Here is a 55,982-nt window from a genome sequence, read left to right as displayed (position 1 = left end):
GCTCGCGACGAAGCACGGGATGCCGCATCCGACGTTGATGCGGTTCGTTCTGAAACTGCTGGCCAACCTCACCGACCCGCGTGGTGGTGACGCGATGGACCGGGTGATCAACGGCCTGACGAAGGTGGCCCCCGCCGTCTGACGCACCCCCGCTCGACCAAGAACAAATCGGACGAATAGTGTTATACGGCTCATAGTCGCAGTAGGAGTCCTGAGATGTCGGTCAACCCATACGTCCCGATCGTCGGGTTACTTGTCCTCGGCGCGCTCTTCGCGTTGTTCTCGGTGTCGATCGCGCCGATCGTCGGTCCACATCGCTACAACCGGGCCAAGCTCGACGCGTACGAGTGCGGTATCGAACCGGCGCCGACACCGGTGGGCGGCGGCCGGTTCCCGGTGAAGTTCTACCTGACCGCGATGCTCTTCATCATCTTCGACATCGAGACCATCTTCCTCTATCCGTGGGCCGTGTCCTTCAACGCGCTCGGCCTGTTCGGCTTCGTCGAGATGGTCCTGTTCATCGTCACGGTCTTCATCGCCTACACCTACGTGTGGCGGCGTGGCGGCCTCAACTGGGACTGATCCGCGGCAACTGGTCTTAACAGGAGACACAGCCATGGGAATCGAAGAGAAACTACCGGCCGGCATCCTGCTGACCTCCGTCGAGAAGTTGTCGAACTGGGCCCGCAAGTCCTCGTTCTGGGGTGCCACCTTCGGACTGGCCTGCTGTGCCATCGAGATGATGGCCGCCGGCGGTCCGCACTACGACCTCGGTCGCTGGGGCATGGAGGTCTTCCGGGCCTCGCCCCGGCAGGCCGACCTGATGATCGTGGCGGGTCGGGTGAGTCAGAAGATGGCGCCCGTCGTCCGGCAGATCTACGACCAGATGCCCGAGCCCCGCTCGGTGATCTCGATGGGCGTGTGCGCCTCGTCCGGCGGCATGTTCAACAACTACGCGATCGTGCAGGGCGTGGACCACATCGTCCCGGTCGACGTCTACCTGCCCGGCTGCCCGCCGCGGCCCGAGATGCTGATCGACGCCATCCTCAAGATGCGCGAGAAGGTGATGGCCCAGCCGCTCGGCCCCAACGGCCGCAAGATGCTGGAGCAGCGCCGGGCCGAAGGCAAGGTACCGGTCGTCGCGCCGGGTGCGATGCCGTCGTCGTACCGGGTGGACAAGGTGCGCCGGGCCGAGTGGACGCAGGCGGTCAAGGAAGGCCGCGAGGAACAGCTGCGCATCGAGAACTGGATGAAGCTGCAGCCGCACCTGCGGGAGGGCAAGTGAGCATCGAACCACAGGACGGCCCCCAGCCGGTCGGCGCCGACATCGACGCCCCGGCCCAGGCGCCGGCCAGCCCGCAGAAGGGCATGTTCGGCATCACCGGCACCGGTGACGTCTCCGGCTTCGGCGGCCTGGTCCGCCGGCGGCCCGAGGAGATCAGCAGCCCCAAGCCGTACGGCGGGTACTTCGACGAGGTCACCGACGCCCTCGAGGAGGCGTACCCCGGCTTCGCCGACGCGATCGAGCGGGTCGTGGTCGACCGGGGCGAGCTGACCCTGCACATCAAGGCCGAGCGGATCGCCGAAGTCGCGCAGATCATGCGGGACGACGAGTCGCTGCGCTTCGAGCTGTGCTCGTCGGTGTCCGGCGTGGACTACCTCGCCAGCGACGTCCGCCGGCTGCACGTCGTCTACCACCTGGCCTCGATGACGTACCGGCGCCGTGTGCGGCTCGAGATCGCCGTGCCCGACGGCGTGAGCGTCCCCAGCGTGACCAGCGTCTACCCGACCGCCGACTGGCAGGAGCGGGAGACGTACGACATGTTCGGCGTGGTCTTCGCGGGTCACCCCAACCTGACGCGGGTGCTCATGCCGGACGACTGGGAGGGCCACCCCCAGCGCAAGGACTACCCGCTCGGCGGCGTGCCCGTCGAGTACAAGGGCGCCGAGATTCCGCCTCCTGACCAGCGGAGGGTCTACCAATGACACAGTCCGGATACGCAACCGAGCGCGAGACCACCGAGGGCCGCGTCTTCACCGTCACCGGCGGCGACTGGGACACCGTCACCGGCAGCGTCGACCCGCTGAGCAACGAGAAGATCGTCGTCAACATGGGTCCGCAGCACCCGTCGACGCACGGCGTTCTGCGCCTCGTGCTCGAACTCGAGGGCGAGACCGTTCAGGAGGTACGGCCGGTCGTCGGTTACCTCCACACGGGCATCGAGAAGAACCTCGAGTACCGCAACTGGACGCAGGGCACCACCTTCGTCACCCGGGCCGATTACCTCGCGCCGCTGTTCAACGAGGCCGGTTACTGCCTCGCCGTCGAGAAGCTGCTCGGCATCACCGACCAGATCACCGAGCGGGCGAACACGATCCGGGTGCTCTTCATGGAGCTGAACCGGATCTCGTCGCACCTGGTCTGGCTGGCCACCACCGGCATGGAGCTGGGCGCCATCTCGATGATGCTGTACGGCTTCCGCGAGCGTGAGTACATCCTCGACATCTTCGAAGAGACCTCCGGCCTGCGGATGAACCACGCCTATTTCCGCCCGGGCGGAGTGGCGCAGGACGTTCCGGAGTCGGCGATCAAGAAGATCCGCGACTTTCTGGTCTACCTGCCCAAGAAACTCAAGGAGTACGAGGCCATGCTCTCCGGCCAGGTGATCTGGCAGGAGCGTACTCAGGGCGTCGCCGTGCTCGACGTGACCGGTTGCCTAGCGCTCGGCGTCACCGGGCCCGTGCTGCGTTCCGCCGGCCTGGCTTGGGACCTGCGGAAGACGATGCCCTACTGCGGCTATGAAAATTATGAGTTCGATGTCCCGACCGCGACGACCGCCGACGTCTGGGGGCGGTACCAGGTTCGTCTCGCCGAGATTCGAGAATCTCTCAAGATCATAGAGCAGGCCCTCGACCGCCTGCGGCCGGGTCCGATCTTCATCGCCGACAAAAAGATAGCCTGGCCTGCGCAATTGGCCGTCGGGCTGGACGGCATGGGCAACTCGCTCGAGCATGTGGCCAAGATCATGGGCCAGTCGATGGAGTCCCTTATCCACCATTTCAAGCTCGTGACCGAGGGCTTCCGGGTGCCGGCGGGTCAGGTCTACGTCGCGATCGAACACCCGCGCGGGGAACTCGGCGTGCACGCCGTCTCCGACGGTGGCACCCATCCCTACCGGGTGCACATGCGCGACCCGAGCTTCGTGAACCTCCAGGCCATCCCCGCGATGGCCGAGGGCGCGCTGTTGGCCGACGTCATCGCCGGCGGCGCTTCTCTGGACCCCGTGATGGGTGGGTGTGACCGGTAATGACTGATACAACGGTGGATTTCTCCCCCGCCGCCGCCCCTCTGGCCGAAAAGCTTCTCGGCCAGGCAACTGAGATCCTCGCTCGCTACCCCGCCGGTCGCGAACGGTCGGCCCTGCTGCCGCTGCTCCACCTGGTGCAGACCGTCGAGGGCCACGTCAGCCCGAACGGCGTGGCGTTCTGCGCCGAGATCCTGGGCATCAACAAGGCCCAGGTCGGCGCGGTCGCGACGTTCTACACGATGTACAAGCGCCGGCCGACCGGCGAGTACCTGGTGAGCGTCTGCACCAACACGCTGTGCAACACGCTCGGCGGCCAGGAGGTCTACGACCAACTGTCCGAGCACCTCGGCGTCGGGCACGACGAGACCACCGGCGACGGCCGCATCACGCTGGAGCACGCCGAGTGCCTGGCCGCCTGCGACTACGCACCGGTCGTCACGGTCAACTACGACTTCGCCCTCGACGAGGCCACCCCGGAGGCGGCGGTCGGCCTGGTCGAGAAGCTGCGCACCGGCGAGTCGTTCACGCCGGCCCGGGGCGCGCGGATCTGCTCCCTCAAGGAGATGCAGGTCCAGCTGGCCGGCTTCGCCGATCCCCGCGAAGGCGCGGTCGGCGACGGCCGGGCCGGGGCGCCCACCCTGCGCGGCGTGACCCTGGCCCAGGAGCACGGCGTGGCGGTGCCGAACTTCAACCCGGACACCCCCATCACCAAGACCAAGCCCTCCCCGCGTGAGGAGAGCAAGGGCCCGGTGGCCACCGTCGTCGACAAGGTGAAGTCGGTGGTGACCTCGCACGCGGGCAAGCCGGTCAAGGCCGGCGACGACAAGGACCCCCAGGTCCGTACGGCCGAGCAGCGCAACCCCGACGCCAGCACGCCGGACAAGGACGCCACGAGCAAGCCGGCGCCGGTCGTGCCGTCGAACCCGGCCGAGGCGGCCGGTGCGGGCGCCAACCAGCCCGCCGGTGACGGCAAGCCCGCCGGCGACACCGCCCGCGGCAGCGAGGAGGCGAAGTGACCCAGCCACGGCGTGAGCTTCTGGAAAAGCTGACCCCGGTCCTCACCAAGCGCTGGCTCTCGCCGAACGCCTGGCAGATCGGCGTCTACGAGCAGCTGGACGGATACCGTGCGGTCCGCAAGGCCCTCGACGTCCACCCCGACGACCTGATCCAGCTCATCAAGGACTCGGGCCTGCGCGGCCGCGGCGGCGCCGGCTTCCCGACCGGTCTCAAGTGGGGCTTCATCCCGCAGGGCGACGGCAAGCCGCACTACCTCGTGATCAACGCGGATGAGGGCGAGCCCGGCACCTGCAAGGACCTGCCGCTGATGACGTACGACCCGCACTCGCTGGTCGAGGGTGCGATCATCGCGGCGTACGCGATCCGGGCCAACCGGGCCTTCATCTACATTCGCGGCGAGGCGGTGCACGCCGCCCGGCGGCTGCGCAACGCGGTGGAGGAGGCGCGCGCCGCCGGATATCTGGGCGAGAACATCCTCGGCTCCGGGTTCGACCTCGAGCTGGTCGTGCACAGCGGCGCCGGCGCATACATCTGCGGCGAGGAGACCGCCCTGCTGGACTCGCTCGAGGGTTTCCGGGGCCAGCCGCGGTTGCGGCCGCCGTTCCCGGCGATCGCCGGCCTGTACGCGAGCCCGACGGTGGTCAACAACGTCGGCACCATCGCGAGTGTGCCGTACATCGTGCTCGGCGGCGCCGACTGGTGGAAGAGCATGGGCACCGAGAAATCGGCCGGCCCGATGATCTACTCGCTCTCCGGCCGGATCGCCAACCCGGGCCAGTACGAGTGTGGGCTCGGCATCACCCTGCGCGAGCTGATCGAGCTGGCCGGCGGGATGAAGCCCGGGCACAAGCTGAAGTTCTGGACGCCCGGCGGATCGTCGACGCCGCTGCTCACCGCCGAGCACATCGACACGGCGATGGACTTCGAGGGCGTCGCCGCGGCCGGGTCCATCCTCGGCACCACGGCCATGCAGATCTTCAGCGACCAGGACTGCCCGGTCTACTCGACCTGGCGGTGGCTGGAGTTCTACCACCACGAGTCCTGCGGCAAGTGCACCCCGTGCCGCGAGGGCAACTACTGGATGGTCCGCACCTACCGCCGGATCCTCTCCGGCGAGGGCACGTACAAGGACCTCGACACCCTGCAGGACACCGCCGACAACATCTTCGGCCGGTCCTTCTGCGGCCTCGGTGACGGCGCGGCCACCCCGGTCATGTCCACGCTGAAGTTCTTCCGCCAGGACTACCTGGACTACATCGAGGGCCGGACAGCTCCGCGGCTGTCGTCCAAGTCCCTGGTTGGAGCTCACTGATGACTGATGTAGCCAAGAAGGCCGACACCGTCACGCTCACCATCGACGGGATCGAGGTCGTCGCCGAGAAGGGCGAGCTCGTCATCCGCGTGGCCGAGCGGATGGGCATCGCGATTCCCCGGTTCTGCGACCACCCGCTGCTCGCGCCGGCCGGCGCCTGCCGGCAGTGCCTGGTCGACATCGAGGGCCAGCGCAAGCCGGTCGCCTCCTGCACCCAGACGGTCGCCGAGGGCATGGTCGTCAAGACCCAGCTCACCTCGCCGGTGGCCGCCAAGGCGCAGGGCGGCGTGATGGAGCTGCTGCTGGCCAACCACCCGCTCGACTGCCCGACCTGCGACAAGGGCGGCGAGTGCCCGCTGCAGAACCAGGCGATGACGAACGGCCGCACCGACTCCCGCTTCCACGAGCACAAGCGGGAGTACGAGAAGCCGATCCACATCTCCAGCCAGGTGCTGCTCGACCGCGAGCGGTGCATCCTGTGCCAGCGCTGCACCCGGTTCTCCGAGGAGATCGCCGGCGACAAGTTCATCGACCTGATGGACCGCTCGTCCGGCGAGCAGATCAACGTCTACCGCGACGACTTCTTCGGCGGCCGCGGCACCGGTGACGGCCAGGTCGGCGAGGGCGAGGGCGACGTCGCCTTCAACTCGTACTTCTCCGGCAACACGATCCAGATCTGCCCGGTCGGCGCGCTCACCGGCGAGCAGTACCGGTTCCGGGCCCGCCCGTTCGACCTGGTCTCCACGCCGACGGCGTGCGAGCACTGCGCGGCCGGCTGCTCGATGCGGGCCGACCACCGCCGCGGCAAGGTGCTGCGCCGGCTGGCCGGCGACGACCCGGCGGTCAACGAGGAGTGGAACTGCGACAAGGGCCGCTGGGGTTTCCGCTACACGACCGCCAACGACCGGATCACCACGCCGCTGATCCGCGGCGCCGACGGTGAGCTGCGCGAGGCGTCCTGGAGCGAGGCGCTGCTGGCGGCGGCCGAAGGCCTGACCGCGGCCAGGGAGAGCGGGGTCGGGGTCCTCACGGGTGGCCGGCTCACCGTGGAGGACGCGTACTCGTACGCCAAATTCGCCCGTCTCGCCCTCGGCACCAACGACATCGACTTCCGGGCCCGCCCGCTCAGCGCCGAGGAGGCCGATTTCCTGGCCTCGTCGGTGGCCGGACTGGCCGACGTGACCTACGAGGACGTCGAGAACGCGGGCTCGGTGGTGATCGCCGGGCTGGAGCCGGAGGAGGAGTGCCCGATCCTCTTCCTGCGCCTGCGCAAGGGCTTCAACCGCAAGCGGCTGAAGGTCACGGCCGTCGCGCCGTACCTGACCCGCGGTTTCACCAAGCTGGGGGCCGCGCTCGTGGCGGCCGTGCCCGGCGAGGAGGCCCGGCTGCTGGCCGAGGACCCGGCGATCGCCGCCGCGCTCGCGACGCCGGGCGCGGTGCTGATCGTCGGCGAGCGGCTGGCCACGGTGCCCGGCGGTCTGTCGGCCGCGGCGGCGCTGGCCGTGCGGACCGGCGCCCGCCTCGCGTGGGTGCCCCGCCGGGCCGGTGACCGCGGCGCCATCGACGCCGGCTGCCTGCCCAACCTGCTGCCGGGCGGGCGCCCGGTGGCCGACCCGGCCGCTCGGGCCGAGCTGGCCCGGGCGTGGAAGGCCGCGCCCGACACGCTGCCGGGCTCGGCCGGCCGCGACACCGACGCGATCATCGCGGCGGCCGCCGAGGGGAGGCTCGGCGGCCTGCTGGTCGCCGGCGTCGACCCGGGCGACCTGGCCGACCCGCGGCTGGCCGAGCAGGCGCTCGAGGCGGCCGGCTTCGTGGTCAGCCTCGAGCTGCGGCACAGCGCGGTGACCCGCCGCGCCGACGTGGTGCTGCCGGTGGCCCCGGCGGCCGAGAAGTCGGGCACCTACCTCGACTGGGAGGGCCGGCTGCGGTCCTTCGGAACGGTGCTCCCGACCAGCACGGCGATGACCGACGGCCGGGTGCTCGAGGCGATCGCGGCCCTGATGAACGTGACGCTCGGGACCGGCGACGTCATGGCGATCCGCCGCGAGCTCGGCGCCATGCCGGCGAGCAGCGCGGCCCGCCCGGCGCTGCCCTCGGTGTCTCCCGCCGCGCTGCCTTCCGTCACCTCGGCGGAAGCCGTCCTCGCCACCTGGCACCACCTGATCGACCTCGGCTCGCTGACCGAGGGCGACGCGGTGCTGGCCGGGACGGCCCGGACGCCGCTGGCCCGCATCGGCAAGGACCTGGCCGAGGAGCTGGGCGTGGCCGACGGGGACGCGCTCACGGTCGGCACCGACCGCGGCGCCGTCACCCTGCCGGTCGCGATCACCGATCTGCCGCCGCGGGTGGTGTGGCTGCCCACGAACTCCCCAGGCTCCACGCTGCGCCGCAGCCTGGGGGTCACCGCCGGCGCGGTTGTCCGGCTCTCTTCGGGAGCGAACGCATGAAGTCGACATTGCTGGCGGCGCACGCCGTCGACCCCACCCTCCAGACGTTCGAGGACGACATCTGGTGGATCACGCTGATCAAGCTGTTCGGCGTCTTCGTCCTGCTGCTCCTGTTGACGCTCTTCACGATCAACTATGAGCGCAAGGTCGTGGCCCGGATGGCGGTCCGCCCCGGTCCCAACCAGGTCGGTCCCAAGGGCTGGCTGCAGAGCCTCACGGACGGTGTGAAGCTGCCGTTCAAGGAGGAGATCATCCCAAAGACCGCCGACAAGGTGGTCTACTTCATCGCCCCGGTGATCTCGGCGACCACGGCCTTCACCGCCTTCTCGGTGATTCCGTTCGGCGGCGTGGTCAACATGTTCGGCCAGACGACGGCGCTGCAGCTCACCGACGTGCCGGTCTCGGTGCTGGTGCTGCTCGCCTGCTCCTCGATGAGCGTGTACGGCGTCGTGCTGGCCGGCTGGGCGTCCGGCTCCACCTACCCGCTGCTGGGTGGCCTGCGGTCGAGTGCGCAGATGATCTCGTACGAGGTCGCCATGGGTCTGTCCATCGTGGCCGTCTTCATGACGGCCGGCACGATGAGCACGTCGCAGATCGTCAAGGCGCAGGCCGAGGGCAACCCGGTGAACATCTTCGGCTGGGAGGCGACGACACCGAGCTGGTACGCGATCCTGCTGCTCCCCAGCTTCGTCATCTACTGCATCGCCGCCGTCGGTGAGACCAACCGGGCGCCGTTCGACCTGCCCGAGGCGGAGTCGGAGCTGGTCGGTGGCTTCCACACCGAGTACTCGTCGTTCAAGTTCGCGCTGTTCTTCCTGGCCGAGTACATCAACATGATCACCGTCTCGGCGTTCTGCACCACGCTGTTCCTCGGCGGCTGGCGCGCGCCGTGGCCGATCACCACGATCTGGGAAGGCGCCAACGCCGGCTACTTCGGGCTGATCTGGTTCTTCGCCAAGGTGCTGCTGCTGCTCTTCGGCTTCATCTGGCTGCGGGCCACGCTGCCCCGCATGCGCTACGACCAGTTCATGCGGTTCGGCTGGAAGGTCCTCATCCCGGTCAACCTGGTCTGGATCCTCTTCCTGAGCTACGTCAAGGTCGCCAACAACGAGCTGTCGCAGCAGGCCAAGTGGATCTCGATCGTCGGCATCGTGGTCGTCGTCCTGCTGGTCGCCATGCTCTGGCCGGCCGCCCGCAAGCCACGGCAGCTCTCCCTGGAGGAACAGCTGGCCGCGCGACCACCGGGCAGTTTCCCGGTGCCACCGATCGACCTACAGGTTCCCCCCAGCCCACGGGCCCGCCGCGCGGTGGCCGAACGCGCACCCGCCACGGTGGGCGGCGACCCCGCTCCCTCGGAAAACAAGGAGGTGTGACGTGGGTACGTTCACCGGCTCGTTCAAGGGCTTCGGGGTGACCTTCGCGCACATGTTCCGCAAGGTCATCACGACCGACTACCCGTTCACGCCGCCGACGCCGGCCCCGCGCTACCACGGCCGGCACATCCTCAACCGGCACCCGGACGGGCTGGAGAAGTGCATCGGGTGCGAGCTCTGCGCCTGGGCCTGCCCGGCCGACGCGATCTACGTCGAGGGCGCCGACAACACCGACGACCAGCGCTTCTCGCCCGGTGAGCGGTACGCGGGGATCTACCAGATCAACTACGCGCGGTGCATCTTCTGCGGCCTGTGCATCGAGGCCTGCCCGACCCGTTCGCTCACCATGAGCAACGAGTACGAGCTGGCCCGCGACAGCCGGCAGGACCTGATCTTCACGAAGAAGGAACTGCTGGCCCCGCTTCTGGAGGGCATGGAGCAGCCGCCGCACCCGATGCGCCTGGGCGAGACCGACAAGGACTACTACGTCGGCGCTCTCACCAACCCGGGCACCTCGGTCGGCGCCGAGCGGGCGCCCTGGGCCACGAACGAAGTTTCGGACGCGACGGGCGAAGCGGCGAAGGGGGCCGTGTGATGGACCACGTCTCCACCGGCGAGGCCGTCGCCTTCTGGATCCTCGGCCCGATCGCGGTGATCGGGGCGCTGGGCATGGTGCTGGCCCGCAACGCCGTGCACTCCGCGCTCTGGCTCGTGTTGACGATGCTCTGCCTCGGCGTCACGTACGTGATCAATGCCGCGCCGTTCCTGGGCATGGTGCAGATCATCGTCTACACCGGCGCGATCATGATGCTGTTCCTGTTCGTGCTGATGCTGGTCGGCCGGGATGCCTCGGACTCCCTGATCGAGACGTTGCGCGGCCAGCGGGTGGCCGCGATCGTGCTCGGCGTCGGCTTCGCGATCCTGGTCGGCACCGGCCTGGCCCGCTCGCTCGGGGACACCCCGACGGCCGGCCTGACCGAGGCCAACGCCAACGGCAACGTCCAGGGCCTCGCGTCGCTGCTGTTCACCCGCTACGTCTTCGCCTTCGAGGTCACCTCGGCCCTGCTCATCACGGCGGCGGTCGGCGCGATGGTGCTGGCGCACGTCGAGCGGGCCAAGGCGGACGTGGTCGACCAGCTGACCCGGATGAAGCAGCGCTTCCGCCCTGGCAGCTACCCCGGCCCCAAGCCCGGCCCGGGCGTGTACGCCAACACGATGTCGGTCGCCGCGCCCGCCCGCCTGCCGGACGGTAACGGCGCCGAGCGGAGCATCTCCGCGATCCTTCCGCTGCGCGAGCTGACGGCGGACGAGGCGGCCCCGAAGGGAACAGAGAAGTGACTCCTGACTACTACCTCGTTCTGGCGGCCATCCTCTTCACCATCGGCGCCGCCGGGGTGCTCGTCCGCCGCAACGCGATCGTGCTGTTCATGTGCATCGAGCTGATGCTCAACGCCGCGAACCTCGCCCTGGTCACCTTCAGCCGCATCAACGGCAGCCTCGACGGCCAGATCATCGCGTTCTTCGTGATGGTCGTCGCGGCGGCCGAGGTCGTGGTGGGTCTCGCGATCATCATGTCGATCTTCCGTACGAGGCGCTCCGCGAGCGTCGACGACGCGAACCTCCTCAAGTACTAAAGGGGCCTTCACGTGGAACACGCAGTGGAGTACGCCCCCGCGTCGGGGGTGCTGAGCGGAATCTGGCTGCTCATCGCCATTCCGCTCGTCAGCGCGGCGATCCTGCTGCTGCTGGGCAAGCGGGCCGACAAGTGGGGACACTGGCTCGGCGTCCTCGCGGTGGCCGCCTCGTTCGTGCTCGGCCTGATCTTCTTCATCAGCCTGGCCGACCTCGAAGAGGGACACCGCACGGCGCAGCAGAGCCTCTGGGACTTCATCACCGTCGGCAGCCTGCATGTCGACTTCGGACTTCTCTTCGACCCGCTCTCCGGTGTCTTCGTCCTGCTGATCACCGGTGTCGGCTCGCTGATCCACATCTACGCGGTCGGCTACATGGAGCACGACCCCGGCCGCCGCCGGTTCTTCGGCTACTTCAACCTGTTCGTCGCGGCGATGCTCCTGCTCGTCCTCGGCAACAACTACGTGATGCTGTACTTCGGCTGGGAGGGCGTCGGTCTGGCGTCGTACCTGCTGATCTCGTTCTGGTACACCCGGCCGTCGGCGGCCACCGCCGGCAAGAAGGCGTTCCTGATGAACCGGGTCGGCGACACCGGCCTGGCCATCGGCATCTTCATCCTCTTCGCCTACCTGGGCACCACGCAGTACGACGAGGTGTTCACCAGCGTCGGCGGGCTCAGCTCGACGGTGACGCTGATCCTCGGCATCCTGCTGCTGCTCGGCGCGGCCGGTAAATCCGGCCAGTTCCCGCTGCAGGCCTGGTTGCCCGACGCGATGGAGGGCCCGACCCCGGTCTCGGCCCTCATCCACGCGGCCACGATGGTCACCGCCGGCGTCTACCTGATCGCCCGCTCCAACCCGATCTTCTCGGCCAACCAGACGCTCCAGGTGATCGTGGTCAGCGTGGGCGCCCTGACGCTGCTGATGGGCTGCATCATCGGCGCCGCCAAGGACGACATCAAGCGCGTCCTGGCCTGGTCGACGGTCAGCCAGATCGGCTACATGTTCGTCGGCGTCGGGCTCGGCGGCGGTGCGTACGCCCTGGCCATCATCCACCTGCTGGCGCACGGCTTCTTCAAGGCCAACATGTTCCTCGGCGCCGGCTCGGTCATGCACGGCATGCACGACCAGGTCGACATCCGGCGCTTCGGCGGCCTGCGCAAATACATGAAGTGGACGTGGTTGACCTTCGCCACGGGCTGGCTGGCCATCATCGGCATCCCGCCGCTGTCCGGCTACTTCTCGAAGGAGCCGATCATCGCGGCCGCCTTCGAGCGCGGTGACTGGACGTCCTGGCTGTTCGGCCTGGCGGCACTGCTCGGCGCCGGGCTGACCGCGTTCTACATGACGCGACTGTTCGTGCTCACGTTCCACGGGCCGGAGCGGTACACCGAGGACAACCAGCATCCGCACGAGTCCCCGGCGATCATGACGATCCCGTTGGTGATTCTGTCGCTGGGCTCGATCGTGGCCGGCGGGCTCATGGTCACGGTGGTCCCGGACTGGCTCGAGGCCACTTTCGGCCCCGAGGAGCAGACCGCCGAGGCGGTCCTCCCGCACCTGTGGATCACCATCCTCAGCGTGCTGATCACCCTGCTCGGCGCCGGGCTGGCCTGGGCGCTCTTCCGCCGCGGAACGGCGCTCGAGCCGCAGCCGGCCGGTGTCATCGTCACCGCGGCCCGCCGCAACCTCTACACCGACGCGTTCAACGAGGCGGTGTTCGAGCGGCCCGGCATCTACCTCACGCGGGCGCTGGTCTACCTCGACAACAAGGGCATCGACGGACTGGTCAACGGGATCGCGGCCGGTGTCGGCGGCAGCTCCGGGCGCCTCCGGCGGCTTCAGACCGGTTTCGTACGGTCGTACGCCCTCTCCATGCTCACCGGTGCCGTCCTCGTCGTCGGCGCCTTCCTCGCGATCCAGCTTGGGTGGTTGGCGTGAAAGACTTCCCGTTCCTGTCCATCCTGACGCTGCTGCCCCTGGTCGGCGCGGTGGTCGTGGCGTGCGTCCCGCGCGCCAAGGCGCAGCTGGCCAAGCTGGTGGCGCTGGGCTGGTCGCTGGTGGTGCTCGCGCTGAGCGTCGTCATGTGGATCGCCTTCCAGACCGGGGGTGACCGCTTCCAGTTCCGGGAGTCGTACGCCTGGATCCCGTCCTGGGACGCCCGGTTCACCCTCGCCGCCGACGGCATCGCGCTGGTCATGCTGATGCTGATCGCGGTGCTCTTCCCGATCGTCATCCTGGCGTCGTGGCGCGACGTCGACCAAAGCAAGCGCTCCGTGCCGACGTACTTCGCGCTGCTGCTGGCCTTCGAGTTCACGATGATCGGCGTCTTCGCGGCCGCCGACATCTTCCTGTTCTACGTGTTCTTCGAGGTCATGCTGATCCCGATGTACTTCATCATCGGCTCGTTCGGCGGTCCCCGCCGGCAGTACGCCGCTGTGAAGTTCTTCCTCTACAGCCTGGTCGGCGGCCTGTTCATGCTGGCCGCGGTGATCGGGCTGTGGGTGGTCGGCGGGCACACGTTCGACTTCGGCAAGCTCGCCGGGGCGGCCGGGTCGATCGACCAGAACACGGCCCGCTGGCTGTTCCTCGGCTTCTTCGTCGCCTTCGCGATCAAGGCGCCGTTCTTCCCGTTCCACACCTGGCTGCCGGACGCCGGTGGCGCCGCCCCGGCCGGCGCGGCCGCGCTGCTGGTCGGCGTCATGGACAAGGTCGGCACGTTCGGCATCCTGCGGTACTGCCTGCCGCTGTTCCCGGAGGCGTCCCGCTGGTTCGCCCCGGCGGCGCTGGTCCTCGCGGTCATCGGGATCATCTACGCCGCGCTGCTGGCGGTCGGGCAGAACGACCTGAAGCGCCTGGTGTCGTACACGTCGATCGCGCACTTCGGCTTCATCGGCATCGGCATCTTCGCCTTCACCACGCAGGGCGGCACCGGCTCGGTGCTCTACATGGTCAACCACGGCCTGGCCACCGGCCTGCTCTTCATCGTGGTCGGCATGTTCGTCGCCCGCCGGGGATCCAACCTGGTCAGCGACTTCGGCGGCGCCGGCAAGATGGTCCCGGTCCTGGCCGGCGTGCTCTTCTTCGCCGGTCTGGCCTCGCTGGCCCTGCCCGGCACGGCCCCGTTCGTCAGCGAGTTCCTGGTGCTGATCGGGACCTTCACGGTGCACAAGACGTACGCCGTGATCGCGACCGCCGGGATCATCCTGGCCGCCGCGTACGTGCTCTGGATGATCCAGCGCACCACGCAGGGCACGCTCAACCCGGTCCTGCCCACGGTGCCGGCCATGCGGCGAGACATCACACTGCGGGAAAAGATCGTGGTGGCCCCGCTCATCCTGCTGATCGTCCTGCTCGGCTTCTATCCCAAGCCGGTCACCGACGTGATCAACCCGGCGGTGCAGGCGACCATGCAGGACGTCGGCGTGCAGGACCCGACACCGGTCGTCGCGAATGAAAGGGTGGCGCGCTAGCCATGGGAGACCTGAAACTGCCCGCCATCGACTACGGCGCGCTGCTGCCGATGTTGATCCTCTTCGGGGTGGCCTGCGTCGGCATCATCGTGGAGGTGACGGCCCCGCGCCGGATCCGCAACGCCGTCCAGCTCAGCCTGGCGGCCCTCGGCATCGTGGCGTCCTTCGTCGCGGTGATCCTCCAGCACAGCACCCGCACGATCACGATCGGCGGCGCGGTCGCGGTCGACGGCCCGACCCTGTTCCTGCAGGGTGCGCTGCTCGTCCTCGGCCTGGTCTCGCTGATGCTGATCGGTGACCGCACCCTGGAGCGCGGCGGCCCGTTCGTCTCGCAGGCCGCGATCACCGTCGGCTCCCAGAAGGACGTCAAGCAGGCCGGCGACCAGCCCGGCCTGACCGAGGTCTATCCGCTGACCGTGTTCGCGCTCGGCGGCATGCTGCTGTTCGTCGCGGCCAACGACCTGCTCACCATGTTCGTCGCGCTCGAGGTCTTCTCGCTGCCGCTCTACCTGCTGTGCGCGCTCGCCCGGCGGCGGCGCCTGCTCAGCCAGGAGGCCGCCCTCAAGTACTTCCTGCTCGGGTCGTACGCCTCGGCGTTCTTCCTGTTCGGCGTGGCGCTCATCTACGGCTTCGCCGGCGGCATCAGCCTCGACCAGGTGCACCAGGCGGTGATCAACCCGCAGAGGAGCCAGGTTCTGCTGTACGGCGGTCTGGCCCTGCTCGCGATCGGCCTGCTCTTCAAGGCGGCGCTCGCGCCGTTCCACGTGTGGACGCCCGACGTCTACCAGGGCGCGCCCACCCCGATCACGGCGCTGATGGCGGCCTGCACGAAGGTCGCCGCCTTCGGCGCGCTCCTGCGGATCCTGTACGTGGCGTTCGACGGCGTCCGCTGGGACTTCCAGCCGGTGCTGGGCACGGTGGCGGTTCTGACCATGCTGGTCGGCGCGGTCCTGGCGGTCACCCAGACCGACATGAAGCGGCTGCTCGCCTACTCGTCGGTCGCCAACGCCGGCTACCTGCTGGTGGGTGTGCTGGCGCTCAACCCCGAGGGCCTGTCGAGCACGATGTTCTACCTGGTGGCGTACGGCTTCACGGTCCTCGCCGCCTTCGGCATCGTCACCCTGGTCCGCGACGCCGACGGCGAGGCGACCCACCTGTCCCGCTGGGCCGGGCTGGGCCGCAAGAGCCCGCTGTTCGCGGCGGTCTTCACGTTCCTGTTGCTGGCCTTCGCCGGTATCCCGCTGACCAGCGGCTTCACCAGCAAGTTCGGCGTGTTCGGGGCGGCCATCGAGGGCGGGCAGACCTGGCTGGTCATCGTCGGCGTGCTCACCAGCATGCTGATCGCCTTCCCGTACCTGCGAGTCGTCGTCCTGCTGTGGCTCTCCGAGCCCGGCGAGTCGACGCCGACGGTGTCCATCCCGGGCTTCCTGACGTCGGCGGCCCTGGCCATCGGCGTGCTGGCGACGCTCGCCCTCGGCGTCGTCCCGGCCCCCCTGATCGACCTGACCCGAGACGCGGCCCAGTTCGTCCGCTGACCCACCCCGCGGCGTGGCCCGGCGCCTCTAGTTCAGGAGGCGCTGGGCCCAGGTCGCCCGGCCGTGCCCGTTCACCTGGACCAGGGCGATCGTCAGATCGGAGGCCTGGGCCGGAGCCGCGGCCCGGGGCACCCGGCCGCCGAGGTTGGCGTCGGCCGGGACCAGTACGGCCGCGAATGTCAGCTCCTCGGCTTCGAGTGAGTACAGCGCGATGGCCTCGATCGGTATGAACCCGCCGTCGGCGGTGTGCACTCCGTCGGCGCCGGCCAGCCAGGGATAGCGATCCGCGGCCTCGGACAGCGCGCTGTTGGAGGCGAGGTTGGTCCCCTCCTTGCCGAACATCATCGCGGGCGGGCGATGTGTGCGGTTGTGCAGCACCATCATGTAGACGGCGCCTTCCTCATGAGCCGGCCGGCGCCAGGTCACATGCCCGAGGAAGAGCTGCTGCCCCTCGGCAATCGTCGGAACGCTGTGCGGGCCCAGGGCGGCCTCCGCCGTGACCTGGTCGACGATCCGCAGATCGGCGCGCGCGGCCAGATCACCGGCCGAGTAGGGGGCGCGGCCGGTCCACCAGCGGGAACCCTCGATGGCCGCGACCAGGATGAGCGTCACCGTGACAACGATCGCGATCCATCTGCGCACGGCCGAAGTGAATCACACCAGTAGGGTTTCCGGCGTGCACGAGAGGGTCAACGGCGTCGATTTGTACACCAGGCGTTTCGGCGACCCGGAGCGGCCGATGCTGGTTGTCGTTCACGGTGGGCCGACCTGGGACCACTCGTTTCTGCCGCCGGCGGTCGCGGAGCTGAGCGACGTGGCACATGTCGTTCTGTTCGACCTGCGCGGATGCGGGCGGAGCAGCCGGACGCCGCCGGTGGGGGAGCTGCCGGTCGCCGCCCTCCAGCCGGAACACCTGGCCGATGATGTGGCGGCGCTGGTGCGCCATCTGGGCGCCGAGCGGGCCGACATCCTCGGGTTCTCCTATGGCGGCATGATCGCGATGCGGGTGGTGGCGCAGCATCCCTCGGTCGTGCGGTCGGTGATCCTGGCGTCCACGACGGCGTACCGCGAGTTTCAGCATCTGCTCGACGAGTCGGCGGACTACCGGGAGCGTCGTGGACTGACCACGCCGGTGTCGTTCGGTGACCCGCTGCTCACCGGGCCGGACGCGGCGGACGGCGCGCTGAGCAGGGCCATGGCGGTGGCCGACGCACCGCTGGCCGTGTGGCGGCTGGACCGGCTGGCCGAATGGCACCGGGTGCTCTCGCGGGTGCGCTTCTCCAGCGACTGGAACGAACCCTACGAGACCGGCCGGCTGCATCCGGCGGCCCCGGAGGACGCGCCGCGCGTACTGCGGGAATGGGGTGGACCCGCCCTGCTGCTCCAGGGGGTGCGGGACATGGGCTTCCCGGTCGAGCTGGCCCGCCGCCTGCACGGCGAGCTGCCCTCGAGCACGCTGGTCGAGGTGCCCGAGGCCGCGCACATGGCGCACTTCGACAATCCGGACGCCTGGCTCTCGGCGATCCGGGCCTTCCTCAGCCGCGCTTAGCCCAGCCCCGCACCGCGCGGCCGACCAGGTCGCTTCACGCTGGGCGGCTCGTCGGGTTGGGCGGCTCGTCGGGCGGGGCGGCTCGTCGGCCTGGGCGGCTCGGCAGGCTGGGCGGCTCGTCCGGTTGGGCGGCTCGTCGGGCTGAGCGGCTCTTCACGCTGGGCGGCGATCAGCTCAGCCACGTTCCGGCGCGGCGGCGGCGAACAATCGGCCGTGTCCGCTCGGATCGTCGGCCGGGTTGCGCGGGGGCGGGGTCGGTCAGCTTGTGCGGTCGGCGATGAAGTCGCAGAGGGCTTCCATGGCCCGCTTGGCGTCGCCGGCGGGCAGGGGGGCCAGCTGGGCCCGGGCCTCTTCCGCGTAGGTGCGGACCGTCTCGCGGGCCTTCTTCATCGCGGCGGACTCGCGCAGCAGCGTCAGGGCCTCGGCGTGCAGCGCGTCGTCGGTGATCGGGCCGCTGGCCAGGAGCTCACGAAGCCGTACGGCCGAAGCGTCTGTGTCGTCGCCGGCCAGGGCGTAGAGCACCGGCAGGGTTGGCACGCCCTCACGCAGGTCGGTGCCGGGCGTTTTGCCGGACTGGACCGACTCCGAGGCGATGTCGAGCAGGTCGTCGGAGAGCTGGAACGCGATGCCGATCGTCTCGCCGTAACCGGCGAGCGCCTCGACCGACGTGGCCGGCGCCCCCGAGAACAGGCCGCCGAAGCGGGCCGAGGTGGCGATCAGCGACGCGGTCTTCTCGGTGATGACGTGCAGATAGTGCTCGATGGGGTCGCTGCCGCGCGGGCCCACCGTCTCGGCGATCTGCCCGTGCACCAGCCGCGCGAACGTGCGGGCCTGAAGGTGAACGGCCTCCGGCCCGAGCGTCGCCGCCAGGTCGGCGGCCTGCGCGAACAGGTAGTCACCGACCAGGATGGCCACGGAGTTGCCCCAGCGCGAATTGGCGCTGGGCGCCCCGCGCCGGACGGGCGCCTCGTCCATGACGTCGTCGTGGTACAGCGTCGCCAGGTGGGTCAGCTCGACCACGTTGGCCGCCGCGACGATCTCGGGCGCCTGCGGATCTCCGAACTGCGCTCCCAGCGCCACGAGCAGCGGCCGGAACCGCTTGCCGCCCGCGTCGGCGAGATGCCGCGCGGCCTCGGCCACCAGCGGATCGGCGCTGGCCACGTTGGCCCGAAGCTCCTCCTCCACGGCAGCCAGCGTCGCCGTCACCGACGCATCGACCCTCGGATCGACGTCGAGGCCGAGCGACGACAGCGCCATGTCGGAAGGCGTCATATCCCCGGTGCTCACCACGCTTTCACGATGCCACATGGGTCCGACCCCCACGGCCCCAGGGGTAGCGCTCGCAAGATCAAAATCAAGATCTGGCACACGTCTCGGACATCACCGCGGCGGTCACCGGCTGGCGGAGGATGGTGCGCCGCTTCTCGGGCGGCACCCGGCGGGCGTCGCTCAGGTAGATCTCGTGGTGCAGACCGGTCATCTGGAGACCTTGCTCGGGGATGATCTCGTCGTGCAGCCGCGCCAGCACGCCGGCCTCGTCGTCGAAGGAGCCGATGTGCAGAGTCTGCACGCACCGGCCCTCGGACAGCGCCTGAAGGCGGAGGTCGCCGAGACGTGCCGGCGGTTGTTTGGCGCCGGCCCGCGCGATCGCGGCGTCGACCATGTCCTGACCGATCCAGTCCGGGGTCATGAGCAGCAGCGTCCAGTCCCACCGGGACTTGTCGCGCGCCGTGGTGAACGAGCCCATGTCGTCGGCCCACCAGAGGCCTTCCAGCGGCGGAACCACGTAGTCGCGGTCCAGCTCGGTCTTGCTGGCGAACTTCAGGCCGTACGCCACCGGGTAGAGCGCCTCCAGCGCGCCGGCGAAGACGGGCGAGGTGTTGGGGTCCCCGTGGCCGTCGATCGCGAGATAGCGCATATCGGGCACGTCCAGGACCCGGAACTGACCGGGCCGGGCCTGGTACGCGTCGAGGGTCTTCTTGAAGTCAGTCTTGCTGGTCATGGGGTACCTGGACTCGGCCGGCGAGCCACTGCCTCTCCGCCTCCATGAGGCTCAGTGAGTACGAGAACACTTCACGCGCCGCCGGGGGAAGGGCGGCCCGGTCCTGTTGGGCCTCCGCGGCCGCCCGGACCCCGGCGATGCGCGCGTCGATCGCCGCCAGCCGCGTGTGCAGGGCCCGTGCGTAGTCGGCCGGCGAGAACAGGGGCAGATTGGCGATGCCGACGAGCAGCGGATTGGGGACCGGCTGAGGGTCGGCGACGAGCGTCAGGGCCGCCCGCGCCGCCGTCTCGCGGCCCTCAGCGGTGGCGTGCAGGACCCGCCGGGATTTTCCGCCGGCCTGGCCGTTGGGGGCGTGCAGCAGGCCTCGCTTCTCCAGCTTGCCGAGAAGGTAATAGATCGAGGAGAACCCGATGTCGGTCCACTGTCGGATGCCGCGCTGCTCGATGACCCGTTCCAGGTCGTAGCCGTGCTGCGGCCGCTCGATGATGAGGCCGAGCACGGTCAGCTCGGCCGGTGTCAGATCCACGCCCTATTCTAGCGCTAGAATAAGACTGGATGGCAATGCGGCGGCGCAGAGTGATCCTCAGATTGAGGGACGGCTATCGAGCGCGCTGAGTGCTACTGACCATACGGCTCGTGTAAATCGATCGTGATCCACATGCTTTTGGCATTCCCCCGGGGGAAGATTATTCATATGGTGTAAGTCCCTGGCGTCGGAGGTAGCTGTGCGCGACCCCCTGGCGGAGCCGTCCGATCTGATCCGGAGCGTGTCACGCGCCCTGCGCGTTCTCGAGTCGGTAGGTCGAGCCCCGCGCGGACTCACCGTGAAGCAGATAGCGCGACGGTGCGAGTTGACCGTCGCGACGACGTATCACCTTGTGCGCACTCTGGCCTACGAGGGTTACGTGATCCGCCGCGAGGACGGCACGTACATCGTGGGGCTGGAGATCGCCGACCGGTATCGGGAACTCGTCTCCGCCTTCCGCGGCCCGCCCGCGGTCGGCGAGGCGCTGCGGCGCGCGGCGCTGGACAGCGGCTACAGCCACTATCTCGGCCGTTTCGTCGGTGGCCGCATCGCCGTGACCGCCTCGGCCGAGGGCGCCCGGTCGCCGTTCATCGACGACATGACCCCCGGCTTCGACGAGGGCGGTCATGCGACGGCGCTCGGCAAGGCGTTGCTGGCCACGCTCACGCCCGATCAGCGCGCCCGCTACCTGCGTGATTACGGCATGCGTGCGTTCACCCCGGCCACGTTGACGACGCCCGAGGCGCTCGAGGCCGACCTGGCCGCGGGCGAGCGGCGTGGCATGCAGCTCGAAATGGGACAGTTCCGGCAGGGGCTGGCGTGCGCGGCGGTGCTGGTCATCGCCGACCGCGACATCGAACGGCGGCTCGTGCTCTCCTGCGCGCTGCCGGCGGCCGAGATGCTTACTTCGGCCCGGGTCGTCCGGGCCAAGCTCACGGCGGCCGCCCGAAATGTCGCCGAGGCGCTCTCCGCGGGCGAGTCGGCCACCGCCTGACAAGGGAACCTAAGGCTTCGTTGAACTCCACGTTCGTCCCTCGCGTAAGACAGGGTGCAAGCGGGAGATCAGCGGAGGGTGGTGACGGGGTGCGCTGCGAGCATGAGCACGATGACGGAGCGTATGTACTGGGTGCCTTGTCGCCGGCCGAGCGGGCCGCCTACGAGCAGCATCTGGCCACGTGTTCGTTCTGTCGTGAGGCCGTGGCCGATCTGTCGGCCATGCCCGATCTGCTGGCCCGCCTCGACGCCAAGGAGTTCGCCAAGCTCCTCGATCCCACGCTCAGCGGTGGCACGAGCCATCCGGGAGCGTCGCTGCGCGACTGGGCGACGTCGGAGTGGGCCACGTTGGCGCCCTCCGCTAAGCGTCACAAAAAGGGCAAGGCCTCTCGGGTACGCCTTCTGAGCAGTGCCGCCGCCGCGATCTTGGTGGTGCTGGTCGGCGCGGGACTGTTTCTCTGGACGCGGGGCTCGGCCGCCCCGGCCGCGCCGCCACCCGGCCCGGCGGTCGCCATGACGGCGATCGACGGCGCCTCGCCGATCAAGGCGACACTGCGGCTGACCAGCACGGCCGGCGGCACCAAAGTGGACATGGTCTGCAACTACAGCGCGGCCGCGAGCCGCCCGTACACCTTCCGCCTGATGGCCTACGGGCCGGACGAGCAGAAGGAGCAGGTCGGCTCCTGGCAGGCCGAACCGGGCTCGCAGTTCACCATGCCGGGAGCCACACATTTCGGGCCGGGCAGCCTCTCGCGGCTCGAGCTGGTGCAGTACGACGGAAAGGTGCTCCTGGCCTACGACGTCCCCTGACCTCTGATTCCGGTCAGCGGGGTGGCAGGGTGGCGATCGGCTCGGCAGTGGCGGCTGCTGAGCCGATCGCCGTCCTCTCTCGTCTCGTCCTGGTCAGCGCGTCCACGGTGAAGATGATCAGCGCGACCCAGACCAGCGCGAACCCGGCGAGGCGGGCCGGCGGCATCGGCTCGTGGTAGATGAGCAGCCCGCAGGCGAGCTGGAGGATCGGCGCCACGTACTGAAGGATTCCGATGCCGACCATCGGCACCCGGTTCGCCGCCCCGGCGAAGAGCAGCAGGGGTACGGCGGTGGCCAGCCCCGACAGGACCATGAGCACGGTGTGCGTGGCCGACACGTGCCCGAATTGCGCGTCTCCGCCGATGTTGAGCCAGGCCAGGAAGATCAGCGCCGGCACGGCCAGCACCGACGACTCGACGAAGAGACCCTCGGCCGGCGGCAGCGACATACGTTTCTTGATCAGGCTGTACGTGCCGAAACTGGCGGCCAGGAGCAGGGCGATGTACGGCAGTCGCCCGTAGTCGATGGTCAGCACGGCGACCGCGACGGTGCCCACCCCGACGGCGATCCACTGCCAAGGGCGCAGCCGTTCGCCCTGAACGGTGACGCCGAGCAGCACGACGACGAGCGGCGTGATGAAGTAGCCGAGGGCGGTTTCCACGACCCGGTCGGTGTTCACGCCGTAGATGTAGGTCGCCCAGTTCACGCCGATGAGCACCGCGGCGATCGCGATGCCGCCGAGCAGTTTGGGCGTGCGCAGCAGCCGGCCGAGGAAACGCCAGTTCCGCAGGGCGGCCAGCAGCAGGGTCACGAAGACCACCGACCACACCACGCGGTGAGCGAGGATCTCCAGGGCCGACGCCGGCTGAAGATGCTTGAAGTAGATCGGGAAGAAGCCCCACATCACATACGCCGCGAGGCCGTAGAGATATCCGCGCCGCTCGTCGCTCATGACCCCACCGTAAGGTCTTCCCCGGATCCCGGTCCTTGCATATGGCCGAGGTCTCAGGCGGTGGACGCCGCCCGTACGGCCTCAAGATCGCAGGCCATCCAGCGCCCGGGGTCCACCTCGACGAAGCCTTGCGCCGCGTAGACCGGCTGGGCGTCGCGGGTCGTCAGGAGCAGACGCTTGAGGCCGAGCGCCGCATAGTGGTCGCGCACGCTCCCGACGAGCCAGCCGCCGAGGCCCTTGCCCCGGTGCGCCGGATCGACGTAGACGTCGCACAGATAGGCGAAAACGGAGTCGTCGGTGATCACACGCGCGACGGCCACCTGCACGTCGCCGAGATAGATGCCGAACGCGTCGGACCCGTCGAGGGCCGCCCGCATCTGTTCGAGCGACCGGCCCTTGGCCCAGTAGGCGTCGGTCGACAGCCACCGGTGCACCAGCGGGAGATCGATCCGCTCCCGCTCGGAGCTCAACTCGTATCCGTCGTCACGGCTCGCACACAACACGACCGTGAGTGAAGCCTGGATCTTGCCGGCCCGCCACCGGAATCCCAGGGTTCTAGTCGTCGCCGTCGGGAACGAGCATGTTGAGCAGCCAGCTCACGACGCCGACGAGCAGGGCGCCGAGGACCGCGCTCGGCCAGAAGTCGTCGACGTGGAACGGCAGGTCGAACTGGCCGGCGATCCAGCTGGTCAGCAGGAACAGCAGCCCGTTGACCACCAGCGCGATCAGGCCGAGCGTAAGAACGTAGAGTCCGCACCCCACGATCTTGATGATCGGCCGCAGGACTGCGTTTACCACGCCGAAGATGACCGCCACGATCAGCAGCGTCACGACCTTCTGGGACGTGGAGTCGGTCGTCAGCTCGATGCCGTCGATCAGCACGGTCGCCAGCCACAGCGAGAACGCGGTGATCAAAAGCCGGATGATGAGGCCCATGGCCCGGAATCGTGCCACGCCCGCGCCACCAGGCACGACACCACACACCGATCTTGTCGATGTCGTTGACGAAGATCTCCCCTATATCGGCCGTCAGCGGCCCGGCGGGCCGACCAGCTGGGTCTCGATGGGGGTGTGGGCGAGGGCGGCCCACCGGACGGCCCGTCGGTTGACCACGCCCACCATGTCGGGCCGGATGCGGGTCATCCACTGGGCCACCTCGCCCAGGCCCAGCGCCCCGCCGATCAGGGTGGCCTCGTCGGGGCGGAGCGGCTGGAGGATGAGCAGGTCGGCGCGGGAGGCCACGTCGACGTCGGCGGCCGAGAACTCGTCGCGGACGACCAGCGTGGCCTGCCAGCCGGCGCCGGGCCGGTTGTCGGAGCCGACCGGGCCGATGTCGACGACGACCAGCAGGGGCTGAAGGGCCGAGCCGGGGGCGATCTCGACGGGCCGCCCGGGCGGCACGACCGCGATCGACTCGCCGGGGACGGCGGCACCGCGGACGAACGGCTCCCAGGCCCGTGGCCGGGCCGTCTGGACCATGACCCGCGCGCCCAGGGCCATCGCCCGCAGAACGACCAGCTGGGCGCAGCGGACCCCGCCGACCAGCAGCACGCGGGTCTGGTCGGGACGGAACAGCCGGGCCACCACCGGGTTGCCGTGCCGGTTGCGGCCGAGCATCAGGCCGGACGCGCCGACCGGCAGATCAAGGCCCTCGAGCTGCTCGGCCGGCTGGACGCCGTCGGGCGGCAGACCCGGCACGACCGACGGCGTGCCGCCCAGCGGGAGCGTCGCGGACAGGCCGGACAGGTGCTCGCCGTCGAGCCGCCGGACACCGGCCCGCTCGGCCGCGACCAGCTTGTGCAGGGCCTGGGTGGCGGCGCCGAGCGCGTTGGCGTCGGGGGCGGCGAGCCGGATCGTGAGGTCGAGCGGGGTCGGACCGTGCGCCGGCCGCGGACCGGCCGTCAGCGACACCGTGGTGGCCGAGGCCGGCAACGTGAGCAGCCGGGACACCAGCCGGCGGGACGTCTCGACGCGAGGGTCGGGCCATCGGCGGAGCTGGAAGGTGCTCTGCGCCAGCCCGCCGACCCGCAGGCCGGGCCACGTCTCCTGAGCCCGGTCGGCGCCATCGTCGTGCGCCAGCTCGGCGATCACCCGCATCGCGGCGGCCTCGCCGAGCGGCCGGGCGGGCACCGCGGACAGCCGCCGGACGAGCTTGCGCACCAGGCCGGACAGGGAACGGTGCAGCTCGTCGGGCGCCCAGCCCTCGGCGCGCAAGACCCGGACGGCGAGCAGGGCGCGGCTGTGCCCGAGCAGGCGGCCCTCGGTGAGCTGACGGTACGAGTTGGCCGGGGTGCCGGCGCCGGCCCGCAACGACGGCGCCGGGGCGCCGGTCAGCACCAGCTGGATCAGGACCGGCGGCAGCTCCGCCCCGGCCGACGGCAGCAGCGAGGCGGGGGAGGGCAGCGCCGCCGACTCCTCGGCCAGCAGCCCGGCCGGATCGCCGAGCTCGAGCACGGCGGTCAGCCCGTGACCGTCCACAATGATCGCCGCCGGGTCGCCGGCCAGATCGGTCTGTTCCACGCGCGCCCCGGGCGCGACGAACTCGAGCAGCGCGGCCGGCGAGGTCGCGGCGGCCGCCGAATGCCGCCGGCCGCCGAAGCGGAGCATCACGCCGAACCACTCGAACAACCAGCGCCGGCGCAGTCTCAACCAGGTGACCGCCAAGAGGAGCAGGGCGACGGCGACACCCGCCACAAGGCCGATGGGCCCGTTCAGCGCGCCGATCACGATCGCCACCGCGGCCACCTGAGTGGCGACGAGCTGACCGGCTCTGACGCCGAACAGCCGTCCACCCCGGACCGGGCCGTTGCTGACCTTGGGTGACGGCCGGGCCGGTCCACTGAGGTCGCGGTAGTCGCGTTCCCCCGCCACACCAACCGTCATGTCACACCGCCCCTCGCGCCGCATTCCTGCTTGTGCGGGCCCATCGTATGGGCATCGGCCCACCCTCGGGGCGCCCTGTGGACAGAGCTGAGTTATCCACAGGTTCCGATTCCGAGCTTTCTCGTCTTGACGAACTTCGCTACGGTCGGCGACGTACCTGAAGAGTAATCGGCCGCTCACGGCATGCCCCAACGGCTTGTTTTCCGGGGCTAGCCTGGTGGCCACCGTCGATACGTCAACGGATCTCGGCGATCGGCGAACCGAACGAGAGAGCGGGGTGACGTCCGGGGTGGCCCAGACGCAGGCAGAATCCGCGGTGATGGCGAAGACCGCCGCGAACTTCGACGACGTGAACGCGGGGCTTCAGCAGATGCTGAGCACGCTCATGTCCGAGCTTTCCGTGCTGAGCAGCGCGTGGAAGGGTCTCGGCGCGGCCGCGTTCGAGCAGGTCAAGGTGCAGTACGCGGAAGACCTCAAGAAGCTCAACGCGGCACTCGCGCAGACCGCCGATTCGATCAAGGTGTCCGGCGTCGGCTACGACACCTCCGACACCGAGGCCCAGAGCCGGGTGGCCAACTCCGGCGGCAGCTTCCAGCTGCCGCTCTGACGGGGAGAGAAGACATGCCCAACGACGGAGTTCTGCTCGTCAACTTCGGCGCCCTCCAGAACGCCAGCGCCGACATCCAGAAGGCGATCAGCACGCTGCAGTCCCGGCTCGACCAGCTCGAGAGCAACGCCGCTCCGCTGGTGGCCACGTGGGAGGGCGAGGCCAAGGAGGCGTACGCGCAGCGGCAGGCCACGTGGCGCGCGGCGTCCGCCGACCTGCAGAGCATCCTGCAGAACATCAAGGTGGCCGTCGACCAGTCGGTCGACGACTACATCCACACCGAGAAGGCGGCGACTCAGCGCTTCCAGTGAGCGCCGATTTATCCCGCGGCGGCCGGGCAGTCGACAGTGACTGCGCCGGCCGTTCCCTTTAGTCCGTTCTTGCGAGACTTGGTGTCCCCCGAACGCGTACTAGCCGAAAAGTCCGATGACGCTACTATCGGTTGTCGGCTGGTTGCTGCCGGCTACTGATCAAGGCGCATCGGAGACCTTCCGAGCGCGTGCCGAGGGCGTCGTACACCTGCTTTACTTCTCCGCGTACTGCCGCCCATTGTGATCGCGGCCTGACCTTGTAGGTTGTACGCGTTGAGATGGCCTCGTCGCGCGTGGGGAGAGGTGGACGTGTCCGAGTGGGAGCCGGCTACGGACGCCGAGGTCGCGATGCGCGATGCGTTGCGCACCGACGACCAGGAGTCGTACTTCCGCATTCTCTCCGGGGTTGACCTGCTGTTGCCGGTCTCGGCCGACGCCCTCGCGGGCCTCGCGCCGCTCGGCTGGGGCACCTGGAGCACAGGCGGGCGCACCCATGTGCTCGCTTTCACGTCGACCGCCGCGTTGCAGGCCTGCCTGGCCGACTACACGGGCTCGGCCCGGCGCGTTCCGTACCAGGAGCTTGCCAACACCTGGCCCAACCTCGAGTGGTGGCTCGCGGTCAACCCCGGCCTGCCGATCGAGGGCTACCTGCCGGCATGGTTCGTCGCCCAGCTCTCCCGGGGCGACCTGAGGCTGCCCACTCGCGGGCCGGGCCGTGAGGCGACCCCGGCGTCGGCCAAGATGCAGGACCTTCAGGCCGCCGCCCTCGCCGCCAACGCGGCCGCCACCGGCCAGGAGGAGGCCGCCCGCCCGGGTGGGCCGACCACCGACGCGGCGCCGGTTCCGGCGACGGCGGCCTACCCGCAGTATCCGTCCTCGGTCGCCCCGCCCAGCGCGTACGGCCAGGCGGCCAGCGCGGCCTACGGCGAGGGGAACACGCCTTACGGCCAGCCCGTGAGCACCCCGCCGGCGTACGAACCGCCGGGACAGCCCGCGCCCAGCGCACCCGCCGCCTACGGCCAGGCCGCCGGTGCGGCCCCGGCGTACGGGCAGCCGTACGGCGGAGCAGCCAGCCCGGCCGCGCCCGGTTTCGGCCAGCCGTCCAACCCGGCCCCGCCCGGTTTCGGCCAGCCGTCCAGCCCAGCCGCGCCCGGTTTCGGTCAGCCGGCGAGTCCGGCCGCGCCCGGTTTCGGTCAGCCGGCGAGTCCGGCCGCGCCCGGGTTCCGTCAGCCGGGTAGCCCCGCCGCGCCTTCTTATGGGCGACCCGTCAGCCCGGCCGCCACACCGATCAGCGCGCCCCCGGTCAGCGGTCCAGGCGGAGCGTACGCCGGTCAGCCGGATGCCTACTCCCGGTCCGCCGGCCAGCAGCCGCCCGCCGCCCTTCCCTCCCGCACCCAGCCGCCGACCGCCCAGCCGCCGTCCGCTCAGCCGCCGGCAGCTCAGCCGTCGGCAGCTCAGCCGCCGGCAGCTCAGCCGCCGGCCCTTCAGCCGGCCGGGCCCTCCAGTGCCGAGCCGATCGGACCCGGTGGTCTCCCGATCCGTACCCCCGGCAGCGTGATGCCCAGCGGCCTGCCCGCTCGCACGCCGTCCTCGGCCTCGTCCGGTCCCGCGTCCGCGGCCCCGCTTGCTCCGCCGATGGCGCCGCCGCCGGCGACACCTCCCCGGCCGGCCTCCGCGGCCCCCTTGGCTCCGCCGCCCACCGTGCCCTCGGCCTACCAGCCGCCGTCCATCCCGATCGCCCCGGCGTCCGGGATCCCGTCCTCGGGCATTCCGGCGTCGAGCGTTCCCGCTTCCGGCATCCCGTCGTCGAGCATTCCCTCCTCGAGCATTCCGGCTTCGGGCATCCCGGCTTCGGGCATCCCGGCCTCCGGCATCCCGGCCTCTGGGCCGCCGTCGACGCCCACGCTCGGTGGCGCGTTCGGCGCTCTCGGGAGCCGCCGGTCGGCCCCGCCGAGCGACCTCCAGGACCCCAACGCCCCGCTCCCGGTGCGCAACCCCGGCGCCAACACCCCGCCCGTGCCCGAGCACTTCGTGCCGAGCGACCCCGCCGAGAGCACCTTCGACCCCGGCTGGGCCCAGCCCACCGTGGCCACCCCCGCCGGCGGTCTGCCCCGGCGCACCGTCACCCCTCCCGCCGACGAGCAGCGTGGCGGGTTCCCGCAGGGCCCGGCCTCCCCGCAGGCCGCCGCCGTGCAGCAGACCAGCCCCGCCGTGCAGCAGACCAGCCCCGCCGTGCAGCAGACCAGCCCCGCCGTACGGCAGACCAGCCCCGCTCAGCCGGGTGGGCTCGGCGATCAGCCGGGCAGCGAGCCCGGCCGCGGCTTCGGCACCCCGCTGCCCCGCCGCCAGGCCACCTCGCCGTCGGCCGGGCCGCCTCCCTCCATGACGTCGTTCCCCGCTTTCCAGACGCGCTCCGACGCCGCCCGGGCCGAGGCCCCCGCCGACCGTCTGGCCCCGCCGGTCATTCCCGGTTCTCCGGGCAACGACCGCCTGGCCCGGCCCGGCGGTCAGCCCGCCCCGGCCGCTCCCTCGTACGGCACCCCTCCGCCGGTCGAGCCTTTCGTTCCGGCCAACGACGTCGAGCGGGAGCTCTTCGACGCCGCGGGCGGTGGCAGCACCGACGCTTTCCTCTCCACCCTGCTGCTCGCCACCGTTCTCGTTCCGGTCGCCGACCACTCCCGCCCGGGCAGCGCGCCCGGTGAGTCCGGTTTCGCCTTCCGTACCGAGCAGATGGACGGCGAGGCCTTCCTCATTGTCTTCACCAGCAAGGATCGGCTGGCCGAGCACTACGCCCAGCCCACGCGTACGGTCGGGGTCCGGTTCTACGAGCTGATCCGCAACTGGCCCGACCCGGCCTGGTCGTTCGCCGTCAACCCGAACAGCCCGATCGGCGCCAAGTACCCCGGCCCGCAGGTCATCGCCCTGGCCAACTGGGCCGCCGACGCCGGCCTGGGCACCGACCCGGACGCGCCCCTGGCCGAGGACGCGGCTTCTCCCGTGCCCGCGCCCGAGCCGGCCAGCGACGACGCCCAGCACGCAACCGTCATGCAGAAGACACTTCCGCCCGACCAGGTCGACTACTACCTGGAGCGGGGTTACGACCGGGTGGCCGGCTTCGTTCACCGGGCGACCGAGGTGGAGCACCTGCGTACGCCCGGCGAGCTCTTCGCGGCCCTGGGGCTCAGCTATGACGGCTCCCAGCATCAGCCGGACGCGAAGGAGGCGTTCGTGCTGCGCTGGCCCGCGTACCGGCCGAGCCTCTACCGGATCCCCTACGGCGGCCAGAACGAGCAGGCGCTGCGCGCCATGGACGGCTGGGTGATCGAGCGGGCGCCGTTCCGGGGTAACGGGTTCGCCCCGGGCGAGGGCCGCGACGTGATCGCCGAGTTCAAGGTGGACAGTGTGCGGCTGCCGCACGGCTCGCAGCTGTGGCGGATCGACGCCGACGGCAACGAGCGCATGGTGGCGATCTTCGACAACGACGGACCGCTGTGGCGCCGGGTTGGTGAGCAGTGATGCGCGACGGATATGTGGCTACCTGGCAGGGCCGGGAGTACGACGCGGTGCCGGACGGCGACAACGTCCGGATCTACCGCACCGAGCCGGCGGACGGCTTCGAGGAGGTTCGGCCCGGCCGGTACGTGCGGGTGCTGACCCCCAGCGAGTACGAAGAGCTGGTCTACGTGCGAACGACCTGTTCGTGGCGGGGCGCGCCGTTCATCGTGCTGGCCGAGACCGATTCGTGGCTTCGGGTGGAGTACGCGGGTGGCCGCGCCCCGATCGCCCGCCAGCTCGGCCTCGAGGAGTTCGACTTCGGCGTCTACCAGGGCTGGGCGCCGATACACGAGGTCTCCGAGCTGCACGAGCAGCGCATCTAGCTGGTCTTGGCCCAGCGGAGGACTTCGCCGGTGACCACGTCGGTCGCCTCCTGGTGCAGGAAGTGGCCGGCGTCGGGGATCAAACGCCACTCGTACGGGGCGATGACGTACCGCCCCGAGCCCTGAGCCGTGCGCGGGAGCGTCGCCGTGTCGAGCTCGCCGTGCAGCTGCAACGTCGGGGTGATCAGCGGTTTCTGCATGAGTTTCACGAAGCGGTAGCCCTGCAGCCGGATCGCGCTGCGGAAGACCCAGCGGTACGCCTCAAGCGCGCAGAACGCCGCCTGCGGGATCTGCATGGCCTCGCGACATCGGCGTACGTAGTCGTCGAACTCGGGTGTCTCTCTCCACTGGGGACCGGTCCAGCGGGTCATCAGTTCGCCCACCATCGCCGCGTCATCGCGGGTGAGCACGTGCTCGTAGCGGGGCACCTGGAAGCGCAGCGCCGACGTGGAGGCGGAGAGCTGGCCGCGCGGGTCGGCGAACAGCGCCGCCCGCAACCGCAGCGGATGGGCCGCACCGAGCACGACCAGGCGGTTGACCAGCTTGGGGTGGAACGCGGCGGCGGCCCAGGCGATCATGCCGCCGGCGCCGGCTCCCACGATTGTCGCGTTCCGCTCGCCGAGGGCGCGGATCGTGCCGGTGACGTCGGCCGCCATGGTGTAGCCGTCGTAGCCGCGCGGCGGCTTGTCACTCGCGCCGTAGCCGCGCAGGTCCATCGCGACGGCCCGGAAGCCGGCGTCGGCGACCCGGGGCAGGATGTCGTGCCAGGCCCACCAGAACTCCGGGAAGCCGTGCAGGAACAGCACCAGCGGGCCGGTGCCGGCCTCGACGACGTGGAAGCGGCTGCCGTTGGCGCCGACGAATCGATGTGTCCATGGGCCGTCCACCAGCACGCATGACTCATCTACCCGTCCGCCCATGGCCTCCAGGGTAGGCGCTCGCGTCAGCCGGTCGCGACCATGGCCCGTACGAGCGTGCCGGGCTGGCCTTTGCCGCAGTTGACTTTCGTCGGCCCGGGGTTGACGCGGGCCCGGATCGGGCTGCCCTTGGTGACCGGGACAGTACTGACCGTGTAGAGGCTCCAGGTGGTGCCCGCGTCGTCCTTGACCGTCACGCAGGAGCCGGAGGCGGCCGTGACCGTGCCGTTCACCCAGCCCGGCTGGAAGCCGCCGACGTTGGGCACATGCACGCCGGCCGGGCGGCTGGGGGCCGCGGTCCGGGTCGGTGCCTTCGTCGCGGCCGCAGTCGGCTGGACGGCGACGGTAGTGGCCAGAGACGGGACGGGAGCAGGCGCCGAGGTGGTGGGTGCCATCGTGACGGTGGCGGGCGCGCTGCTCGTGGCGGTGGCCGTGGTTGTGAGGGGAGCAGCGGGCGGCGCCGCGGAGACGGGCGGCGTGGAGTCTTTCGAACACCCGCTGAGCACCACTATGCCGAGGGACAGCGCTACCGCCGTACCCCCAAGGACCTTGACCATGGAACCCCCGTGACCGAAGCGCCGCGGCCCGAGAAGGGCCGCGGCGCCACAGCGTAGCGGAAAGTCAGTCCTCCGACTTGGTGCTCTTCATGCCCGACGAGATCAGGTCCATCACCGCGGAGTCCTGCAGCGTGGTGACGTCGCCCAGCGAACGGTGCTCGGCCACGTCCTTCAGCAGGCGGCGCATGATCTTGCCGGAGCGGGTCTTGGGCAGCTCGGGCACGAGCATGATCTGGCGCGGCTTGGCGATCGGGCCGAGCGTCTTGGCCACGTGGTTGCGCAGGTCGACGTTGAGCTTCTCGCCCGCGTCGCCGTCGGTGTCCACATTGCCCCGCGGGATCACGAACGCCACGATCGCCTGGCCGGTCGTCGGGTCGGTCGCGCCGACCACCGCCGCCTCGGCGACCGACGGGTGCGACACCAGGGCCGACTCGACCTCGGTGGTGGAGATGTTGTGTCCCGAGATCAGCATGACGTCGTCGACCCGGCCCAGCAGCCAGATCGCGCCGTCGTCGTCCTTCTTGGCCCCGTCACCGGCGAAGTAGATCCACTCGTCGGAGGAGCCCGAGCCGGACCCGGCGCCGAAACGCGACCAGTACGTGTCGATGAACCGCTTGTCGTCGCCCCAGATCGTGCGCAGCATCGACGGCCACGGGTCGCGCAGCACCAGGAAACCGCCGCCACCGTTCGGCACCGACTGGGCCTGGTCGTCGACGACGTCGGCCGTGATGCCGGGCAGCGCGGTCATCGCCGAGCCGGGCTTCGTCGCCGTCACGCCGGGCAGCGGCGAGATCATGACGCCGCCGGTCTCGGTCTGCCACCAGGTGTCGACGACCGGGGTCCGGTCGTGGCCGATGTTCTTGCGGTACCACATCCAGGCCTCGGGGTTGATCGGCTCACCGACGCTGCCCAGGATGCGCAGCGACGACAGGTCGTAGCCGGCCGGGATGTCGTCGCCCCACTTCATCATCGTGCGGATGAGCGTGGGCGCGGTGTAGAGGATCGACACCTTGTACTTGTCGACGATCTGCCAGAACCGGTCGCGGCCCGGGGTGTCCGGCGTGCCCTCGTACATGACCTGGGTGGCGCCGTTGGAGAGCGGGCCGTAGACGATGTACGAGTGGCCGGTGACCCAGCCGATGTCGGCCGTGCACCAGTAGACGTCGGTCTCCGGCTTGAGGTCGAAGACCGCGTGGTGCGTCCACGACGTCTGGGTCAGGTATCCGCCGGTGGTGTGCAGGATGCCCTTCGGCTTACCGGTCGTGCCCGACGTGTAGAGGATGAAGAGCGGGTGCTCGGAGTCGAACGCCTGCGCCTCGTGCTCGGTGCCGGCCTGCTCGACGGTCTCGTGCCACCACTTGTCCTTGTCGGTCCAGGCGACTTCCTGGCCGGTGCGGCGCACGACGAGCACGTTCTCGATGCTGGGGCACTGAGCGACGGCCTCGTCGACGGTCGGCTTGAGCGCCGACGGCTTGCCGCGCCGGTATCCGCCGTCGGCCGTGATCACGAGCTTGGCGTCGGCGTCCTTGATGCGGGTGGAGAGCGCGTCGACCGAGAAGCCGCCGAAGACCACGCTGTGCGTCGCGCCGATGCGCGCGCAGGCCAGCATCGCCACCGCGGCCTCGGGGATCATCGGCAGGTAGATCGCAACCCGGTCGCCGGCGCCGACACCGAGGCCGGTCAGCGTGTTCGCGGCCTGGCTGACCAGCTTGAGCAGGTCGCTGTAGGTGATCGTGCGGGTGTCGCCGGGCTCGCCCTCCCAGTGGATCGCCACCTTGTCGCCGTTACCGGCCTCGACGTGCCGGTCGACGCAGTTGTAGGCGATGTTCAGCTCGCCGCCCACGAACCACTTGGCGAACGGCGGGTTGGACCAGTCGAGGACCTGGTCCCACTTCTTCGCCCAGGTGAGGCGGTCGGCCTGCGTGGCCCAGAAGCCGAGCCGGTCGGCGGCGGCCTCCTCGTACGCGTCGGCCTTGACGTTGGCGTCGGCGGCCACCTGCTCCGGCGGCGGGAACTGCCGCGTCTCCGATGACAGGTTCGCCAATGTCTCGCTCATGAGGGCGGCTCCTCTTCACTGCTGACCGGGGCTTCTTCGTTGCACATTAGTCAGGCCTGATGTGACCGGCGAGGGTTGCGTCACCCAGCGCGCCGGGTGGCATCATGGGCGCGCTGGATGACCGGCCCTTGATCGGTCCTGCGCGAATCTTGCCAGTTCCGCGCCAATTTGTGCAGCCCAAGTTTCGATACTCTTACCGGCGTGGATCCACTCGCCCCGCTGCTCGAGCTTGCCGACGTCGCCCCCGCCCTCACCGAGGCGCGCGATCGCGTCGACGCCGCCATGCGGCACCGCGCGCTGCGCCGGCACGGCGGTCAGGTGGCGGCCGAGGCCAGTCTGCGTGGTGCCGTGGCCAGCGCCGCCCTCGAGGGCAACGTCCACGACCTCGACGACGTCCGCGGCGGCACGGTCACCGATCCGGTGGTCCAGGGCGCCCTGCGCGTCGCCGAGAGCCTCGGCGGGCTCGTCGACCTCTGGCCCCGGGCGCCCCGTCAGGTCCTGGCCAAGCTGCACGTCCTGGCCGGGCGCGGGGTGGTTCCGGCCGCCGATCTCGGCCGCCTCACCGGCGCCGCCGACCGCGTCGACGCGCTTTCCCGCCTGGTGGCCGGCAACGACCGGACCCCGCCGCTGCTGCTGGCCGCGATCGTCCACGCCGAGCTGATCACGCTGCGGCCGTTCGCCGGGCCGGCCGGCGTCGTGGCCCGCGCCGCCGCCCATCTCACGCTGATCAACCGCGGCTTCGACCCCCGGGGCCTGGTCGCCGTCGAGATCGGCCATCACCGTCGCGAGCCGGAGTACGTCGGTTCGGCCGGCGCCTACGCGACCGGGACACCGGACGGCGTCCGATCATGGCTGCGCCATTACGCCGCAGCTGTCACGGAGGCGGCCGATGAGATCACCAGCATCGGCGATGGGGTTCTCGCCTCCGTCTGATCGGTCAGTCTTTTTCACACACCGCCGGATCATGACAATTCCGCTGGAATACTCGCTCGCGTGGAGACGACCTGGGAGCGCCCCTATACGCCGGGCACGGGACGTTGGCTGGTAATCGGCTGGGAGATTGCTGCATTAGCGTTGCTGGGCTGGACCACGGTCCGCCAATTCGATCTCAGCGGCCACGGCATCCGCGTGCTCGCCGGGGTCCTGGCCGCCGTCTGGGTGCTCGGCGCCTACCGCATCCTCCAGATGGGCGCCTACATCGGCCCGGCCGGCCTGCGCATTCGCGGCCTGCTGCGATCACACACGATGAGCTGGGACGACGTCGCCCACGTGCGCCTGCACAAGGCCACGCACAAGCTCGGCCCGTGGGAGATCGAGAGCGGCCTGACGGTCCTCATCGAGCGCGCCGACGGCTCCACGGTCAACACCGAACTCTGGGCACAGGGCGTCGACTTCCACTCCCGCCCGAAGCTCTTCAAGGCCGTTTATCACGAACTGCGCAACAGGCATCTAGAGGCAAGAAACCCCATTTAGTACGCGTTCTCGAAGAGCCCCGCTTCGTCGCACCGGCTGGGTGCAACTCTTTCTCCTCGCCGACGACCGGCCGGTTCGGTTCTCACTCTCGAAGAAAACCCCGAAAAATAGAGCCGGCGTCCCGCATGGGGCGCCGGCTTTGCGCGTCCGGACCGGGTTATCAAGCGTGCACCTGGGTCGTTGTCGACGGTCCAGAGCCCCGCGGGTCCGCTGTGGGAGCCCGGTGGCCCAGGTCCCGCCGCAACGTGCCTGCCGTGGCTGATCGCGCGTGGGTTCCCGGTGGCCGTGCACGAGATCCGAATTACGGACCTTCCGGGAATCCCGGACCTTCCGCTTCTCGCCTCGCCAGTTCTTTCTACGCCCGTCGCGGCTTGATCGCCAGGGTTTCGGGCCCTCCAAGTGGCTGCGGCAAATTACTCAGACCGAAGGCATTCGCGCTGGTCATTGACCTTGTGCCCGATGTGGTTGATGAGTCCCGCGGTACGTCTCGGGGATGGCGAATCTTCTTGACGGCCTCCGCTTGACTCTGTACCATTCGGTACACTGCGCTTCGACGAGTTTCGAGGCGCTCTCTGCTGCGGCCTCGCGGATCGTGGGCCGTCTGATCTCTTCGATCTCACTGGGCGGGGGCTGTAATGCCGCGGACTCTTCTCGATCGTTCGGATGCCGTTCTGGCCCTCGCCGGTGTCTTCCGGCGCAGGGGGTTCGAGGGCGCTTCGCTGTCGGTCATCCAGCAAGAGACCGGCATGGGGCGTGGCAGCCTCTACCACTTCTTCCCTGAGGGGAAGACGGACATGGGGCGGGCGGTGCTCGCCGAGGTGCAGGCGTGGTTCGAGGAGCAGGTGTTCGAGCCGCTGCGCGCCTCCGAAGACGCGGACAGCGCCGTGGTGAAGATGGCGCGGACGGTGGAGGAGTACTTCCTCTCCCGCCAGCGGGTGTGCTTGTTTGCCGTGATGGCTCTGGGTGGGGAGCGGGAGACCTACGCCGAGGCGGTTCGGATCTACTTCTCCGACTGGGTCGGGCTGCTGGCTCAGGCGCTGGGCCGCGGCGGGATCGCGGAGCAGGACGCGGCCGATCTGGCGATGGACGCGGTCGCGACGATTCAGGGCGGGCTGATCCTGGCGCGTGCTCTCGACGACGATGCCGTGGTGGTCGGGACCGTGGCTCGCGTAGAGCGCCGCTTGCGCGACGCCCTGCCCTGAATCCTCGTCCACGACGTGTCCTGAGACACCCCTAAGGCAGGTCACGGCGCTGCCTGTTGACACCCCTGCTCCGCGTCTGTACTTTTCAGTACAGCCAGTACCGATCGGTACAGCTCCACTCTGAAAGGTGTGACACCATGTCGCGTCCGCCCCTGCCGCCGTTCACCGCCGCCACCGCCGCCATCAAGGCGCGCGCCGCCGAGGACGCTTGGAACACCCGCGACCCCGAGCGCATCTCCCTCGCCTACAGCGAGGACAGCTGGTGGCGTAACCGCTCGACCTTCGTGCAGGGCCGCGCCGCCATCGTCGACTTCCTCGCCGGCAAGTGGGAACGTGAACTCGACTACCGGCTCATCAAGGAAGTCTGGGCCTACACCGGCGATGTCATCGCCGTGCGCTTCGCGTACGAGTACCACAACGCCGAGGGCCAGTGGTTCCGCGCCTACGGCAACGAGAACTGGCGCTTCGATGAGGAAGGGCTCATGACCCACCGTCACGCGAGCATCAACGACGTCGCGATCGAGGAGTCCGAGCGCAAGTTCTTCTGGGACAACTCCGGCCCCCGCCCGGCCGACCACCCCGGCCTGAGCGAACTCGGACTGTAACGGCGCCAACCATCCTCGGCCGAGCCGGGACAGCCCGGCGGCCGTCTCGGCCGAGCCGGGACAGCCCGGCGGCCGGGCGCGGAGAACGAGCCGCGACAAGCGGCCCCTGTCGTATCGGGTCGCCGGCCCGACGGTGGATTCGACGAGTGGGGGCCGCGCGACTCCGTACAGAATCAGGCCAAGGCTTTGGTGCGCCGATGGCGTGCGTAGATCGCGATGCCGATACCGACGCCGACGCCGACGCTGAGAGCGGCGGCGACCGGAACCGCCGGCCGATCGCGCAGGCGCCGGCTCAGCGGGATGGGATGCCGGAATTCGAGGATCGGCCAGGCGTTCTCGACGGCCGCGCGACGCAGGGCGCGATCGGGATTGACGGCGCTGGGATGGCCGACCGCCTCGAGCATCGGCAGGTCGGTGACCGAATCGGAATAGGCATAACACTCGGCCAGGTCGTAACCGCGCTCGGCGGCCAGCTCGCGGATGCCGACGACCTTGCTCGGGCCGGCGGCGTAGAACTCGACCTCGCCGCTGTAACGGCCGTCGACGATGCTCATCCGCGTCGCGATGACGTCGGTGATGCCGAGCAGCGCCCCGATCGGGCGGACCATCTCGTCGCCCGAGGCGGAGACCAGCACGACGTCGCGCCCGGCCGCCTGATGCTCGGCGATCAGCGTCGCGGCCTCGGCGTAGACGTAAGGGTTGATGAGCTCCTCGAGCGTTTCCGCGACGATCTGCTGCAACTGCTCGACGCGCCAGCCCTTGGACAGCGCCGCGAGGTAGTCCCGCGTGCGGCCCATGGTCTGCTCGTCGGAGCCGCCGCCCAGCCGGAACATGAGCTGTGCGTAAGCGGATTTGACGACGTCACGGCGGCTGATCAGGCCATCACGGTAGAAAGGCCGTCCGAAGGCCAGCGCGCTGGACTTGGCGATGACGGTCTTGTCGAGGTCGAAAAACGCGGCACTGAGGCCCACGGGCGGCAAGTGTAGCCGTACCGGGCCGTGGTTCGCGGCCCTCGGCGCGTCGATGCCCCGATGGTGACGCGCTGTGAAAACGGTCAGACAGGCAGGGTTATCCCACTCGGACACAATCGGTACTCGACTGCGATGCTTCCGTGAGGCATGCTTGTGCTGTTGCGATCGGGATTCACGTTGCCAGGGTCGCGCTCTTCTACTCAGGCCCTCGGTGATTACGCCCCCCGTAATCACCGAGCGATTCGGCTCGACCCCCCCGGAGCCGAATCCTCGGACGGCCCCCGTCTCCCCCGACGGGGGTCGTTCCCTATGCGCCGTTCCCTATGCGCCAGTGGCCTGGGTTCGGCTCGCCGTCTCATTGTCGAAACTCAGGCCGAAGAACTCGCACAGGCCGGTGACGTCGAGAACGCGCCGGAACGACGGCGACGGATTGACCACGAGGAATGCCGCCCCGACCTCGCCGGCCGTGCGGTAGCCCTCGATCAGGGCGCCGAGGCCGCTCGAGTCGATGAAGCTCGCCGCGCCCAGATCGACCCGTACGACCGAGGGTGACCACTCGGCGACCGCCGCGCGCACACAATCCGCCAGCTCATCGGCGTTCGAGAAGTCGACCTCGCCCGCGACGATGATCGTGGCCCCGCCGTCGTCGGCGAGTGTGCGCCGGAACGAGCTTTCCATGCCAACCCCTCCGTGTCCGGACCAACATACCCAACCCGCGCCCCGCCCGCCCTTCGTGGTTGTCCGTCCGTAGCAGATCCACACCGCGTGCGGTCGATATCCACAGGCGCTCGAGTTGTCCACAGCCCCTGTTGCCGGGCCGTGCCGGGCTTGGCCACGGTGGGCGCCATGTCCGCACCTCGCCTGCCCCTTGTCGTCACCTCCGACCCCGATCTGCTCGATGATCTGCTCCGGCTCGCCGCCGCCGGAGGCACCCAGGTCGACGTGGCGCCCGACCCCGTGGCCGCCCGGTCGAGGTATGGCCGCGCCCCGCTGGTCATGCTCGGAGCCGACCAGCTCCAAGCGTGTGGCCGGGCCCGATTACCGCGCCGCTCCCGCGTCGCCGTCGTCCACCGCGGCCGGCTGCCGGGCCCGCTCGACAAGATCGCCCAACAGTCCGGCGCCGAGCACATCGTCGAGCTGCCGACCGCCGAGGCCTGGGTGGTCGACCGCTTCGCCGAGCAGCGCGATCAGCCGGTCGGCCGGGTCCTGGCCGTGATCGGCGGACGCGGCGGCGCCGGCGCCAGCATCCTCTCCAGCGGGCTCGCGGTCACCGCGGCCGGCGCCGGCCACCGCACGCTGCTGATCGACGGTGACCCGCTCGGTGGCGGCCTCGACCTGCTGCTCGGCTGGGAGGACCGGGACGGTCTGCGCTGGTCCTCACTCACCGAGACGGAGGGACAGGTCGATCCGCCGGCGCTGCTGGGCGCCCTGCCGCATCAGGGCGACCTGGTGTTGCTGTCGTTCGCCCGGCACGAGTCGCCGGCCGTGCCCGCCCCGGCGATGGCGGCGACCATCGACGCCGCCCGCCGGGCCCGCGACGTGATCGTGGCCGACCTGCCCCGCCGGCTCGACGACGCCGGGGTGCTCGCGCTCGAGAGCGCCGACCGGGCACTGCTGATCGTCCCGGCCGAGGTGCGGGCGGTGGCCGCGGCGACCCGGGTCGCGCAGATGGTGCTGAGCCACCGTGACGAGCTGTCCGTCGTGGTCCGCGGCCCGGCGCCGGGGCGGCTCAAACCCCGCGACGTGGCCCGGTCGCTGAGGCTTCCGCTGGCCGGGACGCTGCGGCCCGAGCCGGCGATGTGCCAGGCCCTGGAGCGCGGCATAGCGCCCGGCGAGACCGGCCGGGGTGAGCTCGCCGTGCTCTGCCGCCGGCTGGTCGGCGAGCTTCTGGAGGCGGCATGACGGCGTACGGCTCCGCGCCCGAACTGGCCGGCCGGGTGCGCCACCGGTTCGCGATGGAGGGCGTGGAGGCCACCCCGGCGGCCGTGGTGCGGGCGGTGCGGCGAGAGCCGGGAACGGCGGTCCTGGGTGACACGGCGGTGCTGCGGCTCGCCGACCGGGTGCGCGACCAGCTCGTCGGCGCCGGCCCGCTGGCCCCGCTGCTCGACGACCCGGCGGTGACCGACATCCTGGTCAACGGCATCGAGGTCTGGGTCGACCGCGGCGGCGGCCTGTCCCGGGCGCCGATCCCGCTCGGTGATCACGACGAGGTACGCCGGCTCGCGCAGCGGCTCGCGGCCGCGTGCGGGCGCCGCCTCGACGACGGGCAGCCGTTCGCCGACGCGCGCCTGCCCGACGGCACCCGGCTGCACGCGGTGCTGCCCCCGGTCGCCACCGGCGGGCCGTACCTGTCCCTGCGCACCTTCCGGCAGCGGCCGTTCACCATCGACGAGCTGGTCGAGCAGGGCACGGTTCCGCCGACGATCGCCCCGGTGCTGACGGCGATCGTGGCGGCCCGCCTGGCCTACCTGGTCACCGGCGGCACCGGCAGCGGCAAGACGACCCTGCTGGCCACCCTGCTCGGCCTGGTGCCGCCGACCGAGCGGATCGTCCTGGTCGAGGACGCGGCCGAGCTGCGCCCGGTGCACCCGCACGTGGTGGCCCTGCAGGCCCGCACGTCCAACGTGGAGGGCGCCGGCGCGATCGGGCTCACCGACCTGGTCCGCCAGGCGCTGCGCATGCGGCCCGACCGGCTCGTGGTGGGCGAGTGCCGGGGCGCCGAGGTCGTCGACCTGCTCGGCGCGCTCAACACCGGCCACGACGGCGGCGCGGGCACCCTGCACGCGAACGCGCCCGCCGACGTACCGGCCCGGCTCGAGGCGCTCGGGCTCCTGGGCGGCCTGCCCCGCGCGGCCCTGCACGCCCAGGTGGTGGCGGCCCTCCAGGTGGTGCTCCAGGTCCGGCGCGGCGACCAGGGCCGCGTGCTCGAGTCGGTGAGCGTCCTGCTGCCCACCGGCGAACACCGCCTGGCCACGGTGGTGCCGGCCTGGCGGCGTCTGCGCGGCCCCGGCCCGGGTGCGGCCGCCCTGTCCCACCTGCTGGCGTCGCGGGGCGTACGGGTCCCGGCGGTCCTGTCCCCTCCCCAGGGGCAGTCATGAACTGGTGGGCAACCGTCCTGGTGACGGCCGGCGCCCTGGCGGTGGCCGGGCGCGGCGGGTCGCGCCTGCCGACACTCTCCGCGGGCGCTTGGTGGCCGCGGCTGCGTGCTTCGGTCGCGGCCCGCCCGCGACCGGCCCTGATGTACGCGGTGGGCGTCATGTCTGCGGTCGCCCTGCTCGCGGGCGGCCCGGTCGCCGCGACCGTCTCAGCCGCCTACGGCGGGTTCGCCGGCCGAGCCCTGACCCGGCACTCGGCACGGCGCCGCGCCTCGGCCGCCCGGGCGGCCGCCCTGGACGCGCTGGCCGCCCTCGCAGCCGACCTACGCGCCGGCCTGCCTCCAGCGGACCTGAGCGCCGGCCTGCCGTCCGTGGAAGTGGGCGGGGGTGCGGAACGGCTGACGCGGCTTGCGGCCGCGGTGTGGCGGCTGGCCGAGCAGACGGGCGCTCCGGTGGCCGACCTCGTCGAGCGGATCGAGGCCGACGGGCGGACGGCCGACCGGACCGCCGCCTCCGCGACGGCGCAGGCGGCCGGGGCCCAGGCGACGGCGACGCTGCTGGCGGCCCTTCCATTCGGCGGTCTCGCGCTGGGCGTACTGATCGGCGCCGACCCGCTTTACGTCCTGCTTCACACACCGCTCGGCGGCACCTGCGCCGTCGTGGCGGTGGCCCTGCAATGCGCCGGGCTTCTCTGGGCGGAAAGGCTGACCGGGCGATGACGGCCTCCTGCGAGTTGGCGGCGTTCCTGCGCGCGACCGGCCCGGTGCGGATGCCTTCCCGGATGTGCTGCGTGGCCGCCCTGGTCGGCCGTGAGGCGCCCGACGCGGTAGCCGACCTGTGCGAGACGCGGTCGGAGATCGATGCCGATCTCCTCACGCCGGCGGCGGTGGTGTCATGACCCTCTTGCTGATCGCCGCCGCCGTGGCGGTCCTGGTGGTGCCGGCCGGCCTGTCCCGGCGGCGAACCCGGCAGCCCGCCCGGCGGCCGCTGCCGGCGGCCTGGGGCCGGATCACGCTGGCCGTGGGCATCGGGCTCGCCGTCGCGGGATTCGTCGGCACCTGGTGGGGCCTGCCGTTCGCAGCGGTCGCCGGAGTGGGTGCCGAGCGGCTGCTCCGGCGGCGGGAACCGGCCCCCGTCCGGGCGGAACGGCTCGCCGCCGCGGCCGATCTGCCGCTCGGAGCCGACCTGCTGGCGGCGGCGTTGCGGGCGGGCGCCCCGGTCGGCCAGGCGGTGGACGCGGTGGCGGACGCGCTCGACGGCCCGCTCGGGGCCCGGCTGAGACGGACGGCGCGGTCGCTGCGCCTGGGCGCGCCACCCGAGGAGGCCTGGGAGCACCTGGCCGGCGTAACCGGGGCCGAACGTCTTGTGGCGGCCGCTGTCCGCTCCAGCGCCAGTGGGGGAGCGCTGGCCGGCGCGCTGGCCCGGCTCTCCGACGATCTGCGAGCCGACCTGGCGGCCGCCGTGGAGGCGAGGGCGCAGCGGGCCGCGGTTCTGATCGTGCTGCCGCTCGGCCTGTGCTTCCTGCCGGCGTTCTTCCTGGCCGGCCTCGTCCCGGTGATGACCGCGGTCCTGAAGGACGTGCTGTGACGTCCCCGCTCTGGCTCCGTGGCCGGCCATGTGTGGTGGCCCGGCGCGGTGATCGATGGCCGGTCGCCTTCCCGGCGGCCGGCGGGAAACACAACCGAAGGAGAACCACGTGCGCAAACTGATCGCGAACGTCGCCCGGCTGCGGGGCGAGGCCGCGGACGCCGGGATGAGCACCGCCGAGTACGCCGTCGGCACGCTCGCCGCCGTCGCGTTCGCCGGAATCCTGTTCAAGGTGCTCACCAGCGGCAACGTGCAGGCGGCGCTCGGCGCGGTCATCGACCGGGCCCTGAAGTGAGACGGCGCCGGCGGCCCGGCCGCGATCGGGGAGCGTTCACGGCCGAGCTGGCGGCCGGGCTGCCGGCGCTCATGCTGTTGTTGACGGCCGGGCTCACAGCCGTCAAGGCGGTGACCGCCCAGGCCCAGTGCCTGGCCCTGGCCCGGGACGCGGCCCTGGCCTCGGCCCGCGGCGAACCGCCACCCACCGCGACGGCGGACCCGCCGGGCGCGGCCGTCCAGATCAGCGGCGACGCCGAGGTGGTCAGAGCCCACGTGACCGCACCGGTCCGCCTACTGGGCCGAGGCCCGACGGTGATCACGGTCGAGGCTTCCGCCGTCGCCGCCCGAGAACCGGCCACCGTGGGGGCCACCAGATGAGCCCGGGGCGAGGACAGCCGGCCGCGGGGCGTGCTTGGTGGATGGGCTTCGTGCGGGAGCGTGATCGTGGGGCCGCGTCGATCCTGGTGTCGGCGGTGGGGCTCTGCCTCGTCGCAGCTGGGCTGGCCGGGGCCGCCGTGGGATCGGCCCTGGTGGGGAAGCAGCGGGCGCGGGTGGCGGCCGATCTCGGAGCGCTGGCCGGCGCGGCGGAGGCGATCTACGGAGAGGGGGTGGCCTGTGCGCGGGCGGACCGGTTCGTCACGGCCAACGGCGCACGGCTGACGTCCTGCGTGGTCAGCGGGCTCGAGATCGTGGTCCGGGTGACGGCCGACGTGGGTCCGCTGGCCGGCGTCGTGCGGCCGGCCACCGTCGCGGCCCGGGCCGGACCCGTCCAGGCGTTGCCGCCCTGACCGGCGGGGCGGCGTCTCAGGCGGGGGCGGCGGTGCCGATCAGAGCGGTGAGTACGGCGTCGAGAACCTGGACGGCGGCGGTCTTGTGGAGGGGGTTGTTGCCGTTGCCGCACTTGGGGGACTGGACGCACGAGGGGCAGCCGGTTTCGCAGGTACAGGCGGCGATGGCCTCTCGGGTGGCGCTGAGCCAGTCGGTGGCGGTGGCGTAGGCCCGTTCGGCGAAGCCGGCGCCGCCCGGGTGGCCGTCGTAGACGAAGACCGTGGGCGCCTCTGTGTCGGCGTGGTTGGCGGTGGAGAGGCCGCCGATGTCCCAGCGGTCGCAGGTGGCTATCAGGGGGAGGAGGCCGATCGCGGCGTGTTCGGCCGCGTGCAGGGCGCCGGGGAAGTCCGCGGGCTCGACGCCGGCCCCGGTCAGCGCGTCGGGCGTGATGGTGAACCAGACGGCCACCGTGCGCAGGTCGCGGACCGGCAGGTCGAGTGGCTTGGTGTCGATCACCTCGCCGGAGCCGATGCGGCGGCGCTGGTAGGAGACCACCTGGCTGGTCACCTCCACCTCGCCGAGGAAGAGGCTGACCGGGCCGGCGTCCACGCGGGAACGGACGCCCAGCACCGACACGTCCGTCACGTCCCGGGCGTGCGTCGACCAGTCCGGTTCCTCCTGGTGGACCAGGGCGATCGCGTCGTCCAGGTCGAGGTCGTCGACCACGAAGCTGACGCCCTGGTGCAGGTAGACCGCGCCGGTGTGCAGCATCATGTGCGACGAGCCCTGGTCGACCGTGCCGAGCAGGCGGCCGGTGGACGCCTCCACCACCGAGACTGGGGCGCCACCGGCGCCGCGCAGGTCGACGTCGGGGCGGCCGGGGTGGGTCCAGTACCAGCCGGACGGGCGGCGGCGCAGCGCCCCCGACGCGGTCAGGCCCTCCACCGCCGCGCGGGCCGGCTCGCCGCCGAACAGGGCCAGGTCAGGCTCGGTCAGCGGGGCCTCCGAGGCGGCGCAGCAGAGTTGAGGGCCCAGGACGTACGGGTTGGTGGGGTCGAGAACCGTCGCCTCGACCGGGCGGCCGAAGAGCGCCGACGGGTGGTGCACCAGGTACGTGTCCAGCGGGTCGTCGCGGGCGATCAGCACCGCCAGCGCCTCGCCGCCCGCGCGGCCGGCGCGGCCCGCCTGCTGCCACAGCGACGCCCGCGTGCCGGGGTAGCCGCAGATCAGCACCGCGTCGAGGCCGACCAGGTCGACGCCGAGCTCCAGCGCGTTGGTCGAGGCCAGGGCCAGCAACTCGCCGGAGAGCAGCGCCCGTTCGATCTGACGGCGGTCCTCGCGCAGGTAGCCGGCACGGTAGGCGGCCACCCGGTCGCCCAGGCCGGGCACCGCTTCGTCGAGCTGCCGCCGCGCGATCGTCGCGACCACCTCGGCGCCGCGCCGCGAGCGGATGAAGGCCAGGGTCCGGGTGCCGGCCGCGACCGCGTCGGTGAGCAGGTCGGCCGTCTCCCGCAGCGCCGACCGGCGTACCTGCGGCAGCTCCACCTCGTCCACCGGAAAGTCGTCATCGACGGGTGCGGGCTGCGGCGGCGGCTCCCACAGCGCGAAGGTCATCGCGCCGCGCGGGGAGGCGTCCTCGGTCACGGCGGTCACCGGCACGCCCGTGAGGCGGGCGGCGGCGTCGGCCGGATCGCCCGAGGTCGCCGAGGCCAGTACGAACGTGGGAGTGCCGCCGTACCGGGCCGCCGTTCGGCGCAGGCGGCGGATCACGTGGGAGACGTGGGAGCCGAAGACGCCGCGGTAGGCGTGGCACTCGTCGATCACCACGTACGTCAAGCGGCGGAAGAAGGACGCCCAGCGCGCGTGCCCCGGAAGCATCGCATGATGCACCATGTCCGGATTCGTGAGGATCAGCCGCGAGTGCTGGCGGATCCACTCCCTTTCCTCGCGCGAGGTGTCACCGTCGTATGTGGCCGGGCGTACGCCGGACAGACCCAGCCGGGCGACCGCGCGCAGCTGATCCGCGGCCAGGGCTTTGGTCGGCGACAGATACAGAGCCGTCGCCCGCGGATCGTCCAGCAGGCGGGTGAGCGCCGGCAGTTGATACGCCAATGACTTGCCCGACCCCGTTCCGGTGGCGATCACCACATGGGTTCCGGAGTGGGCCATCGTCGCCGCGGCGGCCTGGTGTTCCCACGGCGACTTGATGCCGTGTGCGGTCAGGGCCGAGACTAGGTCGGCCGCGGCCCACTCGGGCCACGGCGCTGTCCGCCCCGTGCGCGCGGGCAGGTTCTCGATGTGTGTGATCGGCGATGGCCGGGCCGACGAGTTGCGGGCCTTCAGCAGGTGCAGCAGCTCGGCGGGGCCGAAGGCGGTCGACGTCACGCACAGCACTGTGACACCGGAATGCCGCGAACCTCAAACGGGTACGACGGTGGGTGCCATGCGACGCCTGAATCCGGGCGGTGGTTAGATTCGCTGGGGAGATCGGCTGCCGGATCAGCGTGCCCCGCAGGGAGGAGGAGCGATGGAGCTGTCCCTTGCGACCCGGACCGTCGACGAGCACACGGTGCTCGAGGTCGGTGGCGAGGTCGACGTCTACACGGCTCCGAGGCTGCGGGAGCGCCTCGTGGAGCTGGTCGATTCCGGTGCCCGCAACGTCATCGTCGATCTCGGCGGGGTCGAGTTCCTCGACTCGACCGGTCTCGGCGTGCTCGTCGGCGCGATGAAGCGGCTGCGGGTGGCGAACGGAAAGTTCGGCCTGGTCTGTTCGAAGGAAGCGCTGCTGAAGATCTTCCGGATCACGGCGCTCGACCAGGTGTTCCCGATCTATCCCACGATCGAGGCGGCGACCCAGGACGGCGACGGCAGCGGTCCGACTTCGTGATGGCGACTGTTCGGCTGTCCTTCTCGCCCGCGCCCGTGCACGTCCGTACGGCTCGGCTGGTCGGCGTCGCCGTGGCCCGCCGGGCCGGTGTCGCCGAGGAGTTGCTGGACGAGGTCCGGCTGGCCATCGGTGAGGCCTGCACGCGGGCCGTCGCCCTGCACAACCAGTACGGCCTGCCCGATCTCGTGACGGTCGAGATGTCTGATTCGGACGCGTACACGGTCCGGGTCATCGACCACGCGCCGATCGAGGCCAGCATCGGTTTGACCAAGCTTCCGCCGGACGAGCTGGCCGCGGAGACGCTGACCGACGAGGACCTGACCACCGGCGTCGGTTTCGCGCTGCTGGCCGGCTTCGTCGACGATCTGAAGGTCAGCCCGGTCGCGGACGGGACGGGCACCGAGGTCCGCATGGTGTGGCCGGTGCAGCGCCGCTAGGACAAATCGGACGAAGCCTCCGAAGAGGGAAGCGAAGCCGACAGAGATAAATCAGCTTCTATACCCTATTTCTCGCCCGCTAACACAGCGGGAAACATCACCACGACACGGCCGGATCCGGGTGTGACCATCACCACGTCGGCCGATACAGTACGCGAGTTATCAACTACTGCTCCTGGTCCCGCGCCCCGCGGGACCCGGTTGTCGTTCCCCTTGAACGGGGATGCGCCCGGACGGTCTCGTCCGCCGACCCGGGCGCGGTCGGTGTACAGGAGGACATTGATGTCCGGGACCTCGTTAAGTGGTTCCAACGTCACGTTTGTCATCGTGGCGCTGGTATTCGCGCTCATCGCGCTCGGCTTCGCCGCCATGTTCGTCCAGTCGGTGCTCAAGGCCGGCCGGGGAACCAAGAACATGCAGGAGATCGCCGGGGCCGTGCAGGAAGGCGCGTCGGCGTACCTGTTCCGTCAGTTCAAGACCCTAGCCATCTTCGTGGTGATCGCGGTCGTCCTGCTCTTCCTCCTGCCGGTGCACGACACCGACAACGAGGTCTGGGTCAAGATCGGCCGCTCGCTGTTCTTCATCGTCGGTGCCGTCTTCAGCTCGTTCATCGGTGGCGCCGGCATGGCGCTGGCCACCCGGGCCAACCTGCGAGTGGCCGCGGCCGCCGGTGAGAACGGTGGCCGGGAGACCGCGATGGGCATCGCGTTCCGCACCGGTGGCGTGGTCGGCTTCCTCACCGTGGGCCTCGGCTTGTTCGGTGGCGCGCTGGTGGTGCTCATCTTCCGTAGTGACGCCCCGACCGTCCTCGAGGGCTTCGGCTTCGGCGCCGCGCTGCTCGCCATGTTCATGCGGGTCGGCGGCGGCATCTTCACCAAGGCCGCCGACGTCGGCGCCGACCTGGTCGGCAAGGTCGAACAGGGCATCCCCGAGGATGACCCGCGCAACGCCGCGACCATCGCCGACAACGTGGGCGACAACGTCGGTGACTGCGCCGGCATGGCCGCCGACCTGTTCGAGTCGTACGCGGTGACGCTGGTCGCCGCGCTGATCCTCGGCCAGGCCGCGTTCGGCCAGGACGGTCTGATCTTCCCGCTGATCGTCTCGACGATCGGCGTGGTGATCGCGATCATCGGTGTCTTCATCACCCGCCTGCGCCCGAGCGACCGCAACGGTCTCACCGCGATCAACCGGGCCTTCTACATCTCCGCGGTGATCTCGGCGATCGCCGTCGCTGTCGTCACCTTCATCTACCTGCCCAGCACGTTCGCGGGCTTCGGCGACGACGGCATCGAGGCGGGCGTCCTCGCCAGCGGGCGTGACCCGCGGTGGGTGGCCATCGGCGCGGTCGTCATCGGTATCGTGCTGGCCGCCGCCATCCAGGCGCTGACCGGCTACTTCACCGAGACCAACCGGCGGCCGGTGCAGGACATCGGCAAGTCGTCGCAGACGGGCGCGGCCACCGTCGTGCTCGCCGGCATCAGCGTCGGCCTGGAGTCCGCCGTGTACTCGGCGCTGCTGATCGGCGCCGGCGTCTATGGCGCCTTCCTGCTCGGCGGCGCGTCGCTGACCCTGTCGCTGTTCGCCGTCGCGCTGGCCGGTATCGGCCTGCTCACCACGGTCGGCGTCATCGTCGCGATGGACACCTTCGGCCCGATCTCGGACAACGCGCAGGGCATCGCCGAGATGTCCGGTGACGTCGACGAGAAGGGCGCGCAGATCCTCACCGAGCTCGACGCGGTCGGCAACACCACCAAGGCGATCACCAAGGGCATCGCGATCGCCACGGCCGTGCTCGCCGCCACGGCGCTGTTCGGCTCGTACACCAACAGCCTGGCCACCTCGCTGGCCGACGCGGGCATCCGCCCGGACCAGGTCGGCAACGAGATCCTCGGCCTGCTGAACATCGCGAACCCGCGCAGCATCGTCGGCCTGCTGGTCGGCGCGGCCGTCGTGTTCCTCTTCTCCGGCCTGGCCATCAACGCCGTGTCCCGTTCCGCGGGCGCTGTGGTGATGGAGGTCCGCCGCCAGTTCCGCGAGTTCCCGGGCATCATGGACCGCACCCAGCGGCCCGAGTACGGCCGGGTCGTCGACATCTGCACCCGGGACGCGCAGCGCGAGCTGCTCGCCCCCGGCGTACTGGCGATCATGGCGCCGATCGCCGTCGGCTTCGGCCTCGGCGCCGGCGCGCTCGCGGCCTACCTGGCCGGCGCGATCGGCGCGGGCACGCTGATGGCGGTGTTCCTGGCCAACTCCGGTGGCGCCTGGGACAACGCCAAGAAGCTGGTCGAGGACGGCAACTTCGGCGGCAAGGGCTCCGAGGCGCACGCGGCGACGGTCATCGGCGACACGGTCGGTGACCCGTTCAAGGACACCGCCGGCCCGGCCATCAACCCGCTGCTCAAGGTGATGAACCTGGTCTCGCTGCTGATCGCCCCGGCGGTCGTGGCGTGGAGCATCGGCAGCGACCAGAACAACCCGCTGCGGATCGCCATCGCGATCGTCGCGGCGGCGATCGTGGTCGCCGCGGTCGTCTGGAGCAAGCGCAAGCCCATCTCGATGGGCGACGACACCCCGACCCCCGCGGCCGGCGACACCACGCCGACCGCGAAGGTCACGGCATAACAAAGGCGTACGGGGCACTCGATGTAAGCGGGGTGCCCCGTACGCTGCTTCCCATGCGCTCGGCCCGACCCCTCGTACTGCTGGCTCTGCTCGCGCTCGTGACCCCCTCTCTCGTCGCCTGTTCCGGCGCGCACAGCGCCCGCGCCTGGGCGACCTCCGTCTGCACCACGCTCGAGCCGTGGCGCAGCGAGATCGGCTCGCTGGCCACCCGTACCCAGCAGCAGATGGAGACCGCCACCACGCCGAATCAGGCGAAGGAGAACCTGTCGCGGCTGTTCGCCGGCGCCGAGGACGCGAGCGAGCGTGCCCGCGCCGGAGTGCAGAAAGCGGGAGTGCCCGACGTGGACGACGGTCAGAAGATCGCCGATGGCTTCCTCGGCTCCCTGTCCGCGATGCGGGACGCCTACGCGAAGGCCAAGGGCGGCATCCAGGGCCTGCCGACGGCCCCCGCCGAGACCTTCTATCAGCAGGTGACCCAGGTCGTCTCCCAGTTGCAGAGCGACTACCAGGCGAGCGGCCTCGACACGAGCAAGCTCAACTCGCAGGAGCTGCAGGCCGCCTTCGACGAAGTGCCCGAGTGCCGGTGAGATGACCGAGACGGGGTGGCCGCTGATCCCGCGCGAGGTTCTGCCCGCGCCGGTCCCGGCTGCCAAGCGCCGGCAACAGCCGCCGCAGCGTCCGCCCGGGCCGGCTGCGGAGGCGGGCCGGCAGCTTCCGATCTTCGGGGCCGAGACGACCGAGCCGTCGCCCGGTGACCTGGCCGGGCTGCTCGCCGGGCCGGGCCGGCTGGGCCGGATGGGCGGCACGGCCCGGGTCTCGGTGGTCGTGGACGCCGCCTGGCGGGTGCACGTGCTGGTCGCCGAGCTGGTCAGCCGGGGCCTGGTGGTCAACTGGCGGCCGGTCGAGGCCAGCGAAACCGACAATTCCGGCGAGCCGGGGACGACGCCTCAGGAAACGGGCGACGACGAGCCGACCGAGGCGCAAATCACGGAAGTGGATGAGCCGCCCGAGCCGAGACCCCGTTTCGAGGTGCTCACGGCGTACTCCCGAAGGTTGAACGGTCTTGCCAAGGCCTGGCCGGAGGCCGCCGCCGAACTCTTCCTCAGCGGCCCGCGGCTGCGGCTCTGGGTCGCCGCCGCGGGTGAACCCCTTCCGGGGGGATATGCGCTGGGTCTGGACCCGGAGAAGGACGTCACGGAGATCGACGCGGCGCTGGTCCGAGCCGGTCTCACGGGCCGGCTGTCGGACGACGGCCGTCAGTATCTGATCAAGGGTAGGAAGCGGGTCGCCCGGCTGGCCGAGCTGGTCGGTGAGCGACCCCCGGCCGCGCCGGAAGACCTCTGGCCTCGGGGCGCGGGTGCGTGATCTTCCTGGATTGTGTCCGACACGACGGCATGTTCCCGGTGTACGGTGTCGCCGTCGGACGCGTGCGGTGGCCGGACCGTTACCATCCGACTTCAGGGTGCGGAGGGAATGGGTGCTCGTCCGGCGCGTTACGTTGAAAGTCTGTGCTCCGCCGGTCCTGATGGCGGAACGCTGAGGAACGACAAGTTCGAAGTGTGGGAGTGCCGTGCCGAGTGACGCCAGGACGACCCGTCTGGTCATCGTCGAGTCTCCGTCGAAGGCCAAGACGATCGCCGGTTATCTAGGCCCCGACTATTTCGTCGAGGCCTCCTTCGGCCATGTCCGTGACCTGCCCCGCAAGGCAGCCGACGTGCCCGCCAAGTACAAGGGCGAGTCGTGGGCCCGCCTCGGCGTCGACGTCGACAACGGCTTCCACGCGCTGTACGTCGTCTCCCAGGACCGCAAGGCCCAGATCGCCAAGCTGCAGAAGCTGGCGAAGGAAGTGGACGAGATCTTCCTCGCCACCGATGAGGACCGCGAGGGCGAGGCCATCGCCTGGCACCTGGTCGAGACGATCAAGCCGCGGGTCCCGGTCAAGCGGATGGTCTTCCACGAGATCACCAAGCCGGCCATCCAGGCCGCCGTGGCCAACCCGCGCGAGATCGACCGCGACCTGGTCGACGCGCAGGAGGCCCGCCGCATCCTCGACCGCCTCTACGGCTACGAGGTCAGCCCCGTCCTCTGGAAGAAGGTCATGCCCGGCTTGTCCGCCGGGCGTGTCCAATCGGTGGCCACCCGCATCGTGGTCGAGCGGGAGCGTCAGCGCATGGCGTTCCGCTCCGCCGAGTACTGGGACATCCTGGCCACCCTGGCCGTGCAGGGCCAGATCGAGGGCCCCCGCAACTTCAACGCCACTTTGATCGCGCTCGACGGCGACCGGATCGCCACCGGCAAGGACTTCGAGCCCACCACGGGCCAGGTCAAGCCCGGCGCCGGCGTGGTTCACCTCGACGAGAACGGCGCCCGCGGCCTGGCCGCCCGCCTCGACAACCGGCCGTTCACCGTGACCCGGGTGGAGGAGAAGCCGTACCGCCGCCGCCCGTACGCGCCCTTCATCACCTCGACGCTTCAGCAGGAGGCCGCGCGCAAGCTGCGGTTCTCCGCCTCGCAGACGATGCGCACGGCGCAGAAGCTGTACGAGAACGGGTACATCACCTATATGCGTACCGACTCGGTCAACCTGTCGGAGACCGCGCTCACCGCGGCCCGCCGGCAGATCGCCGAGCTGTACGGCCCGTCGAACGTGCCGCCGCAGCCGCGCCGCTACACCGGCAAGGTGAAGAACGCGCAGGAGGCGCACGAGGCCATCCGCCCCGCCGGCGACAACTTCCGGACGCCGGGCGAGGTCGCCAACGAGCTCTCCACCGACGAGTTCAAGCTGTACGAGCTGATCTGGCGCCGCACCATCGCCTCCCAGATGACCGACGCCGTCGGTAACTCGGTGAGTGTGCGGATCCGCGCGATCTCCACCGCGAACGAGGAGGTCGACTTCGCCGCCTCCGGCAAGACGATCACCGACCCGGGCTTCCTGCGGGCGTACGTGGAGTCCTCGGACGACGAGAACGCCGAGGCCGAGGACGCCGAGCGCCGCCTGCCGACCCTGGTCAAGGACCAGCCGCTGAGCGCCGAGGAGCTGGCCGCGGTCGGCCACCACACCTCGCCGCCCGCCCGCTACACCGAGGCGTCGCTGGTCAAGGCGCTGGAGGAACTGGGCATCGGCCGACCGTCGACCTACGAGTCGATCATGCGGACGATCCAGGACCGCGGGTACGTCGAGAAGCGCGGCCAGGCGATGATCCCGACGTTCCTGGCCTTCGCGGTGATCGGCCTGCTCGAGGGCCACTACCCGCGCCTGGTCGACTACAACTTCACGGCCTCGATGGAGAGCCAGCTCGACGACATCGCCGGTGGCGACCACGCCGCGCTCGACTTCCTGACCTCTTTCTACTTCGGCAGCCAGACGCCCGGCGCGGACGACTCGATCGCCAAGGCCGGCGGCCTGAAGAAGATGGTCACCGAGAACCTGAGCGCGATCGACGCCCGCTCGGTCAACTCGATCCCGCTCTTCACCGACGAGCAGGGACGCCACGTCGTGGTCCGGGTCGGCCGCTACGGACCGTACCTGGAGCGCCGCCTGCCCGGCGCCGACGAGGAGACGCAGGGCGACCGCGCCTCGCTGCCCGAGGGCATCGCGCCCGACGAGCTGACCCCCGAGAAGATCGACGAGCTCTACCTGGGCGGTGGCGGCGAGCGGTCCCTGGGCGACGACCCGGTGACGGGGGAGAGCGTCCAGCTCAAATCCGGGCGATTCGGTCCGTACGTGCAGAGCGGTGACCGCAAGTCCTCGCTGTTCAAGTCGCACGTGCCGGACGAGCTCACCCTCGAGCAGGCGCTCAAGCTGCTGACCCTGCCGCGCGTGCTCGGCGTCGACGCCGAGGGCAAGGAGATCTCGGCGGCGAACGGCCGCTACGGACCGTACGTGAAGCGCGACACCGACTACCGGTCGCTGGAGAACGAGGACCGGCTCTTCACGGTCACCCTCGACGAGGCCCTGGCCCTGCTCGCGCAGCCCAAGACCCGGCAGCGCCGCGAGGCCAAGCCGCCGCTGCGTGAGATGGGTCCCGACCCGGTCACCGAGAAGCCGATGGTGATCAAGGAGGGCCGCTTCGGCCCGTACGTGACCGACGGCGAGTACAACGCGTCGCTGCGCCGGGGCCAGACGCCCGAGGAGCTGACCGTCGAGCAGGCGTCCGAGATGCTCGCCGAGAAGCGCGCCAAGGGCCCGGCCCCGAAGAAGAAGGCCACCAAGAAGGCTGCGGCCAAGACGGCCGAGCCGGCGGCCAAGAAGGCGCCCGCGAAAAAGGCGGCGCCGGCCAAGAAGGCCACCGCCGCCAAGAAGGCCGCTCCCAAGAAGGCGGCGCCGAAAAAGGCCGCCGCCTCCGCCGAGTAGGACTCAGGCTCCGAGCACCCGGTCCAGGTAGTCGTTCGCGAAGACCCGGGCCGGGTCGAGCCGGTTCCGTACGGCCAGGAAGTCGTCGAACTTCGGGTAGACCGGGCGCAGGTCCTCGGCCGTCCGGTAGTGCAGCTTTCCCCAGTGCGGGCGCCCGCCCAGAGGCTGGCAGACGGCTTCCATGGCCCGGAAGTACGGCTCGTAGTCGACGCCCGAGTACTGGTGGATCGCGATGTACGCCGACTCGCGGCCGTATCCGTGCGACAGCCAGACGTCGTCGGGCCCGGTGAAGCGCACCTCGACCGGGAACTGCACCCGGAACGGCAGCCCGTCGATGATCTTCGGCAGCGCGGCCAGCACCTCGGGCAGGGCGGCGCGCGGAACCTCGTACTCCATCTCGGTGAAACGCACCCGTCGAGGCGTACAGAAAACGCGGTCCGAACGCTCCGTGTAGGTGCGGGCGGTGAGCGCGCGGGCCGCGACCGACTGGATCGTCGGCACGGCCGCCGGGACGGCCTTGCCGAGCCGGCAGACACCCTCCCACAGCGTGTTCGACAGGAACTCGTCGTCCAGCCAGCCCCGGAAGGGCGACAGCGGGCGGTCGTGCTCGGCCACCCGGTTGTTGCGCTTGAGCTGGGCCCGGTCCGTGTACGGGTACCAGTAGAACTCGACGTGGTCGTTGCTCGGAATCCACTCCTCGAGTCCGGCCAGCACGTCGGCCAGCGCCATCGGCCGCTCGTCGGCCAGCAGCGTGAACGCCGGCACGCAGCGCAGCGTCACCTCGACCAGAACCCCCAGCGCGCCCAGCCCGATCCGGGTGGCCGGGAAGATCTCGTCGTCCTTACCGGCCGTCAGCACCTCGCCCGAGCCGGTGACCAGCGTGACCGCCTCCACGCAGGACGCCAGCGTGCAGTGCTTCTCGCCGGTGCCGTGGGTGCCCGTGGAGATCGCGCCGGCGACCGTCTGCTGGTCGATGTCGCCGAGGTTCGGCATCGCCAGCCCGTGCTCGGCCAGCAGGGCGTTCAGCTTGGCCAGTGGCATACCGGCCTGCACGGTGACGAGATCGCCGTCGACCGAGATCAGTTCGTTCAGGCGATGAAGCACCATTCGCTGATCATTAGCGACAGCGATGGCGGTAAATGAGTGGCCGCTGCCCACGGCCTTTACCTTGCGTCCGTTTCCCGACGCGTCCTTGACGTGGGCGGCCACCTCGTCGACAGTGCCAGGGGTCAGGACGTCGGCGGCGATGGCCTGCTGGTTGCCGCCCCAGTTGATCCAGCGACGGGCGTTCAGGGGGGTCGTCATGATGGCTTTGTCCTCCGTACGAGCGCACAGTCGCACAAAACCGGGAAAGCGGCGTGTCCCGCGCGTCCCGTCGATGCCTCTCGCTCGTTGATCCGAGTAACGTTCCGATTATCACTGCTGAGAGGGAGTGGCGACGCGTGTCGACACCAACCGTCACCACCGGGCCCCTGCGCCGGGTTCCGGTGCAGGGCAGAAGCGTGGCCCGGGTCCAACGCATGCTCGACGCCTGCGCCGAGCTCGTCGACGAGGTCGGCTATGAG

55 protein-coding genes and 1 pseudogene (1 of these 56 running past the window's edge) are annotated in these 55,982 nt (G+C 70.5%); 41 read left to right on the top strand and 15 right to left on the bottom strand.

The features are described from left to right. The 15 genes from ACGFJ7_RS41615 to nuoN form a co-directional block, all read left to right on the top strand. Positions 1-142: the 3' end of a geranylgeranyl reductase family protein gene (locus tag ACGFJ7_RS41615; protein WP_360260528.1), read on the top strand. The gene continues 1,154 nt to the left of window position 1, outside the view; 142 of the gene's 1,296 nt are visible here — the last part of the coding sequence; its start codon lies off the left edge, out of view; its stop codon occupies positions 140-142. 74 nt (positions 143-216) lie between these two features. Continuing rightward, entirely contained in the window at positions 217-582 is a 366-nt protein-coding gene (locus tag ACGFJ7_RS41610; RefSeq protein ID WP_360260525.1) for an NADH-quinone oxidoreductase subunit A, read from the top strand. Positions 583-616: 34 nt separating this feature from the next. Further along, positions 617-1,285 (top strand): NADH-quinone oxidoreductase subunit B family protein, encoded by a 669-nt coding sequence (locus ACGFJ7_RS41605; RefSeq protein WP_360260523.1) that lies wholly within the window; start codon positions 617-619, stop codon positions 1,283-1,285. A gap of 83 nt (positions 1,286-1,368) precedes the next feature. Next, positions 1,369-1,986 (top strand): NADH-quinone oxidoreductase subunit C, encoded by a 618-nt coding sequence (locus ACGFJ7_RS41600; protein WP_360260639.1) that lies wholly within the window; start codon positions 1,369-1,371, stop codon positions 1,984-1,986. Continuing rightward, positions 1,983-3,308: an NADH-quinone oxidoreductase subunit D gene (locus tag ACGFJ7_RS41595; RefSeq protein WP_360260520.1), complete on the top strand. Its 1,326-nt coding sequence runs from the start codon at positions 1,983-1,985 to the stop codon at positions 3,306-3,308. The genes ACGFJ7_RS41600 and ACGFJ7_RS41595 overlap by 4 nt, the downstream gene beginning before the upstream one ends. Beyond that, positions 3,308-4,324: an NADH-quinone oxidoreductase subunit NuoE gene (nuoE, locus tag ACGFJ7_RS41590; RefSeq protein WP_360260518.1), complete on the top strand. Its 1,017-nt coding sequence runs from the start codon at positions 3,308-3,310 to the stop codon at positions 4,322-4,324. Before ACGFJ7_RS41595 ends, nuoE begins: the two co-directional genes overlap by 1 nt. Then, entirely contained in the window at positions 4,321-5,637 is a 1,317-nt protein-coding gene (gene nuoF / locus ACGFJ7_RS41585; RefSeq protein ID WP_360260515.1) for an NADH-quinone oxidoreductase subunit NuoF, read from the top strand. The genes nuoE and nuoF overlap by 4 nt, the downstream gene beginning before the upstream one ends. Further along, positions 5,637-8,084: an NADH-quinone oxidoreductase subunit G gene (locus ACGFJ7_RS41580; RefSeq protein WP_392647552.1), complete on the top strand. Its 2,448-nt coding sequence runs from the start codon at positions 5,637-5,639 to the stop codon at positions 8,082-8,084. The genes nuoF and ACGFJ7_RS41580 overlap by 1 nt, the downstream gene beginning before the upstream one ends. Then, a complete protein-coding gene (gene nuoH, locus ACGFJ7_RS41575) occupies positions 8,081-9,457 on the top strand; it encodes an NADH-quinone oxidoreductase subunit NuoH (protein WP_360260511.1) in 1,377 nt (458 codons plus the stop codon). Before ACGFJ7_RS41580 ends, nuoH begins: the two co-directional genes overlap by 4 nt. Position 9,458: 1 nt before the next feature. Then, the gene (gene nuoI / locus ACGFJ7_RS41570) at positions 9,459-10,052 is read left to right on the top strand and encodes an NADH-quinone oxidoreductase subunit NuoI (RefSeq protein ID WP_392647550.1); all 594 of its coding nucleotides are present in this window, start codon (positions 9,459-9,461) and stop codon (positions 10,050-10,052) included. Next, positions 10,052-10,795 carry an NADH-quinone oxidoreductase subunit J gene (locus ACGFJ7_RS41565; protein ID WP_360260506.1) on the top strand — a complete coding sequence of 248 codons (744 nt, stop codon included), beginning with the start codon at positions 10,052-10,054 and terminating at the stop codon, positions 10,793-10,795. The genes nuoI and ACGFJ7_RS41565 overlap by 1 nt, the downstream gene beginning before the upstream one ends. Further along, positions 10,792-11,091: an NADH-quinone oxidoreductase subunit NuoK gene (nuoK, locus tag ACGFJ7_RS41560; RefSeq protein WP_360260504.1), complete on the top strand. Its 300-nt coding sequence runs from the start codon at positions 10,792-10,794 to the stop codon at positions 11,089-11,091. Before ACGFJ7_RS41565 ends, nuoK begins: the two co-directional genes overlap by 4 nt. Before the next feature lie 12 nt (positions 11,092-11,103). Next, positions 11,104-13,029 (top strand): NADH-quinone oxidoreductase subunit L, encoded by a 1,926-nt coding sequence (gene nuoL, locus ACGFJ7_RS41555; protein WP_360260502.1) that lies wholly within the window; start codon positions 11,104-11,106, stop codon positions 13,027-13,029. Continuing rightward, the gene (locus ACGFJ7_RS41550; protein ID WP_360260500.1) at positions 13,026-14,561 is read left to right on the top strand and encodes an NADH-quinone oxidoreductase subunit M; all 1,536 of its coding nucleotides are present in this window, start codon (positions 13,026-13,028) and stop codon (positions 14,559-14,561) included. Before nuoL ends, ACGFJ7_RS41550 begins: the two co-directional genes overlap by 4 nt. A gap of 2 nt (positions 14,562-14,563) precedes the next feature. Next, positions 14,564-16,096, top strand: a complete 1,533-nt coding sequence (gene nuoN, locus ACGFJ7_RS41545) for an NADH-quinone oxidoreductase subunit NuoN (protein ID WP_360260498.1) — start codon at positions 14,564-14,566, stop codon at positions 16,094-16,096. Positions 16,097-16,123: 27 nt separating this feature from the next. Here nuoN and ACGFJ7_RS41540 read toward each other — a convergent pair whose 3' ends face one another. Beyond that, the gene (locus ACGFJ7_RS41540) at positions 16,124-16,738 is read right to left on the bottom strand and encodes a hypothetical protein (RefSeq protein ID WP_392647544.1); all 615 of its coding nucleotides are present in this window, start codon (positions 16,736-16,738) and stop codon (positions 16,124-16,126) included. 34 nt (positions 16,739-16,772) lie between these two features. Between ACGFJ7_RS41540 and ACGFJ7_RS41535 the strand changes: the two genes are divergently transcribed. Then, a complete protein-coding gene (locus ACGFJ7_RS41535; protein ID WP_392647542.1) occupies positions 16,773-17,645 on the top strand; it encodes an alpha/beta fold hydrolase in 873 nt (290 codons plus the stop codon). A gap of 258 nt (positions 17,646-17,903) precedes the next feature. Here ACGFJ7_RS41535 and ACGFJ7_RS41530 read toward each other — a convergent pair whose 3' ends face one another. The 3 genes from ACGFJ7_RS41530 to ACGFJ7_RS41520 form a co-directional block, all read right to left on the bottom strand. Further along, a complete protein-coding gene (locus tag ACGFJ7_RS41530) occupies positions 17,904-18,917 on the bottom strand; it encodes a polyprenyl synthetase family protein (RefSeq protein ID WP_360260492.1) in 1,014 nt (337 codons plus the stop codon). 82 nt (positions 18,918-18,999) lie between these two features. Then, positions 19,000-19,647 (bottom strand): GyrI-like domain-containing protein, encoded by a 648-nt coding sequence (locus tag ACGFJ7_RS41525; RefSeq protein WP_360260490.1) that lies wholly within the window; start codon positions 19,645-19,647, stop codon positions 19,000-19,002. Further along, on the bottom strand, positions 19,631-20,173 hold the full coding sequence (locus ACGFJ7_RS41520; protein ID WP_360260488.1) for a PadR family transcriptional regulator: 543 nt from the start codon (positions 20,171-20,173) through the stop codon (positions 19,631-19,633). The genes ACGFJ7_RS41525 and ACGFJ7_RS41520 overlap by 17 nt, the downstream gene beginning before the upstream one ends. A gap of 199 nt (positions 20,174-20,372) precedes the next feature. Between ACGFJ7_RS41520 and ACGFJ7_RS41515 the strand changes: the two genes are divergently transcribed. Together ACGFJ7_RS41515 and ACGFJ7_RS41510 are read left to right on the top strand one after the other, a co-directional pair. Further along, the gene (locus ACGFJ7_RS41515; RefSeq protein WP_097327878.1) at positions 20,373-21,167 is read left to right on the top strand and encodes an IclR family transcriptional regulator; all 795 of its coding nucleotides are present in this window, start codon (positions 20,373-20,375) and stop codon (positions 21,165-21,167) included. A gap of 89 nt (positions 21,168-21,256) precedes the next feature. After that, positions 21,257-21,976, top strand: coding sequence for a zf-HC2 domain-containing protein (locus ACGFJ7_RS41510; RefSeq protein WP_360260485.1), 720 nt, complete (start codon positions 21,257-21,259; stop codon positions 21,974-21,976). A 13-nt stretch (positions 21,977-21,989) separates the two neighbouring features. On the opposite strand, the gene rarD is transcribed toward ACGFJ7_RS41510, so the two are convergent. From rarD to eccE, 4 genes are all read right to left on the bottom strand, one after another. Beyond that, a complete protein-coding gene (gene rarD / locus ACGFJ7_RS41505; protein ID WP_360260483.1) occupies positions 21,990-22,928 on the bottom strand; it encodes an EamA family transporter RarD in 939 nt (312 codons plus the stop codon). 53 nt (positions 22,929-22,981) lie between these two features. After that, the gene (locus ACGFJ7_RS41500) at positions 22,982-23,431 is read right to left on the bottom strand and encodes a GNAT family N-acetyltransferase (protein WP_360260481.1); all 450 of its coding nucleotides are present in this window, start codon (positions 23,429-23,431) and stop codon (positions 22,982-22,984) included. 52 nt (positions 23,432-23,483) lie between these two features. After that, positions 23,484-23,864: a phage holin family protein gene (locus ACGFJ7_RS41495; protein WP_360260478.1), complete on the bottom strand. Its 381-nt coding sequence runs from the start codon at positions 23,862-23,864 to the stop codon at positions 23,484-23,486. Between the two features lie 93 nt (positions 23,865-23,957). After that, positions 23,958-25,811 carry a type VII secretion protein EccE gene (gene eccE, locus ACGFJ7_RS41490; RefSeq protein WP_392647537.1) on the bottom strand — a complete coding sequence of 618 codons (1,854 nt, stop codon included), beginning with the start codon at positions 25,809-25,811 and terminating at the stop codon, positions 23,958-23,960. Between the two features lie 277 nt (positions 25,812-26,088). On the opposite strand from eccE, the gene ACGFJ7_RS41485 reads away from it, so the two are divergent. The 4 genes from ACGFJ7_RS41485 to ACGFJ7_RS41470 all read left to right on the top strand — a co-directional run bounded on the left by ACGFJ7_RS41485 (position 26,089) and on the right by ACGFJ7_RS41470 (position 30,607). Further along, positions 26,089-26,418 (top strand): WXG100 family type VII secretion target, encoded by a 330-nt coding sequence (locus tag ACGFJ7_RS41485; protein WP_392647535.1) that lies wholly within the window; start codon positions 26,089-26,091, stop codon positions 26,416-26,418. A 14-nt stretch (positions 26,419-26,432) separates the two neighbouring features. After that, the gene (locus tag ACGFJ7_RS41480; protein WP_360260472.1) at positions 26,433-26,729 is read left to right on the top strand and encodes a WXG100 family type VII secretion target; all 297 of its coding nucleotides are present in this window, start codon (positions 26,433-26,435) and stop codon (positions 26,727-26,729) included. Positions 26,730-27,038: 309 nt separating this feature from the next. Continuing rightward, a complete protein-coding gene (locus ACGFJ7_RS41475) occupies positions 27,039-30,245 on the top strand; it encodes an SseB family protein (protein WP_392647533.1) in 3,207 nt (1,068 codons plus the stop codon). Continuing rightward, positions 30,242-30,607, top strand: a complete 366-nt coding sequence (locus tag ACGFJ7_RS41470; RefSeq protein ID WP_360260467.1) for a hypothetical protein — start codon at positions 30,242-30,244, stop codon at positions 30,605-30,607. The genes ACGFJ7_RS41475 and ACGFJ7_RS41470 overlap by 4 nt, the downstream gene beginning before the upstream one ends. Here the strand turns inward: ACGFJ7_RS41470 and ACGFJ7_RS41465 are convergent. From ACGFJ7_RS41465 to acs, 3 genes are all read right to left on the bottom strand, one after another. Then, positions 30,604-31,527, bottom strand: coding sequence for an alpha/beta hydrolase (locus ACGFJ7_RS41465; protein ID WP_360260465.1), 924 nt, complete (start codon positions 31,525-31,527; stop codon positions 30,604-30,606). The genes ACGFJ7_RS41470 and ACGFJ7_RS41465 overlap by 4 nt on opposite strands. A gap of 23 nt (positions 31,528-31,550) precedes the next feature. Next, positions 31,551-32,081, bottom strand: coding sequence for a hypothetical protein (locus ACGFJ7_RS41460; RefSeq protein WP_392647531.1), 531 nt, complete (start codon positions 32,079-32,081; stop codon positions 31,551-31,553). Between the two features lie 64 nt (positions 32,082-32,145). Further along, on the bottom strand, positions 32,146-34,137 hold the full coding sequence (gene acs, locus ACGFJ7_RS41455; RefSeq protein WP_360260460.1) for an acetate--CoA ligase: 1,992 nt from the start codon (positions 34,135-34,137) through the stop codon (positions 32,146-32,148). 201 nt (positions 34,138-34,338) lie between these two features. Here acs and ACGFJ7_RS41450 point away from each other — a divergent pair, with 201 nt between their 5' ends. The 4 genes from ACGFJ7_RS41450 (at position 34,339) to ACGFJ7_RS41435 (ending at position 37,417) form a co-directional block, all read left to right on the top strand. Then, positions 34,339-35,070, top strand: a complete 732-nt coding sequence (locus ACGFJ7_RS41450) for an oxidoreductase (protein WP_360260457.1) — start codon at positions 34,339-34,341, stop codon at positions 35,068-35,070. Between the two features lie 60 nt (positions 35,071-35,130). Further along, a complete protein-coding gene (locus ACGFJ7_RS41445; protein WP_360260455.1) occupies positions 35,131-35,610 on the top strand; it encodes a PH domain-containing protein in 480 nt (159 codons plus the stop codon). A 635-nt stretch (positions 35,611-36,245) separates the two neighbouring features. Then, complete coding sequence (locus ACGFJ7_RS41440; RefSeq protein ID WP_360260453.1) at positions 36,246-36,812, top strand: TetR/AcrR family transcriptional regulator; 567 nt, start codon at positions 36,246-36,248, stop codon at positions 36,810-36,812. A gap of 137 nt (positions 36,813-36,949) precedes the next feature. Next, entirely contained in the window at positions 36,950-37,417 is a 468-nt protein-coding gene (locus tag ACGFJ7_RS41435; protein ID WP_360260450.1) for a nuclear transport factor 2 family protein, read from the top strand. Positions 37,418-37,590: 173 nt separating this feature from the next. Here the strand turns inward: ACGFJ7_RS41435 and ACGFJ7_RS41430 are convergent, their stop codons facing one another. Continuing rightward, positions 37,591-38,388, bottom strand: a complete 798-nt coding sequence (locus tag ACGFJ7_RS41430; protein ID WP_392647665.1) for an HAD family hydrolase — start codon at positions 38,386-38,388, stop codon at positions 37,591-37,593. A 321-nt stretch (positions 38,389-38,709) separates the two neighbouring features. Next, a complete protein-coding gene (locus ACGFJ7_RS41425; RefSeq protein WP_392647526.1) occupies positions 38,710-39,066 on the bottom strand; it encodes an STAS domain-containing protein in 357 nt (118 codons plus the stop codon). Between the two features lie 168 nt (positions 39,067-39,234). Here ACGFJ7_RS41425 and ssd point away from each other — a divergent pair, with 168 nt between their 5' ends. From ssd to ACGFJ7_RS41385, 8 genes are all read left to right on the top strand, one after another. Further along, positions 39,235-40,290: a septum site-determining protein Ssd gene (gene ssd, locus ACGFJ7_RS41420; RefSeq protein WP_360260446.1), complete on the top strand. Its 1,056-nt coding sequence runs from the start codon at positions 39,235-39,237 to the stop codon at positions 40,288-40,290. Beyond that, the gene (locus tag ACGFJ7_RS41415; protein ID WP_392647524.1) at positions 40,287-41,486 is read left to right on the top strand and encodes a TadA family conjugal transfer-associated ATPase; all 1,200 of its coding nucleotides are present in this window, start codon (positions 40,287-40,289) and stop codon (positions 41,484-41,486) included. The genes ssd and ACGFJ7_RS41415 overlap by 4 nt, the downstream gene beginning before the upstream one ends. Continuing rightward, positions 41,483-42,202, top strand: a complete 720-nt coding sequence (locus ACGFJ7_RS41410) for a hypothetical protein (protein WP_392647521.1) — start codon at positions 41,483-41,485, stop codon at positions 42,200-42,202. Before ACGFJ7_RS41415 ends, ACGFJ7_RS41410 begins: the two co-directional genes overlap by 4 nt. Continuing rightward, complete coding sequence (locus ACGFJ7_RS41405) at positions 42,199-42,381, top strand: hypothetical protein (RefSeq protein WP_360260439.1); 183 nt, start codon at positions 42,199-42,201, stop codon at positions 42,379-42,381. The genes ACGFJ7_RS41410 and ACGFJ7_RS41405 overlap by 4 nt, the downstream gene beginning before the upstream one ends. Continuing rightward, positions 42,378-43,070, top strand: a complete 693-nt coding sequence (locus ACGFJ7_RS41400; RefSeq protein ID WP_360260437.1) for a type II secretion system F family protein — start codon at positions 42,378-42,380, stop codon at positions 43,068-43,070. The genes ACGFJ7_RS41405 and ACGFJ7_RS41400 overlap by 4 nt, the downstream gene beginning before the upstream one ends. A 166-nt stretch (positions 43,071-43,236) precedes the next feature. Then, positions 43,237-43,365, top strand: a complete 129-nt coding sequence (locus ACGFJ7_RS41395; protein WP_392647662.1) for a DUF4244 domain-containing protein — start codon at positions 43,237-43,239, stop codon at positions 43,363-43,365. Beyond that, positions 43,362-43,724 carry a TadE family type IV pilus minor pilin gene (locus ACGFJ7_RS41390; RefSeq protein ID WP_392647517.1) on the top strand — a complete coding sequence of 121 codons (363 nt, stop codon included), beginning with the start codon at positions 43,362-43,364 and terminating at the stop codon, positions 43,722-43,724. Before ACGFJ7_RS41395 ends, ACGFJ7_RS41390 begins: the two co-directional genes overlap by 4 nt. Positions 43,725-43,765: 41 nt before the next feature. Continuing rightward, the gene (locus ACGFJ7_RS41385; protein WP_392647512.1) at positions 43,766-44,134 is read left to right on the top strand and encodes an Rv3654c family TadE-like protein; all 369 of its coding nucleotides are present in this window, start codon (positions 43,766-43,768) and stop codon (positions 44,132-44,134) included. 16 nt (positions 44,135-44,150) lie between these two features. On the opposite strand, the gene ACGFJ7_RS41380 is transcribed toward ACGFJ7_RS41385, so the two are convergent. Further along, positions 44,151-46,508 carry a DEAD/DEAH box helicase gene (locus ACGFJ7_RS41380; RefSeq protein ID WP_392647509.1) on the bottom strand — a complete coding sequence of 786 codons (2,358 nt, stop codon included), beginning with the start codon at positions 46,506-46,508 and terminating at the stop codon, positions 44,151-44,153. A gap of 133 nt (positions 46,509-46,641) precedes the next feature. Here ACGFJ7_RS41380 and ACGFJ7_RS41375 point away from each other — a divergent pair, with 133 nt between their 5' ends. The 6 genes from ACGFJ7_RS41375 to topA all read left to right on the top strand — a co-directional run bounded on the left by ACGFJ7_RS41375 (position 46,642) and on the right by topA (position 54,417). Next, positions 46,642-47,001: an STAS domain-containing protein gene (locus ACGFJ7_RS41375; RefSeq protein ID WP_360260427.1), complete on the top strand. Its 360-nt coding sequence runs from the start codon at positions 46,642-46,644 to the stop codon at positions 46,999-47,001. Next, positions 46,998-47,438, top strand: coding sequence for an ATP-binding protein (locus ACGFJ7_RS41370; protein WP_360260424.1), 441 nt, complete (start codon positions 46,998-47,000; stop codon positions 47,436-47,438). Before ACGFJ7_RS41375 ends, ACGFJ7_RS41370 begins: the two co-directional genes overlap by 4 nt. Positions 47,439-47,720: 282 nt before the next feature. Further along, positions 47,721-50,063 carry a sodium-translocating pyrophosphatase gene (locus ACGFJ7_RS41365; protein ID WP_360260422.1) on the top strand — a complete coding sequence of 781 codons (2,343 nt, stop codon included), beginning with the start codon at positions 47,721-47,723 and terminating at the stop codon, positions 50,061-50,063. 53 nt (positions 50,064-50,116) lie between these two features. Beyond that, positions 50,117-50,650 carry a hypothetical protein gene (locus ACGFJ7_RS41360; protein ID WP_360260420.1) on the top strand — a complete coding sequence of 178 codons (534 nt, stop codon included), beginning with the start codon at positions 50,117-50,119 and terminating at the stop codon, positions 50,648-50,650. A 1-nt stretch (position 50,651) separates the two neighbouring features. Continuing rightward, the gene (locus tag ACGFJ7_RS41355; RefSeq protein ID WP_392647504.1) at positions 50,652-51,428 is read left to right on the top strand and encodes a hypothetical protein; all 777 of its coding nucleotides are present in this window, start codon (positions 50,652-50,654) and stop codon (positions 51,426-51,428) included. Positions 51,429-51,633: 205 nt separating this feature from the next. Further along, positions 51,634-54,417, top strand: coding sequence for a type I DNA topoisomerase (gene topA, locus ACGFJ7_RS41350; RefSeq protein ID WP_360260415.1), 2,784 nt, complete (start codon positions 51,634-51,636; stop codon positions 54,415-54,417). A gap of 3 nt (positions 54,418-54,420) precedes the next feature. On the opposite strand, the gene ACGFJ7_RS41345 is transcribed toward topA, so the two are convergent. Then, positions 54,421-55,725 (bottom strand): D-arabinono-1,4-lactone oxidase, encoded by a 1,305-nt coding sequence (locus tag ACGFJ7_RS41345; RefSeq protein WP_392647661.1) that lies wholly within the window; start codon positions 55,723-55,725, stop codon positions 54,421-54,423. A 134-nt stretch (positions 55,726-55,859) separates the two neighbouring features. On the opposite strand from ACGFJ7_RS41345, the pseudogene ACGFJ7_RS41340 reads away from it, so the two are divergent. After that, positions 55,860-55,982 (top strand): annotated as a pseudogene (locus ACGFJ7_RS41340) (TetR/AcrR family transcriptional regulator); the annotation flags it as partial.

This window comes from Actinoplanes sp. NPDC048988 (assembly GCF_043197815.1).
Classification (GTDB): Bacteria; Actinomycetota; Actinomycetes; order Mycobacteriales; family Micromonosporaceae; genus Actinoplanes.
This window is presented reverse-complemented; position numbering and strand designations above follow the sequence as displayed.

What these genes read in the sequence shown, in the direction of transcription:
- ACGFJ7_RS41405 (WP_360260439.1), top strand. Translation starts at nt 42,199, where the DNA reads ATGACGGCCTCCTGCGAGTTGGCGGCGTTCCTGCGCGCGACCGGCCCG.
- ACGFJ7_RS41460 (WP_392647531.1), bottom strand. Translation starts at nt 32,081, where the DNA reads ATGGTCAAGGTCCTTGGGGGTACGGCGGTAGCGCTGTCCCTCGGCATA.
- ACGFJ7_RS41495 (WP_360260478.1), bottom strand. Translation starts at nt 23,864, where the DNA reads ATGGGCCTCATCATCCGGCTTTTGATCACCGCGTTCTCGCTGTGGCTG.
- nuoE (WP_360260518.1), top strand. Translation starts at nt 3,308, where the DNA reads ATGACTGATACAACGGTGGATTTCTCCCCCGCCGCCGCCCCTCTGGCC.
- eccE (WP_392647537.1), bottom strand. Translation starts at nt 25,811, where the DNA reads ATGACGGTTGGTGTGGCGGGGGAACGCGACTACCGCGACCTCAGTGGA.
- ACGFJ7_RS41410 (WP_392647521.1), top strand. Translation starts at nt 41,483, where the DNA reads ATGAACTGGTGGGCAACCGTCCTGGTGACGGCCGGCGCCCTGGCGGTG.
- ACGFJ7_RS41605 (WP_360260523.1), top strand. Translation starts at nt 617, where the DNA reads ATGGGAATCGAAGAGAAACTACCGGCCGGCATCCTGCTGACCTCCGTC.
- ACGFJ7_RS41395 (WP_392647662.1), top strand. Translation starts at nt 43,237, where the DNA reads ATGAGCACCGCCGAGTACGCCGTCGGCACGCTCGCCGCCGTCGCGTTC.
- ACGFJ7_RS41530 (WP_360260492.1), bottom strand. Translation starts at nt 18,917, where the DNA reads ATGACGCCTTCCGACATGGCGCTGTCGTCGCTCGGCCTCGACGTCGAT.
- ACGFJ7_RS41595 (WP_360260520.1), top strand. Translation starts at nt 1,983, where the DNA reads ATGACACAGTCCGGATACGCAACCGAGCGCGAGACCACCGAGGGCCGC.
- ACGFJ7_RS41465 (WP_360260465.1), bottom strand. Translation starts at nt 31,527, where the DNA reads ATGGGCGGACGGGTAGATGAGTCATGCGTGCTGGTGGACGGCCCATGG.
- ACGFJ7_RS41480 (WP_360260472.1), top strand. Translation starts at nt 26,433, where the DNA reads ATGCCCAACGACGGAGTTCTGCTCGTCAACTTCGGCGCCCTCCAGAAC.
- nuoH (WP_360260511.1), top strand. Translation starts at nt 8,081, where the DNA reads ATGAAGTCGACATTGCTGGCGGCGCACGCCGTCGACCCCACCCTCCAG.
- ACGFJ7_RS41600 (WP_360260639.1), top strand. Translation starts at nt 1,369, where the DNA reads ATGTTCGGCATCACCGGCACCGGTGACGTCTCCGGCTTCGGCGGCCTG.
- ACGFJ7_RS41400 (WP_360260437.1), top strand. Translation starts at nt 42,378, where the DNA reads ATGACCCTCTTGCTGATCGCCGCCGCCGTGGCGGTCCTGGTGGTGCCG.
- ssd (WP_360260446.1), top strand. Translation starts at nt 39,235, where the DNA reads ATGTCCGCACCTCGCCTGCCCCTTGTCGTCACCTCCGACCCCGATCTG.
- ACGFJ7_RS41435 (WP_360260450.1), top strand. Translation starts at nt 36,950, where the DNA reads ATGTCGCGTCCGCCCCTGCCGCCGTTCACCGCCGCCACCGCCGCCATC.
- ACGFJ7_RS41440 (WP_360260453.1), top strand. Translation starts at nt 36,246, where the DNA reads ATGCCGCGGACTCTTCTCGATCGTTCGGATGCCGTTCTGGCCCTCGCC.
- ACGFJ7_RS41385 (WP_392647512.1), top strand. Translation starts at nt 43,766, where the DNA reads ATGGGCTTCGTGCGGGAGCGTGATCGTGGGGCCGCGTCGATCCTGGTG.
- ACGFJ7_RS41360 (WP_360260420.1), top strand. Translation starts at nt 50,117, where the DNA reads ATGCGCTCGGCCCGACCCCTCGTACTGCTGGCTCTGCTCGCGCTCGTG.
- ACGFJ7_RS41580 (WP_392647552.1), top strand. Translation starts at nt 5,637, where the DNA reads ATGACTGATGTAGCCAAGAAGGCCGACACCGTCACGCTCACCATCGAC.
- ACGFJ7_RS41610 (WP_360260525.1), top strand. Translation starts at nt 217, where the DNA reads ATGTCGGTCAACCCATACGTCCCGATCGTCGGGTTACTTGTCCTCGGC.
- ACGFJ7_RS41525 (WP_360260490.1), bottom strand. Translation starts at nt 19,647, where the DNA reads ATGACCAGCAAGACTGACTTCAAGAAGACCCTCGACGCGTACCAGGCC.
- ACGFJ7_RS41565 (WP_360260506.1), top strand. Translation starts at nt 10,052, where the DNA reads ATGGACCACGTCTCCACCGGCGAGGCCGTCGCCTTCTGGATCCTCGGC.
- acs (WP_360260460.1), bottom strand. Translation starts at nt 34,137, where the DNA reads ATGAGCGAGACATTGGCGAACCTGTCATCGGAGACGCGGCAGTTCCCG.
- nuoN (WP_360260498.1), top strand. Translation starts at nt 14,564, where the DNA reads ATGGGAGACCTGAAACTGCCCGCCATCGACTACGGCGCGCTGCTGCCG.
- ACGFJ7_RS41415 (WP_392647524.1), top strand. Translation starts at nt 40,287, where the DNA reads ATGACGGCGTACGGCTCCGCGCCCGAACTGGCCGGCCGGGTGCGCCAC.
- ACGFJ7_RS41355 (WP_392647504.1), top strand. Translation starts at nt 50,652, where the DNA reads ATGACCGAGACGGGGTGGCCGCTGATCCCGCGCGAGGTTCTGCCCGCG.
- ACGFJ7_RS41425 (WP_392647526.1), bottom strand. Translation starts at nt 39,066, where the DNA reads ATGGAAAGCTCGTTCCGGCGCACACTCGCCGACGACGGCGGGGCCACG.
- ACGFJ7_RS41375 (WP_360260427.1), top strand. Translation starts at nt 46,642, where the DNA reads ATGGAGCTGTCCCTTGCGACCCGGACCGTCGACGAGCACACGGTGCTC.
- ACGFJ7_RS41365 (WP_360260422.1), top strand. Translation starts at nt 47,721, where the DNA reads ATGTCCGGGACCTCGTTAAGTGGTTCCAACGTCACGTTTGTCATCGTG.
- rarD (WP_360260483.1), bottom strand. Translation starts at nt 22,928, where the DNA reads ATGAGCGACGAGCGGCGCGGATATCTCTACGGCCTCGCGGCGTATGTG.